Source organism: Pseudooceanicola marinus (assembly GCF_002786295.1).
GTDB classification, from domain to species: Bacteria; Pseudomonadota; Alphaproteobacteria; order Rhodobacterales; family Rhodobacteraceae; genus Pseudooceanicola; species Pseudooceanicola marinus.
In genome coordinates this window covers 60052-115655 of sequence record NZ_PGTC01000016.1, presented here as the reverse complement: position 1 = coordinate 115655, position 55604 = coordinate 60052, and the positions used below count along the sequence as shown (strand labels likewise).

Genomic DNA, 55604 nt, shown 5'->3' with positions numbered 1-55604 from the left:
GGCGAAGGCCTCGACCGATTTCTGGATCGCGGCAAAGCCCTCGTCACCCTCGTAGGCGGCGCCATAAACCCCCGCCAGCGTCTTCACCTCCGCCTGGTGGCGGCCGAACTCCTTCTCCATCGCCATGCTGATCTCTCCCACAGTGGCCCTGGCGCGGGCGGCCTCGACGGCGGCTTCCAGCAGGTTGCCGCCCTCCTTCGCGCGCCGCGTCAGCTCATCCAGCGCGGCGGTGCAGGCGGCCTCGTCGCGGCTGTCGCGGATGCGTTGCAGCGCGGCGATCTGACTGTCGCGCACCTTGACGTTGTCGACGTCCAGGATATCGATCGGGTCTTCCTTGTCCTTGCGGTACTTGTTGACCCCGACGATCACCTCCTTGCCACGGTCGATGTCGGCCTGGCGCCGGGCCGCGCTTTCCTCGATGCGCAGCTTTGGCATGCCGGAGGCCACGGCCTTGGTCATGCCGCCCATCTCCTCGACCTCCTGCATCAGCGCCCAGGCCTTTTCGATCAGCTCCTCGGTCAGGCTTTCGACGTAGTAGGAGCCCGCCAGGGGATCGACGACCTTGGTCACGCCGGTTTCCTCCTGCAGCACCAGCTGGGTGTTGCGGGCGATCCGGGCCGAGAAATCGGTGGGCAGGGCGATGGCCTCATCGAGGGCATTGGTGTGCAGCGACTGGGTGCCGCCCAGGACCGCCGACATCGCCTCGTACGCCGTGCGGATGACGTTGTTGTAGGGGTCCTGTTCCTGCAAAGACACGCCGGAGGTCTGGCAATGCGTCCGCAGCATCTTCGAGCGGTCGTTCTTCGCCCCGAACTCCTCCATCACGCGATACCACAGGGTGCGCGCGGCACGCAGCTTGGCGATCTCCATGAAGAAGTTCATGCCGATGGCAAAGAAGAAGGACAGCCGGCCCGCGAACTTGTCCACGTCCATCCCGGCCTCGATGGCCGCCTTCACGTATTCCCGCCCGTCGGCCAGGGTATAGGCCAGCTCCTGCACCAGGTTCGCCCCGGCCTCCTGCATGTGGTAGCCGGAGATCGAGATCGAATTGAACTTGGGCATCTCGTTCGAGGTGTACTCGATGATGTCCGAGATGATCCGCATCGAGGGTTCGGGCGGATAGATGTAGGTGTTGCGGACCATGAACTCCTTCAGGATGTCGTTCTGGATGGTCCCCGAGAGCTGCGCCTTATCGACGCCCTGCTCCTCGCCCGCCACGATGTAGTTGGCCAGGATCGGGATCACCGCGCCGTTCATCGTCATGGACACCGACACCTGCTCCAGCGGGATGCCGTCGAAGAGGACCTTCATGTCCTCCACGCTGTCGATGGCGACACCCGCCTTGCCGACGTCACCCACCACGCGGGGGTGGTCGCTGTCATAGCCGCGGTGCGTGGCCAGGTCGAAGGCGACCGAGACGCCCTGCTGACCCGCGGCCAGGTTGCGGCGGTAGAAGGCGTTGGATTCCTCCGCCGTGGAGAAGCCAGCATATTGCCGGATCGTCCAGGGGCGCCCGGCATACATGGTCGACCGCACGCCGCGGGTGAACGGCGCCTCGCCGGGCATGGTGTCCAGGTGCGGCAGATCCTTCACGTCGTCGGCCGTGTAAAGCGGCTGGATGTCGATCCCCTCCAGCGTATGCCAGGTCAGATCCTCCAGCGGCTTGCCGCGCAGTTCCTTTTCAGCGCGCTCGGCCCATGCGTCCTTCTTCGATGTCATCGCCTTGTCCTCTTTGCCTGAGGCGCGCGCGCGGGTCTATCCTGCCCGTCTGCGCCACGCCATGTGGTCCTGTCTGCGGCGCCCCGGCGGGCGCCTGTCGGTTGCTGCGGAAGGGATCCGGCCCCGGGGCCGCGTCCGGCCAGGGGTCGGCGGGCAGACAGCCTCGGCGCGCTGCGCTGCCGCGTCAGGATTGTTGATTTCTTTACCCGTCAGGGCTATGTATACGCCATGCAAAGCGGAGAACGTGTCATGCGCGCCCAAAGCAATCAGCCGAAGAAATCCCCGGGTCAGCCGATCAGCGGCGACATCTGAACGCCCGTAAGGGGCTGAGAAATCACACCTATTCATCAGGATCACCTGTTTTTTCGGGTGTGATTTGCTCGTTCTTCCCAGAACGGTTTATCTTCTCGTAGTCTGACTCGCCAAGATCTCGGCCAATCTCTTCCAGCGCTTTCAATCCCCAGCTCAAGGTGCTGGCCCGGCGCTTGGTCAACTGTCTGTGCAAGTTCACACGCCGCTCGGGCGACAGGGAACGGGCGATGTCGCTACGGCTATCTTCGATCATTCGACGCAGATCCGTATATTCTGCGTAGAAGCGCACGATCGCCGCCACCGTGGCAGCTTTGATCGTCGGAATCGAGCCGGAGACGGCCTCGAAGATGATTGGCTGGCTCTCCATCGTGGAATAGGGGTGATAGGGCACCGCCTTCCCCACTCGAGTCGTGCCATCGCCCTGCGCGATCCTCGCCTGAACGTCTTTGGCGTGGGCCCAGATGTCTTGATTGTCCAGCTTGTCGACCAGCGCGAAAATCTCGTGCCGCAGGGCCGTCAGCGTGTCGCGCCGGGTGCGATCCAGTGCGGTTTGCTCTCTCACATCCCCGATCAGGTAGGTTGCGACCCACCCGAGAAGCACACCCGTCCCAGTCAGGATCCCGACCGGAATCACTTTTTGCGCGTCCTCTGGTGCGTGACGCCACAAAAGCAAGGCGGCGAAAGACCAAACTAGCAACAGGGGAAGCAGCAAGCCGGCGGAGCGCAGCACGCTTCTGCGCACAGGTTCGCGCAGGCAGACCAGCCACAGGGCGATCAAGACCGACAGGCATATCCCCAAGAGGATTTCCAGCCCGATACCATCTCTTAAGTAGTCCAGCACCGCGCCCGCTCCCATCGACAGACCCAACAGGACGAGCACCGACAGGTCGATATGCCGGTGCCCGCTCATCCCCTCATTCGAACTCCATGATGATCTCGTCCACGGCCAGGCTGTCGCCCGGGCCCGCGTTGATCTTCGACACCACGGCCTTCTTCTCGGCGCGCAGGATGTTTTCCATCTTCATCGCCTCGATGGTGCACAGGGCCTGGCCCTCCTGCACTTCCTGGCCCTCTTCCACGTCGACCTTCACCACCAGGCCCGGCATCGGGCACAGCAGCAGCTTCGAGGTATCGGGCGGCAACTTCTCCGGCATCAGCTTGGCCAGTTCCGCCTGGCGCGGGTTGCGCACATGCACCTTCAGGTCGGCGCCGCGGTTGCGGATGCGGAACCCGCCGGAGATCTTGTCGACCTTCAGCACCAGCGGGCGGCCGTCCACGGTCATCCGCGCCAGGGTGTCGCCCGGCGTCCAGCGGCCTTCGACCCGCAGCGCGGTGCCATCGGCGAAGGTCACATCGGCGCCCTCGGGATCGGCGGCGATGCTGACGGGATACTCATGGTCCTGCAGCGTCGCGACCCAGTCGGCGCCCACCACGCGCTCGTGGTTGCTCATCCGGCCGGAAATGCGGGCCCGACGGATCTCGCCCACCCGGTGCATGGCGGCGCAGGCGGCGGCGATGCGGCGCAGCTCTGCCTCGGCCAGTTCCACACCGTCGAAGCCCTCGGGGTATTGCTCTCCGATGAAGGCAGTCGTCATCTCGCCGTTGACGAAAATCTCGTGGTCCATGACCGCCGACAGGAACGGCAGGTTGTGCCCGATGCCTTCCACCTCGAAGCTGTCCAGCGCCACGCGCATCGCCTCGATCGCCTCGGCCCGAGTCGGCGCCCAGGTGCAGAGCTTGGCGATCATCGGGTCGTAGTACATCGAGATCTCGCCACCGTCGAAGACGCCGGTGTCGTTGCGCACCGCATGGGGGCCGGACGGCGCCGCGCCCTGCCACTTGTCGTTTTCCAGCAGCGGCCCGGCGGCCACCTCGGCGGGCGGGTTGTAGCGGGTCAGCCGCCCGATGGAGGGCAGGAAGTTGCGATAGGGGTCCTCGGCATACAGACGGTTCTCGATGGCCCAGCCGGTCAGTTTCACGTCGTCCTGAGTCAGGGTCAGCGGCTCGCCATTGGCCACGCGGATCATCTGCTCCACCAGGTCGACGCCGGTGATCAGCTCGGTCACCGGGTGTTCCACCTGCAAGCGAGTGTTCATTTCAAGGAAGTAGAAGTTCTTCGCCCCGTCGACGATGAATTCCACCGTGCCCGCGCTGGCGTAGCCCACGGCCTTGGCCAGGGCCACGGCCTGTTCACCCATGGCGCGGCGGGTCTCTTCATCCAGGAAGGGCGAGGGGGCCTCTTCGACAACCTTCTGGTTGCGGCGCTGGATCGAGCACTCCCGCTCGCCCAGATAGATACCGTTGCCATGCGCGTCGCAGAGCACCTGGATCTCGATGTGCCGGGGTTGGGTGACGAACTTTTCGATGAAGATCCGGTCGTCGCCAAAGCTGTTGGCGGCCTCGTTCTTCGACGACTGGAAGCCCTCGCGCGCCTCTTCATCGGTCCAGGCGATGCGCATGCCCTTGCCGCCGCCGCCGGCGGAGGCCTTGATCATCACCGGGTAGCCGATCTCGGAAGAGATCTTCACCGCCTCGTCGGCATCCTCGATCAGGCCCATGTAGCCGGGCACGGTGGACACCCCGGCCTCCTGGGCGATCTTCTTCGAGGTGATCTTGTCGCCCATGGCCTCGATCGCGCCGACGGGCGGGCCGATGAAGGCCACGCCGGCATCCGCCAGGGCCTGGGCGAACTTCGGGTTCTCGCTGAGGAAGCCATAGCCCGGGTGGACGGCCTGGGCGCCGGTGTCCTTGATCGCCTGCATGATCTTGTCGATCACGATGTAGGACTGGTTCGCGGGCGGCGGGCCGATGTGCACGGCCTCATCCGCCATGGCGACATGCAGCGCGTGCTTGTCGGCATCCGAATAGACGGCGACGGTGGCGATACCCATCTTGCGCGCTGTCTTGATGACGCGGCAGGCGATCTCGCCCCGGTTGGCAATCAGGATCTTCTGGAACATGTCTGGCCCTTCCCCGAGGTCATTGTACTGTGCCGGCCGCCCCTGAAGCGGGGGCAGCGCATGCAAAAACCCCCCGGCCGCGGGACACCGCAGCCGAGGGGCGAATGGTTCTGGATATCAGGCGTGCGCCGGGGCGGACCCCGGGGCGACGCGCCGGCGTTGCCTTAGCGGCAGGCGCCCGGGTTTGCCTGGCAGTAAGCGACGTTACCCGCTGCGCCGACCAGCGCGCCGGTGCCGGCGCTGCCGCCAGTGACGGCTGCTGCGCCCACGCCGGCCGCGCCGCCGACCAGGGCCTGCTCGCCCATCGTGTCACCACATGCCGCGAGGCCAGCACAAAGGACGCCGGCGATGATCCAGGATTTCTTGAACATGAGTTTTTACCTTCGATTGAAACGTTCCTGCGGAACCTAACGCAGGAAAAGAAGAAAGGTTCCCGCTGGGCGGTGTCAATACCGCACCGATCCGACGGAGCCGGGTCGGCGGCAGCGGAGCGCCACGCCTGGCGCGGCAATACCGCCTGGGTCCGCCGTTCACACGAGGCAAGTCCGGAACCGGAAAAAGCGGGCGACCGAGAATTGGGGACAAACGGCCGCCCGCGAGGGGAAGGGTAACGGTATTGACACGCTGCCGCTTCGATCTTGAGGACCGAGGCGGCAACAAAGCGGATGCTGCCCTTGAATCCGAACGACGCAAAGCCCCCTGCGCAGGCCTGCGCAGGCTGGGCCGAAACCCGCTGAATTCCGAAGGGCAGCGGCAAGATCACGCCCAATCCTCCTCCTCGAACGCGCCGGGGAAAGAGGCCCGCGCGGCCTCCTCGTCGATGACCAGCAGCGCGTCGTAGCTCTCGGGGTCGAAGGGGTCCTCGGCGGGCAGCACCTCGCGCCCGAACAGCCAGCTCAGCCGGCCGGCATCGAGGTTGCCCCGCTCGAAGGGTTGATCGCCGAAATGCTCCCACAGGGCGCGCAGGAAGCCCTCGTCGGCGCGCCGGTCAGGGGCCCGGCGGTCGCGATAGCGTTCGCGCCGGGTGATCGGCGTCACGCCCTTGGGATTGGCGCGGCGGATGGTGAACTGGAAATCGGTGCCGGGAAGACGCCCCGGGAAGCCGCGATGCTTCAGCATGCGAAAGCCCTCCTGTCAGTGGTGGCGCGACCCGCGCGGCCCACCAGGCCAGGGAGGGGGACGGCGCGGGGCGCGCCGAATGCGCGAAGGGCGAGGCGAACCCGCCCCCCGGTGCCCGCGACGGGCTTACTTGTACTTGCCCGTGTAGACCGGCTCGGCCGAGATGGGCTCGGGGTCGACAACGACGTATTCTTCGCTTGCCGGCTTGGAGCAGGCGGCCAGGCCAGCGACGAAGCTGGCGGCCAGGATGAACTGGATGCTCTTGGACATGGGTAACTCCTGTCTTGCCTCATGGATCCACGGGGATCAGGCGATCCCGGGCGGGCGGACCCGGATGCTGCGGCCGCGGGATTGCGGCCTTGGAGAATCATAACCCGAGCGGGGCGAATTTCATATCTGGATGCGGTCACGGGCCTTCCCTGTGCTCTGAAAAGCTCAGGCTGATACGCCCGGCGGGGTGCCGCCGCAACATCTTGTGCGGCAAGGGTCCCAGCCCCAAGATCCGGCGTGTTCCCAGACACTTGCGCGTGCAGGCGGAAAGCCTTTCCTTGGGCGACCAGGGGCAGGGATCGGCGGGAATCAGCCATGCTCGCGCCTCGCCGCATGGGCCAGCCAGCGGGCCCTGTGGGTGGGGCTGTCCAGCAGCTCCGAGAGCGCGTCGCACGCCTTGCCCGGCAGCGCGCCCTCGACCGAACCGCCGGCCCGGAGGGTTAGCCGACCGTCGCCCTGCGTCACGCGGACGGCAGGGCTGAAACCGCGCAGCCCCTGCAGGCGGCGCCACATGTCCTGGCGGACCTGATGCGCCACGCGGGTCAGGCTGACGGGTCCCGACACGGGAAGGGACGCCTCGACCGAAAGATCGAAGCGCACGGGCAGGCGGCGCGCGATGGTGACCGCGTCCTCCTCCCTCAACCTGTGCCAGCCGTCCTTTGCCATGTCCCCTCCTCCGGGCGTCACGACACCCCGCTCAGAGCGGGATGTTGTCGTGTTTCTTCCAGGGATTCTGAAGCTTTTTGCCACGCAGGCTCGCGAAGGCCCGCGCCACGCGGCGCCGGGTCGAGCGCGGCTGGATCACCTCGTCGATGAAACCGCGCTCGGCGGCGACGAAGGGATTTGCGAAGCGGTCCTCGTAGTCCTTGGTGTGCTGCGCGATCTTCTCGTCATTGCCCAGATCGCCACGATGGATGATCTCGGTCGCGCCCTTGGCGCCCATCACCGCGATCTCGGCCGTGGGCCAAGCATAGTTGAAATCGCCGCGCAGGTGCTTGGACGCCATCACGTCATAGGCCCCGCCATAGGCCTTGCGGGTGATTACCGTGACCTTGGGCACCGTCGCCTCGCCATAGGCGAACAGCAGCTTGGCGCCGTGCTTGATGACCCCGCCGTATTCCTGTCCGGTGCCCGGCAGGAAGCCCGGCACGTCGACGAAGGTCAGGATCGGGATCTCGAAGGCATCGCAGAAGCGGACGAAGCGCGCGGCCTTGCGCGAGCTGTCGATGTCCAGGCAACCGGCCAACACCATCGGCTGGTTGGCCACCACGCCCACGGTCTGCCCTTCCAGGCGGATGAACCCGGTCAGGATGTTCTTGGCGAAGTCTTCCTGGATCTCGTAGAAATCGCCCTCATCGGCGACCTTCACGATCAGCTCCTTCATGTCGTAGGGGCTGTTGGCATTGTCGGGGATCAGCGTGTCGAGGCTGGCCTCGATCCGGTCCACGTCATCGAAGAAGGGCCGCACGGGCGGCTTCTCACGGTTGTTCAGCGGCAGGAAGTCGACCAGGCGGCGGACCTCGGCCAAGGCCTCCACGTCGTTTTCGAAGGCGCCATCGGCGACACTGGATTTCTTGGTGTGGGTGCTGGCGCCGCCCAGCTCTTCGGCGGTGACCACCTCGTTGGTGACGGTCTTCACCACATCGGGGCCGGTCACGAACATGTAGGAGCTGTCCTTCACCATGAAGATGAAGTCGGTCATGGCAGGGCTGTAGACGGCGCCCCCGGCACAGGGCCCCATGATGACGGAGATCTGCGGCACCACGCCCGAGGCCATGATGTTGCGCTGGAATACGTCGGCATAGCCTGCGAGGCTGGCGACCCCTTCCTGGATCCGCGCCCCGCCCGAATCGTTCAGCCCGATCACCGGGGCGCCGTTCTGCACCGCCATATCCATGATCTTGCAGATCTTTTGGGCGTGGGTTTCCGACAGCGACCCGCCGAAGACCGTGAAGTCCTGAGAGAAGACATAGACCATGCGACCGTTGATCGTGCCCCAGCCGGTGACCACGCCGTCGCCATAGGGACGCTGCTGCTCCATGCCGAAATCGGTGCAGCGATGCGCGACGAACATGTCGAATTCCTCGAAACTGTCCGCATCCAGCAGCAGTTCGAGCCGCTCGCGCGCCGTCAGCTTGCCCTTGGCGTGCTGCGCGTCGATCCGGCGCTGGCCGCCGCCCAAGCGCGCGGTCTCCCGGCGCTCGTTCAGCTCTTGCAGGATGTCCTTCATCGCGATCTCCTTCCCTCACGGGCCCCGGGGGTTGCGACCCGCCCGGCGGCGCCATTGTGCCCTGACCCGGCCGCGCGCCGGATCGGCACCACGGCGCCACGCGGGGCAGCCTTCCCGGGGACCATAGGACCCAGAGGGCGCTGCAAAAAGGAAAAAGGGGCAAATTTGCAAAGTCTTGCCAAAGGCGCCACTGCAAATTGCAAATCCGCAAAGAGCATGCAATGCGCATGGACATGACGCCAACACGCGACTAGCAGACACGCATGAGATCGCAACCACCGCGCCGGCTCTTCGACCGGACCACGCCGCCGACCATGACGACGCTGATCCTGCTGGCCGGGATCGGCGCGATGACGATGAACGTCTTCCTGCCGTCGCTGCCGCGTATCGCAGACCATTTCGACATCGATTACAAGCTGGTGCAGCTGTCGGTGGCGGGTTACCTCGGGGTCAGCGGCTTCCTGCAGATCTTCATCGGGCCGCTCGCTGACCGCTACGGGCGGCGGCCGCTGCTGCTTTGGGGGCTGGGGATCTTCCTGGTGGCGACCCTGGGTTGCCTTCTGGCCCCGAACTTCACCACCTTCATGATCTTCCGCCTGCTGCAGGCGACGGTTGCCGGCGGCATGGTGCTGTCGCGCGCCATCGTGCGGGACGTGAACACCCCAGACCGCGCCGCGGCGGCCATGGGCTATGTCACCATGGGCATGTCGATGGTGCCGATGTTCGCGCCCGTCCTGGGCGGCATCATGGACGAGCTATTCGGCTGGAAATCCTCCTTCTGGCTGCTCTTCTCCTGCGGCTTCGCCATCCTGATCCTGACCTGGTACGATCTGGGCGAGACGGCGAAACCCTCCGACCTGTCGGTACTGCGCCAGTTTGCCGAATACCCCGAGCTGCTGAAATCGCCGCGCTTCTGGGGCTATTCGATGGCGGCGGCCACCTGCTCGGGCGCCTTCTTCGCCTATATCGGCGGCGCGCCCTTCGTGGCGACCTCGGTCTATGGGCTGACACCGACGCAGTTCGGCATCTTCAACGCAACCTCCGGCGTGGGCTACTTCCTCGGCAACTGGTTCACCGGCCAACAGGCCGCGCGCATCGGCACCAACCGCATGATCATGTCCGGCTGCCTGATCGTGTCGGGCGGGATGCTGTTCTCGCTGCTCTGCGCCTATGCGGGAATCGGTGGCGAATATGTCTTCTTCGGCGCCATGGCCTTCGTCGGCTTCGGCAGCGGCATGACCATCCCCTGCGCCAACGCGGGCATGCTGTCGGTGCGCCCGCACCTGGCGGGGACGGCCTCGGGCCTGGGCGGGTCGATGATGATCGGCGGCGGCGCGGCCCTGTCGGCGCTGGCGGGCTCCCTGCTGGGGCCGGGCACCGGGGCCTTCCCGCTGATCTGGCTGATGCTGGCCTGTGGTGTGACCTCCATCGGGTTCATCACCATGGTCATGCGCCGCGAGCAACGCATCGGTATCGCCTGACGGCGGCCAGCCCGCCCATCCGGCCTTACGGCTTGTTAACCACCCTTTGCAAAGTTAGCCTCCGCCAGAGGCAAAACTGCAAAGCCGCGCGTCGCGCGCGTGCTGCGAGGGGGAGTGGGGATGTCCGCACAGAAGCTCTACGCCGGGGCGAAGCTCCGGGAAACGCGGCAGAAGCTGGGTCTGACGCAGAAGGATTTCGCCGCCAAGCTGGGCATCTCGCTGCCCTACCTGAACCAGATGGAGAACAACAACCGCCCGGTTTCGACCTCGGTGGTGCTGTCGCTGGCGCAGGAATTCGGCTTCGACGTGACGGAACTGTCCACGGGGGACAGCGAACGGCTGGTGTCGGACATGCGCGAGGCGATGGCCGACCCGGTGCTGGCCGACCTGGCCCCGCCGCTGGCCGACCTGCGGCTGACGGCGGCCAATGCCCCGGCGCTGGCGCGCGCCTTCCTGCACCTGCACCGCGCCTACCGCCAGACCCACGAGCGCCTCGCCTCGCTGGACGAGGCCCTGGGCCGCGACGACACCCGCGCCACGCCGTCGCCCTGGGACGAGGTGCGCGATTTCTTCCATTACTGCGACAACTACATCGACGCCGTGGACCGGGCCGCCGAACGCTTTGCCACGCCGGTGCGGAATGAAAACAACATCCGCGTGCGCGCCGTCTCGGCCCTGGGCAACCTCGGCATCCGGGTGAAGTTCGAGGACGTGGCAGAGCTGCGCCGCTACGACCCGGAGCGCAAGGAACTGACCCTGTCGCTGCGCGCCGATCCGGAAACCCAGACCTTCCAGCTGCTGTTGCAGGTCGCCCTGCTGGAACAGGACAAGCTGCTGGAGGCGACGCTGGACCTGGCCCGTTTCCAGACCCCCACGGCACGCTCCATCGCCAAGATCGGCCTGGCCAACTATTTTGCCGGGGCAGCGCAGATGCCCTATGGCCGCTTCCTCGCCGCTGCGCAGGAGACGCGGCACGACCTGGAGGTCCTCGGCATGCGGTTCGGCGCCTCCATCGAACAGGTGGCGCACCGGCTGTCGACCCTGCAACGCCCCGGCGCCAAGGGCATCCCCTTCTTCTTCGTCCGGGTCGACCAGGCCGGCACGATCACCAAGCGCCACTCGGCCACGCGCCTGCAGTTCGCCCGCTACGGCGGCGCCTGCCCGCTGTGGAACGTGCACCGCGCCTTCGAGACGCCGGGCCAGTTCCTGCGCCAGCTGGCAGAAACGCCCGACGGGGTGCGCTATGTCTCGCTATCGCGGGACGTGTCGAAATCCGGAGGTCGCTGGGGCGCGCCGCGGCGGCGCTATGCCATTTCGCTGGGCTGCGAGGTCGCCCATACGGACAAGCTGGTCTATGCGGACGGGCTGGACATCGGCAGCCCCCAGGCCTTCGAGCCGATCGGCATCTCCTGCCGGATCTGCGAGCGGGAGAATTGCCATCAACGCTCCGTGCCGCCGCTGGAACGGCGGCTGTCCATCGACGCCAACCATCGCGGCACCCTGCCCTACGACGTGGGCTGAGGGGCGCAGATGAAAACGGGCGCCCCGGGGCGCCCGTCTGTCTCGATCCGATATGCGAAACGGCTTAGGCGGTCGTCTGCGCGGCCTTCAGCGCGGCAAAGATCTCATCCTTCAGCAGGCCGCGTTTTTTGCGCGCCTCGACGATGGCCAGATCCTCGGCCGGTTCGACGTTGGTTTCCATCCGGTGCACCTGGCGGTTCACCTCGTGGTAATCCTCCGCCAGCTTGGCGAAATGCGGGTCAGACGCCTTCAGCGCGTCGATGGTTTCCACGAATTCCGGGAACTCCTGATCGAGCGTGTGAGGGGTATGCGACATGTGGGCGATCCTTTCGCTTCGTTTCCTGGAGGACAGGTCTATTGATGATTCACCGCCTCGACTTTGACAGGGATCAAACCGGCGCGCTTTCCCAACCGCGCCGTAGCGCCCGAAGGCCGACCATGGGGGGAGGTCATCAGAGCTTCGTCGCCTCGACCGGCGGCGTGATGCGGCGCCGCTTCAGCTGCGCCTCGCGCCAGGTGATGAAGCTGACCGCAGCGATGATCAGCGCGCCGCCCAGCATGACCCAGGGGTCCGGCGGCTCCCCGAAGGCGACCGCACCCAGGATGACCGCCCAGATCAATTGCAGGAAGGTCACCGGCTGGGTCACCGTCATCGGCGCCACCTGGAAGGCGCGCGTCATGCAATAATGCCCCGCCGTCGCAGCCAGGGCCACGCCCATGAGCAGACCCAGCTGGCCAAGGCTGGGCGTCACCCAGACCGGCAGCGCCAAGGGCACCAGCCCGATCGAAACGGTCACCGACATCAGCGCCACCACCAACACCGGCTCGATCCGGTCGGTCAGGCGCTTGCTGATCAGGTAGGAGCCGGCAAAGAAGCTCGCCGTGCCCAGCATCGCCAGGTGGCCGGTGCTGATCTCGCGCAGGCCCGGGCGCAGGATGATGATCGCGCCCAACAGCGCCACCAGCACGGCGGCGATGCGGCGGAAGGCCAGGGTTTCGCCGAGGAACAGCGCCGCGCCCAGGGTGATGAGGATCGGGTTGAGGTAATTCAGCGCGGTCACATCCGCGATCGGGATCCGCGCCATGGCGAAGAACCACAGGGCCACGCCACCGCTGTGCAGCAGCCCGCGCAGCGCCACCAGTCCCCAGGTGGCCCGGTCCAGCCGCAGGCGAAACAGCCGCGGCAGCACTGGCGCCATCAGGACCAACCCCAGCAGGAACCGCAGGAAGGCTCCTTCGGCCGCCGGGATCGACGGGCCCAGGGTCTTCACCAGCGCGGTGACCGACACGAAGAGGACCCCGGTGATCAGCATCCAGCCGACGGCGACCACGGGGCGGGAATTGCGTGCTCCTGTCATGCTTTCGGGATAGGGAGCCGGACCCGGTCTGGCAAGCCCCCACGGGGGCGCGCGACGCCAGGGCTAGCGGCCGCGACGGATCAGCCCATCAGCAGCTTGGCCGCGACGCTCCACATGATCACCGCCACGCCCAGGTCCAGCACCCGCCAGGCCCCCGGACGGCGAAACAGGGGCGCCAGCAGCCGCGCGCCGTACCCCAGCAGGAAGAAGAACAGGAAGGAGGCGCTGACCGCGCCCTCGGCGAAACTGGCGCGATCTGCAAAGCCGGAGGCGACGGCCCCCATCAGGACGACGGTATCGAGGTAGACATGGGGATTGCCCCAGGTCAGCGCCGCGCAGATCGCCAGGCAACGCCAGAGCGACGGAGACGGCGCCTCCTCTGCGCGCAGAGCCGCGCCGCCGCGCCAGGCCTTACGCAAGGCCAGGGCGCCGTAAACCAACAGGAAGGCCGCGCCGGCGTAGCGCAGACCTTCCGTTGCCCAGGGTGCCGCCGCGCCCAACGTGCCGAACCCGTACACACCAGAAACAATCAGAACCGCATCGGATACGGCACAGAACACGACGACCGGCAGCACGTGCTGCCGTAGTATACCCTGGCGCAAGACGAAGGCGTTCTGGGCCCCGATCGCCACGATCAGTGACAATCCAAGGCCGAAACCCGCCCAGTAGGCAGCGCCCATCAACTCCCCCAAAACCGACACACCCTATTGGATTAGGGCCCTCAATAGGGTAAGTCCAATAAATGAATTTTCTTCTGTATTAGGAAAACTTATGCAGCTGGATCGTGCACAGCTGGCCACCCTCTCCGCCATCCTGCGCCGCGGGTCGTTTGAACAGGCCGCTATGGACCTGGGCATCACCCAGTCCGCAGTGTCGCAACGCCTGCGCGCGCTGGAGGAACGCATCGGCGCGGTCCTGGTACAGCGGGGGCCGCCGGCCACGGCGACCGCCACCGGCGCCCAGCTTGTCCGCCATGCCGAGGAGGTCGGGCAGTTGGAGGCGCTGACCCTGCGCCGCCTCGGGCTGGAGCCGACGTCGGCGCGCGTGCGGATCGCGGTCAACGCCGACAGCCTGGCCACCTGGCTGCCGCCGGCGCTGGCCCGCGCCCAGGAGGCCATGCCCGGGACGCTCTTCTCCATCGACGTCGACGATCAGGACCATTCCGTCGAGTGGCTGCGCCGCGGCCAGGTCTCGGCCGCGCTGACCTCCGATGGCACCGCTCTGCGCGGCTGCGAGGCGCACCCCATGGGCGCGCTGCGCTACATCCCGGTCGCCAGCCCCGCCTTCATCGCACGCCACTTCGCCCATGGGGTCACTGCAAAGGCCCTGGCGCGGGCGCCCACGCTGATCTTCAACGAAAAGGACACGCTGCCGGCCAGCTGGCTGCGGCGCTTCGCGGGTCCCGGCCCGCTGCCCCCGGCCCACCGCCTGCCTTCGGCCGAAGGCTTCACCCTGGCGATCCGCGATGGTCTCGGCTGGGGGCTGAACCCCCGCGCCCTGCTGGAGCGGGACCTTGAGGCCGGCACCCTGGTCGAACTGATCCCGAACGCTACCCTCGACACACCGCTCTACTGGCAGGTCAGCCGGGTGATGGCCGAGGCGCTGGCGCCGCTGACCCAGGCCCTGCGCCAGACCGCCCGCGACCACCTCGTGGCCCCCTGACGGCGCGCACCTTCATCCCATAGGTTGGCCAACGATACTCCGGGGCGAAGTGCGCCCCTGGCGCAAGAGGGTGACAGCGCCCCTCCCCCGCTCACCCCGGCAAGGTGACCCCGCCCGAAGGCGTCAGAACCACTGCCCCGGCTCCATCAGACCGAGATCCAGAAGCTGCCGGGAATGCCATTCGAACTTCGCCGAATTGTGCCAGGTGAACCCGCCGATGTCGAAGCGCGAGCCCGGGTTGGACTTCAGCGCCTTGGCGGTGCGGAAGGAACAGATGCAGGCGCTCAGGTTGTGGTGCCAGGGGCAGGCGTAGGTGTTGTACTCGGGATCGTTGAACAGATAGTCCTCGCCCATCACCAGGCCCGGACGGGCGCGGAACAGCGACACCCGGTCGATCTTGCGGCGCCCCTCGGGGATATGCTCCTCGTAGCGCCAGCGCAGCCCGCCGAAGAAGTTCAACTGCCGTGCCAGCTCATTCCCCCAGGCGTCAGACCGCGCCAGCGCGTAGTAGCCGGCCCGGTCCAGATGCGCCCGCTCGATCGAGACGGCCAGGGGATGCGCCTGCAGGTCGTCGGCGTAGAGGTCGATGACGTAGCTCAGCATCGCGTCGCGCCGTTCCTCGGCGTGGAAGGTCAGGAGTTCTCCCACCGTTCGCGTCTCGCAGAAGGGATAGAAGAGGTACTCGGCGTTGTAGCAGTAATAAAGCCAGGTGCCCGGCGGCGCCGCCTCGATCACCGCGTTGACGGCGCGGCTCAGGGCATTGTCCGCAGCCATGCTGTAGGCGATCCGCGGCAGGTCCTTCAGGTCGTCAGGCACGGTGAAGGCGTCGGGGGCGAACAGCAGCACCTGGGCAAAGCCCGCGTCGCGATGGTGGCGCAGGGTGGTGTCCAGTTCCACCTCGTCCTCGGCAAAGATCATCGCCACCGGCCCCTTGGCCAGCAGGTCCCTGCCGTTGCGCAGGAACTCCTCAAACGTGCTGAAATACATCCGCCGCGCCCTTCCCGGCCCTGCTGTCGTTGCGGCGCAAGCAAGCCCGATCGCCCCCCGGATTGCAAGCCCACCCGCATCTGGTGTAGGGACACGCCCTGATCCCGTTCCCGCAAAGGTCCGCGCCCATGTCCAGCCCCAAGAAGCTCTTCATCAAGACCTACGGCTGCCAGATGAACGTCTACGACAGCGAGCGCATGGCCGAGGCCCTGGGCCCGGCGGGCTATACCGAGGTCAGCTCGCCCGACGAGGCGGACATGATCCTGCTGAACACCTGCCACATCCGCGAGAAGGCCGCCGAGAAGGTCTATTCCGAGTTGGGCCGGTTCAAGGGGCTGAAGGCCGCGAAGCCGGATCTGAAGATCGGCGTCGCCGGCTGCGTCGCCCAGGCCGAGGGGCGCGAGATCATGGAGCGTCAGCCCATGGTGGACATGGTCGTCGGCCCGCAAAGCTATCACCGCCTGCCGGAGATGGAGGCGAAGGCCGGGCGCGGCACGCGCGTCGTCGACACCGACATGCCCGAGGAAGACAAGTTCGAGAAGCTGAAGGGCCGCCCCCGCGCCAAGCGGGGCCCGACCGCCTTCCTGACGGTGCAGGAAGGCTGCGACAAGTTCTGCGCCTTCTGCGTCGTGCCCTACACCCGGGGCACCGAGGTCAGCCGCCCCGTCGACCGAGTGCTGAGCGAGGCGCGCGACCTGGTCAGCCGTGGGGTGCGCGAGATCACCCTTCTGGGCCAGAACGTCAACGCCTACCACGGCCAGGGCCCCGGGGGCCGCGACTGGGGTCTGGCCCGGCTGATCCGCACCCTGGCCGAGATCGACGGGCTGGAGCGGATCCGCTTCACCACCAGCCACCCCAACGACATGGAAGACGACCTGATCGCCGCCCATGGCGATTGCGAGAAGCTGATGCCCTACCTGCACCTGCCCGTGCAATCGGGCAGTGACCGCATCCTGAAGCGGATGAACCGCAGCCACACCCGCGACAGTTACATGCGCCTGATCGACCGCATCCGCGAGGCGCGGCCCGACCTGGCGCTGTCGGGGGATTTCATAGTCGGCTTTCCGGAAGAGACCGATGAGGACTTCCGCGACACCATGGACCTGGTGGAGCAGGTGAACTACGCCTCCTGCTTCTCCTTCAAGTATTCCTCCCGCCCGGGCACGCCTGCGGCGGACCGCAAGGGGCAGGTCGATCCCGCCGTGTCCTCGGACCGGCTGATCGAGCTGCAGGCGCTGCTGAACCGTCAGCAGCAGGCCTTCATGCAGAACATGGTGGGCCGCGAGGTCGGCGTGCTGTTCGAGAAGGCGGGCCGGCATCCGGGCCAGATGGTGGGCAAGTCCGACCACCTGCATGCCGTCCATGTCGAAGCCGAGGGGCTGCAACCGGGCGATCTGCGCCGGGTAAAGATTACCTCCGCCGGGGCCAACTCCCTGGCCGGCACGCTGCTCTGAGACCTTCGGGCGGGGAACCCGCGTGCCCCGCACCCCGCACCAGAGAGGCCGTCGGGCATTGCACCCGCACGGCCCCGCACAGGTCAAGCTGCGGCATCAAAACCATAATATGCCTGAATCGCCCCCGCCGCGCCGGTGAACACCCTTCACAAGCGCATGCTTCTGCTGCAATGTGAAAGCGCATTTCATTGCCGATCCGCAGGCTTCCGGGACAAGAAGCGGGCGCGGATCGCCCCGGGGGACGGAAAGGATATTTGTTGTGGTAGAGACTTTCGCGCATTTCGCCCGGCGCGGCCTGGCTGCCTTTTCGGCAGCGGCGCTCGGGCTGGCCGTTTTGGCGACCGGGATGACCGGCACCGCGCAGGCCCAGAGCAAGGGGTGGAACGAACCCTATGTACCGACGATCTGGGTGGACCCGGACGGCTGTGAACACTGGGTGATGGATGACGGCGCCGAGGGCTACATGACGCCCCACGTGACCCGTCAGGGCATTCCGGTCTGCCGCCGCCAGAACGTCTGCGGCGTGCTGCCCACCGACCAGTTCTTCGCCACCGACAAATATGCGATCAGCGCCGCCAACCGGCAGCGCCTGCAACAGTTCTTCACCTCCACGGGCGCGACCTCCTACATCATCGTCGGTCACACCGACAGCCGCGCCTCCGACGCCTATAACCTGAAGCTGTCGATGAACCGCGCCAATGCCGTGGCCCAGGTCGCGGCCTCGGTCGGCGCGCGGATCGCGGATGTGCGCGGCTACGGCGAACGCTATCCCGCCCAGCCCAACACCACCGCCACCGGCATGGCCGCCAACCGGCGTGTCGAAATCATCTGCATCCGCTGAAGGGGACCAGCCAAATGCCTATCGTGAAAGCCGCCTCTGGCGTTCTTCTTCTGGCCTCTCTGGCCGCCTGCGCACACCCGGGCAACGTGCCCGGCGACAAGAGCGTCGACTACGGCATCAACTCGCACCACCTGTCCACGCTGAAGGCCGGCATCTGGGTCGATCCCAACGGCTGTGACCACTGGATCATCGACGACGGCCTCGAAGGCTACCTGTCGCAGCGCCTGGACAAGTACGGCAAGCCTGTCTGCTCGGGCACCGCACCGCCCAACACCGCCACCGGCGGCTTCAAGCGCGGCTCGGGCATTCCCGACCCGACGCAGGCCCCCGGAACCTGAGCGGGAGCCGAGGCCTTGCGCCGCCCCGCGCAGATACCCACATCAGGATGCCGCAAGCCTTCGCTTGCGGCATTTTTCGTCCCGTGCGACCGGCAAATGCAATCCCCTCTTGCCCCTCGCCCCGCCCCCTGCCACGCTATCCCCATGGCACGCCGGTGCCGCGCACCGGCCCGATCTGAAGGAGCGCCACTTGGCCACAAGCCTGCTGACCCCGAATACGTCCCCCGACACGGATGACACCGGAATTTCCGAAGCCTCGGTCGAGTTTCCCGATAACCTGCTGCTGATCGAACTCTGCGGCGAATACGACCGGAACCTGGCCTACCTGGAACAGCAGCTCGGCACGCAGATCCTCAGACGCGGCAACCACCTGGTCGCCCATGGCGAGGCCCCCGCGCCCCAGCAGACCGTCGGCGTGCTGCGCGCCCTCTACGCCCGGCTCGAAGCAGACCGCGAGGTCACCCAGGCCGACATCGACCGCGAGCTGCGCATGGGAGAGCCCGGCGCCGACAGCACCGCCTCCCCCACCGAGGGCGGTGACCAGCTGGAGATGTTCCGCGGCGGCGAGGTGGAGATCAAGACCCGCCGCAAGATGGTCGAGCCGCGCACCGCGGCGCAGAAGGAATACGTCCAGAACCTCTACAAGCACGAACTGGCCTTCGGCATCGGCCCGGCGGGCACCGGCAAGACCTACCTGGCTGTGGCCGTCGCGGTGAACCATTTCATCGAAGGTCACGTCGACAAGATCATCCTGACCCGCCCGGCGGTCGAGGCCGGCGAACGCCTGGGCTTCCTGCCCGGCACGCAGGAGGAAAAGGTCGATCCCTACATGCAGCCGCTTTACGATGCGCTGAACGATTTCCTTGGCGCCAAGGACGTGGGCAAGCTGCGCGAGGCCCGCAAGATCGAGATCGCGCCGCTGGCCTTCATGCGTGGCCGGACCCTGGCCAATGCCTTCGTCGTGCTGGACGAGGCGCAGAACGCCACGACCATGCAGATGAAGATGTTCCTGACCCGCCTGGGCGAGAACTCCCGCATGGTGATCACCGGCGACCGCAGCCAGGTCGACCTGCCGCGCGGGGTGCAATCGGGCCTGCGCGATGCCGAACGTCTGCTGGGGGCGATCCCCGACATCAGCTTCAACTACTTCACCGCCAAGGACGTGGTGCGCCACCCGCTGGTGGCGAAGATCATCGAGGCCTACGAGGCCGACGAGCAAAGCTGAGGCACTAGTGCGCCCCGCCGAGAGGCATTGGCGGGGCCGCTTCGGTGCTGTATGGGGCGCCCATGACTGACCAAGCCCCCTCCGCCCCTGCCCTCGTCGATTGCGTGATCGAGGATCCCCGCTGGGATGATGCGGATCTGCCTGCGCTGTCCGAAACCGCCGCCCGGGCGGTGCTGACCCGCCTCGGGATCGGCCCAGCCGGCTACGAGATCTGCGTGATGGGCTGCGATGACGCGCGCATCGCCACGCTGAACACCGAGTTCCGGGGCAAGCCCACGCCGACCAACGTCCTGTCCTGGCCTGCGGAGGAGCTGGCCCCCGAAGACGAGGGCGGCACCCCGGATCTGCCAGAGGAGGCACCGGACGGTCCCGAGGCGGAGATCTTCGGCCCGGTCGAACTGGGCGACATCGCGATTTCCTGGGACACCTGCGCCCGCGAAGCGGCGGAGGCGGACAAGGCATTTACCGATCACGTGACGCATCTCGTCGTTCACGGAATCCTTCATCTTTTGGGCTACGACCACGTCCGCGACGGCGATGCGGAGCTGATGGAAGGGCTTGAGACGGAAATACTTGGCAAACTGGGTATCGCTGACCCATATTAATTCCCATATAGAATTTTGGCTGACTGACAGGCCGGCAACCGGAAAGGAACAATGGGCGACAGCATAGACGGGTCTTCTAACGCGGCGCAGCGCGCGCGTTCCATGACCCCAGACCCCGCAGCACCGCATCCCGCGATGCGCCTGGTCGAAACCGAGGGACCCGTGTCCCGCGTCGCCGGCTCTGCCGCGGCTCCTTCCGTGACCGGTGCGGCTGATGCCGTGGCGTCCGGAAGCCTCGTCAACGGATCCCGTGAGGCCAGCCCTGCCATGACCGGCACGGACGGCATCCCCCTGGCCCATGCCAAGGATGGTCTTCGCCTTGCCTCCTCCTCCGAGGGCGGCAACGGACCTGCGCGGCCCAACGGGGCCACACCTGCGGCCCCCCAGGCTCCCAGTGCCCCTTCCCGTGTCGCGCCCGTGGGCGCCCCAGCCAATGCGAACCCGCGGCGGCGTCCGGGCTTCTTCGGTCGCCTGCTGGGCAACCGCGGCAGCGCCGCAACCCGCACCCCGGAAAGCAGCGCCAGCGCGCAACCCGCCAGCCCGCCGCAACGGCGCCATTCCCTCTTGAACCTGCGCAACATGCGGGTCGAGGATGTGGCGATCCCCAAGGTGGAGATCGTGGCGGTCCCCAAGAGCATCAGCCAGGATGATCTGGTCGGCATCTTCCGCGAAAGCGGCATGACCCGCCTGCCCGTCTACGACGAGACGCTGGACAGCCCCAAGGGCTTTGTCCACCTGAAGGACTTCGCGTTGAAGCACGGTTGGGATGCGGCCTCGGACTTCCAGCTGGAGGAGCTGCTGCGCCCGCTTCTCTTCGTGCCGCCCTCGATGCCCATCGGGGTGCTGCTGCAGAAGATGCAGACCGAACGGCGCCACATGGCCCTGGTGATCGACGAATACGGCGGCGTTGACGGCCTCGTGACGATCGAGGACCTGATCGAACAGGTGATCGGCGAGATCGAGGACGAACACGATGTCGACGAGGATGCGCTGTGGACCCGCGAGGCATCCGGCAGCTACCTGGCACTGGCCAAGGCACCCCTGGAGGATTTCGAGGTGGCCACCGGCCTCTCGTTGACCGATGACGACAGCGTCGACGAGGAAGAGATCGACACGCTGGGCGGCCTGGTCTTCATGCTGGCGGGCCGCGTGCCGGCCCGCGGCGAGGTCGTGGTGCACCCTGCGGGGCATGAGTTCGAGGTGGTCGAGGCCGATCCCCGCCGGATCAAGCGCCTGCGCGTCCGCCTGAAACCCGCCGACGCGGAATGACCCCGACGCGCGCCCTGCCCCGGGCCGGCGCGCGCCACACAGCGCAGGGCGGGCCACAGGCCCGCCCGCACCCCTTTTTCCGGACTTGAACCGATCATGACGACCCGCCTGTCGCGCCTCTCGCCGCGCCGCCTGGCCCCGCTCTGGCCCGTCGCCGCCGGTGCCCTGGCCGCCACCGGGCAGGCGCCCCTGTCGCTCTGGCCCGCCGCAATCATGGGCTTTGCCCTGCTGACCCTTGCGGTCCTGCGCGCCGAGCGCCCTGCGCGGGCCGCCCGGGCCGGCTGGCTCTTCGGCGCGGGGTATTTCGCCCTGGCGCTGGCCTGGATCGTCGAACCCTTCATGGTGGACATCGCCCGCCATGGCTGGATGGCGCCCTTCGCGCTGGTGCTGATGGCCGGCGGGCTGGCGCTGTTCTGGGGCGGCGCTGCCGCGCTGGCCAAGCGGGTCGCGCCCGCGGGCCTGCCCGCGGCGCTGGCCCTGGCCGCCACGCTGACCCTGGCCGAGGCACTGCGCGGCTGGATCTTCACCGGGTTCCCCTGGGCGCTGATCGGCCACGCGCTGATCCCGTCACCGCTGCTGCCGCTGGCCGCCTGGGGCGGGCCGCATGCCCTGTCACTGTTGCTTCTGCTGCCTGCAACCCTGCTGGGCGCCGCCCTGTCCCGCCCGGGCCGCAGCCGGGTCGCCCCCGCCCTGCTGGCGCTGGTCGGCTTCGCCGCACCCCTGGCCCTGGCCATTTCGCTCCCCCCCCGCGCCCTGCCCGCCGCGCCCGAGGCCTCGGTGCTGCGCCTCGTGCAACCCAATGCCCCGCAGCGCGAGAAATGGCTGCCCGACCGCATCCCCGTCTTCTTCAACCGCCTGCAGCAGATGACGGCCGAAGAGGGCCCCGAGGGCCGCCGCCCGGACCTGGTGATCTGGCCGGAAACGGCAGTGCCCTACCTGCTGAACGAAGGCGCCGCGCTGACTGATCTGCTGGCCGAATCCGCCCAAGGCAGCGCCCTCGCCTTCGGCGTGCAGCGCCGCGACGGGGCCGATTACTACAATTCCCTCGCCCTTCTGGGCGCGAATGGCGAAATTTCGGGCACTTATGACAAGCACCATCTTGTCCCGTTCGGGGAATACCTGCCCCTCGCCGATCTCATGGCCGATATGGGCATCGGCGCGCTCGCCTCGCGCTTCGGCGGCGGCTACACCCCCGGCCCCGGCGCCCGCCTGATGGAGTTGCCCGGCATCGGCCGCGCCCTGCCGTTGATCTGCTACGAGGCCGTTTTCCCACGTGACATCCGCGCCGCGCCGGCCCGCCCCGACCTGCTTTTGCAGGTGACGAATGATGCCTGGTTTGGAAGTTTTTCCGGCCCTTATCAGCACCTTGCGCAGGCACGTCTTCGGGCCGTGGAGCAGGGGCTACCGCTGGTGCGGGCCGCGAACACCGGGGTTTCGGCGCTGATCTCCGCAGATGGCGAACTGCTGGCCAGCCTGCCACTGAACACCACCGGCCATCTCGACGTCACCCTGCCACCGCCCTCCGCGCCCACGCCCTACAGCCGGCACGGCGACTGGTCGGCGCTACTCGTCGCTTTTGCGCTCTTTTGTGTCGCTGCTGCGGGATTTGTTCACCATGTGTTCAGGTCTTCGCCAGAAAGTTGATTGACCCCAAGGTCCTAGCGGCCTACCCAATACTACGCGCCGCCCCAACGGCTTCCTGACGGGGCAGGTCTGAACTTTTACCGGAGCACTTCCAAATGACACGCCAGAACTACATCTTCACCTCTGAATCCGTTTCAGAGGGCCACCCCGACAAGGTCTGCGATCGCATTTCCGACGCCATCCTGGACGCCCTCATCGCCGAGGAACCTGAGGCACGCGTCGCCTGCGAGACCTTCGCCACCACCAACCGAGTAGTCATCGGAGGTGAAGTCGGTCTGGCTGATCAGGACAAACTTCACGATTACATGCAGCATGTCGACGGCATCGTCCGCAACTGCATCAAGGATATCGGCTACGAGCAGGACAAGTTCCACCACGAGACCGTGGAGATCACCAACCTGCTGCACGAACAGTCGGCCCACATCGCCCAGGGCGTGAACGCCTCGAACGACAAGGAAGAAGGCGCGGGCGACCAGGGCATCATGTTCGGTTTCGCCACCAACGAGACCCCGGAGCTGATGCCGGCGCCGATCCACTACGCGCACAAGATCCTGCAGCGCCTCGCCGAGGTCCGCAAGAACGGCACCGAGCCGACCCTGCGCCCCGATGCCAAGTCGCAGCTGTCGCTGAAGTACGAGAACGGCAAGCCCGTGGGTGTGACGCAGCTGGTGCTGTCGACGCAACACGCGGACGACGCCCAGACCTCGGCCCACATCCGCGAGATCGTGGAACCCTACATCCGCGAAGTGCTGCCCGAAGACTGGCTGACCGATGAAACCGAATGGTGGGTCAACCCGACCGGCAAGTTCGTCATCGGCGGCCCCGACGGCGACGCCGGCCTCACGGGGCGCAAGATCATCGTCGACACCTATGGCGGGGCGGCCCCGCATGGCGGCGGCGCCTTCTCCGGCAAGGACCCGACGAAGGTGGACCGGTCCGCGGCCTATGCCTCGCGCTACCTCGCGAAGAACATCGTTGCGGCGGGCCTGGCGGACAAATGCTGCCTGCAACTGTCCTATGCCATCGGCATCGCCAAGCCGCTGTCGATCTACGTCGACACCTACGGCACCAACAAGGTCGACGAGGCCGAGATCGAGGCGGCCGTGGCCAAGTCCATGGACCTGACCCCGCGCGGGATCCGTACGCACCTGGACCTGAACAAGCCGATCTACCAGCGCACTGCGGCCTACGGCCACTTCGGTCGTGCGCCCGACGCCGACGGCGGCTTCTCCTGGGAGAAGACCGACCTGGTCGAGGCGATCAAGTCCAACCTCTGAGCGCGCTCTGAGGCCGGCCCCGACCGGTCCGGTCGCCAAGCCCAGAGAATGGGCCCCGATGATTGGCCCAGGAACAGGCCCTGCTTCGCCCGACGGAGCAGGGCTTTTCGCTGCCCACTGGCCCGGGACCGCAAGCCATGCTAGGACGCCGCCTTCCGCAGCCAGGAGCAAGATCATGACGGATACCACGGGCCTGACCCAACTGGGCCAGACCACCGGCCTGCCCGCCTCGCCGGAGGCCGCCGTGCTGGAACGCGTTCCCCAGCCCAACCCGGGCGAACGCTACAACGTGCGTTTCACCGCGCCCGAGTTCACCTCGCTCTGCCCGATGACCGGCCAGCCCGATTTCGCGCATATCATGATCGACTACGTGCCGCGCGACTGGCTGGTCGAAAGCAAGTCGCTGAAGCTTTTCCTGGGGTCCTTCCGCAATCACGGCGCCTTCCACGAGGAATGCACAGTGATGATCGGACGCCGCCTAGCCGACCTTCTGGATCCCGAATGGCTGCGCATCGGGGCCTATTGGTATCCGCGCGGCGGCATCCCGATCGACGTCTTCTGGGCCACCGGCCCCGCCCCGGAAGACCTGTGGATCCCCGATCAGGGCGTCCCGCCCTACCGCGGTCGCGGCTGATCGCTTGACGCCCGCCCCGGCGCCTTGGCACAAGCGCCCCGACCCCTGGCGCACCAGGGACCGCCCGACTGGCAGAGACAGAGACATGACCGACAATCGCCCCGACACCCACCCTTCCGGCGCGCCCTGGCGCAACTTCTACGGCCGCTTCAAGGGCAAGGGCCTGCGCCCCAGCCAGGAAGCCTACCTGGACGAGGACCTGGGCAAGCTGTCGCCCGGCAAGGTCGGCTGGGAGGACAATCCCGACCGCACCCCGATCGACCTGGGCACGCTTTTCGGCGGCAAGGATGCCTGGCTGGAGATCGGCTTCGGCGGTGGAGAGCACCTGGTGCACCAGGCCGCCCGCAATCCCGACATCGGCATCATCGGGGCGGAACCCTACATCAACGGCGTCGCGATGCTGCTGGGCAAGATCCGCGAGGCCGGCGTGGAGAACCTGGCGGTGCACCCGGGCGACGTACGCGATCTCTTCGACGTGCTGCCGGATGCCTCGATCAGCCGCGCCTTCCTGCTCTATCCCGACCCCTGGCCGAAGAAACGCCACCACCGGCGCCGTTTCGTCACGCCAGAACACCTGGAGCCGCTGAACCGGGTGCTGAAACCCGGGGCGATCTTCCGCGTCGCGACCGACATTCCCGACTACGTGCGTCAGACCCTGCAACAGGTGCCGCGCCATGGCTTCGACTGGCTGGCCGAAGGCCCGACCGACTGGCGAGACCCCTGGGACGACTGGATCTCGACCCGCTACGAGCAGAAAGCCCTGCGCGAAGGCCGCACGCCCCATTACCTGACCTTCCGCAAACGGTAAGGGCGCTTTCGGGCCGCAAGACGGCCCGAAGCCTCCGGCGGGAGTATTTCTAGCCTGCGTATGGAAGTAGGGAAAAATTCACCCGGACGGTGCAGCCTGGGTGAGCGGTACAGGGTGGAGACCCGATGACCGCGCCAGAGTATGGGCCTCTCGTCACGTTGGTTCGGGCGAGAGGTTCTTCTTTTCTGATATACGCGGGCTAGAAATACTCCCGCCGGAGGCGTCGGCCCGCCCACAAGGGGCGAGCCGCCGATGCTTCAGAGGTTTTCCGGTTGCGGCATGCCCAGCACGTGATAGCCGCCATCAACGTGGATGATCTCACCACTGGTGCAGGCACCGGCGTCGGAGGCCAGGTAGACCGCCGTTCCGCCCACGGCCTCCAGCGTCGCGTTGGCGCGCAGGGGGGCGTTGGTTTCGGTCTGACGGAAGGTCTTGCGCGCGCCGGAGATCGCCGCACCGGCCAGGGTCTTCATCGGGCCGGGGGAGATCGCGTTGACGCGGATCCCGTCGGGGCCAAGGTCGTTGGCCAGGTAGCGCACGGCGCTTTCCAGCGCCGCCTTGGCCACGCCCATGACGTTGTAATAGGGCGTCACCTTGTTCGACCCCTGGTAGGTCAGGGTCAGGATCGCGCCGCCTTCGGTCATCATCGGCGCGGCGCGGCGCGCCACGTCGATCAGCGAATAGCAGGAGATGTCTAGCGAATGCTTGAAGTTGTTGCGGCTGGTGTTGATGAACCGGCCCGACAGCTCCGCCTTGTCGGAATAGGCAATGGCATGGACGACGAAATCGAGCTTGCCCCATTTCGCCTTCAGGTCGGCGAAGGCCGCATCCATCGAGGCATCATCGCTGACATCCACGTCCAGCAGGTAGTCCACCCCCACCGAGGCGGCGAGGGGCGCCACGCGCTTGCCGAAGTTCTCCCCCTGGTAGGAGAAGGCCATCTCGGCGCCGGCCGCGTGAAGGGCCTTGGCGATCCCCCAGGCGATGGAGCGATCATTGGCCACGCCCATCACCAGGCCGCGTTTCCCCTGCATCTGTCCTGTCATAACCCTGTCACCCGGTATAGCGCGAGAGCAGCATCGAACCGTTCGTGCCGCCGAAACCAAAGGAATTCGTCATCACCGTGTCCAGGCCCGCCTTTTCGACCAGCGACCGGGCGATCTCGCCGGGGTTGATCGCCTCATCGAGGGTCTGGATGTTGATCGACGGCGTGATGAAATCCTTGGCCAGCATGATCAGGCAGAAGATCGCCTCCAGCGCGCCCGCGGCGCCCTGGGCATGGCCTGTCATGGATTTCGTCGAAGAGATCAGCGGGGTCGCGCCTTCGCCGAAGACGCGGCGCACGGCCTGGACCTCGCCCACGTCGCCGACGGGGGTCGAGGTGCCATGGGCGTTGATGTAGCCGACCTTGCGGCCCTCGGGCAGCGTCTGCAGCGCCAGGCGCATCGCACGCTCGCCGCCCTCGCCCGAGGGCGCGACCATGTCGTGCCCGTCAGAGGTGGCGGCAAAGCCGGTGACCTCGGCGTAGATCTTGGCACCCCGCGCCTTGGCGTGTTCGAGATCTTCCAGCACCAGCATGCCGCCGCCGCCGGAGATGACGAAGCCGTCCCGGTCCGCGTCGAAAGCGCGCGAGGCCAGTTCCGGCGTGTCGTTGTATTTCGAGGACATGGCGCCCATGGCATCGAAGAGGCAGGACAGGGTCCAGTCGAGTTCCTCGCCGCCGCCGGCGAACATCACGTCCTGCTTGCCCATCATGATCTGTTCGGCCGCGTTGCCGATGCAGTGCAGCGAGGTCGAGCAGGCCGAGGTGATCGAGTAGTTGATGCCCTTGATCTTGAAGGCCGTGGCGAGGTTGGCCGAGATCGTCGACGACATGCATTTCGGCACGGCGAACGGGCCGATCCGCTTGGTCCCGCCGGATTTCAGCACCGTCTGGTGCGCCTGGAACATGGCGGAGGTCGACGGGCCGCCCGAGCCGGCCACAAGGCCGGTGCGCTCGTTCACGACGTCGCTATCCTCAAGGCCTGCATCGGCGATCGCCTGCTGCACGGCGATATGGGCATAGGCGGCGCCCGGCCCCATGAAGCGCAGGGTGCGCTTGTCCACATGCTCGGCCGGGTCGATTTTCAGCGTCCCGGCAACCTGGCTGCGGAAGCCATGCTCGGCCATCTCCGGAGATCCTTCGATCCCGGATTTGCCCGCTTTCAGAGAGGCCTCGACCTCTTCGGCGTTGTTCCCGATAGAGGAGACGATCCCCAATCCGGTGACCACGACTCGACGCATGGTGTCCTCCTTCCGTGGAGAGATAGGTGTCGATGGATCAGCTCTCGGAGAGAGCGACCTTCATGTCCTTGACCTGGTAGATAACCTCGCCATCGGCTTCGACGATCCCGTCGGCCACGCCCATGGTCAGGCGGCGGGTCTGCACGGCCTTGGTGAAGTCGATCTTGTAGGTCAGCATCTTGCGATCGGGCCGCACCATGCCGGTCAGCTTCACCTCGCCGACGCCGAGCGCATAGCCGCGCCCCTGCCAGCCGCGCCAGCCCAGGTTGAAGCCGGTCAGCTGCCACAGGCCGTCCAGGCCGAGGCAACCGGGCATGATCGGGTTGCCGGGGAAGTGGCATTCGAAGAACCACAGGTCCGGGTTGATGTCGAACTCGGCCAGAACGTGGCCCTTGCCGTGCGCGCCGCCGTCGGCAGAGATGTCGGTGATCCGGTCCATCATCAGCATCGGCGGTTCCGGCAACTGGGCGTTGCCGGGGCCGAACAGCTCCCCGCGCGCGCATTTCAGAAGGTCTTCCCGGTCGAAACTGCTGGGATAATCAGCCATTCAGGCGCGCCCCTTTCCGTGTCATCTTTTTCATCCCGACCCCTCTATCACCGCGCGCGCGAACCATGCAAGGTGCTGGCAAAGGCGCTCCGTCGCGGCGATTTGCCGGAACGGTTGCGTTTCGGGGCCCTTTTTTCCTATATTGTCTGGCGAACTGAAGGATACAAGAACGGCATGACCCCTACGGCAACCGAACGCGGCGCGGACTGGCTGGCAAAGGCAGACCTGCGACCGACCCGGCAGCGGATCGGACTCGCCTCCCTTCTGGTGGGGGATGGGCAGGACCGGCATGTGACCGCCGAGAGCCTTTTCGCCGCCGCCAAGGACAGCGGCCAGCCCGTCTCGCTGGCCACCGTCTACAACACCCTGCGCGCCTTCTGCGACGCGGGCCTGATGCGTGAGATCACCGTCGACGGCTCGCGCAGCTACTTCGACACGAACATGCACGACCACCCGCATTTCTTCTGGGAAGACGACGGATCGCTCAGCGATGCGCCCTCCGAGGAGCTGGAGCTGGCGCGTGTGCCGCGTGCCCCCGACGGTGCCGAGATTTCCAAGGTCGACGTGGTGATCCGCCTGCGCCGCAAGGGCTGAGGCCCCCGCGCCCACGGACGGACCATGAAAAGAGCCGCGCCCCAGGGACGCGGCTTTTTCCTGTCTGGCGCCTGGAAACCCGGCACCCTTTCAGTCCGTATCGTCTTCCGGTCGACAGTGATCGCAGCCCAGCGCGGCACAGTTCAGCGCCTTCATCCGCTCGCGCGAGGCTTCCCACTCGGCGCGGAAGTTCTCGCCGTCCCCGTAGTCGGCGAAATGGGCATAGTGGGGGTGGGGGCCGCGCGTCTTCATCGCGTGTTTGATCGGGCACCAGAAGGCCTCCGTACGGCCGGCGACCTCGCGCACCCAGGCCACGACACCGTTGCAGTAGCCGCAGTAGACGCAGTTCAGTTTCTGGATGCCGTTCAGATAGGCCAGTTGATGGCGGTCGATGCGGATGTAGTCGCGCATCGGCACCTTGGGGATTCGGTAGGCGGGAAAGCAGATCGCCTGGTAGATCCAGACCCACAGGTGCAGGATCGCGAAGGGCACGATCAGCGAGTAGATCACCGGCGCGGTCAGGGTGTGGCGGATCGGGCTGGCCGCCAGGAAACCCGGCACATGCTGTCGCAGCTCCTTGTGGCGCCGCCGCATGCCCTCTTCCCAGACGACCCGGCCGTTCTCGATCCGGTCCCAGAAGCGGCTGCGCCGCTCGGCGAGTTCCTGTTCCAGCTGATCCTGAAGTGCCGCGATGCGCGCGCGCAGCTCGTCGATCCTGTCCTGCATGCCTGTCCGCTCCTGTAGTCTGCCGGGGCAGGACAAGGTCTAGCGGCGCGGGCCGCAGCGGGGAAGCGTAACGTACCGGGAAAGGGACAGCCGCGGGCGTTGCGATGTGGGGGGGAGGGCCGCGTCGTTGGGGGGGACGCCCACCCCGGCGCGGCTGGCCGGGGCGGGCGGCGGCCCCGCGCCCCTGGGGGCGAAGGGCCTGAAATCAGGGCCGGATCAGGCGGCCTGGACGATCTCGACCATCTCGATGTCGAAGACCAGGTCCTTGCCCGCCAGCATGTGGTTGGCGTCCAGGGTGACGTTCTCGTCGGTGATCTCGACCACGGTCACCGGGATCGCCTGGCCCTGCGGCGTCTGCATCTGCAGCTGCAGCCCCATTTCCAGCGGGATCTCGGAGGGGATCGCGTCGCGCGGGACCTGCTGCAGCGCGTCGGGGTTATGCGCGCCATAGGCTTCTTCGCTGGGGATCTCGACCTTCTGGGTTTCACCCACGGCCATGCCGGGGATCGCCTTGTCGAGGCCGGGGATGATCTGGCCGGAGCCCACGGTGAACTCCAGCGGCTCGCGGCCGGCGGAGCTGTCGAAGGTGGTGCCGTCGGTCAGGGTGCCGGTGTAATGGATGCGTACGGTATCGCCCGATTTTGCGGTGCTCATGGAATGTCCAATCTTGTCGGGGTGGGTTTGGAGGGCCGGGTCCTGCCCGGGTGCCTTCTCTCCCCCCCAACTTAACGCAGGCGCGCGCGGATCGCAAACCGGCCTTCCCAGCCCCGCCGCCCCATGGCAGGTTGCCCCCGAAGGCGCCGGGAGAGCGGCGCCCGGAGGAGGATCTGTCATGCCCGTCACCACCTGCATCTTCGACGCCTACGGCACGCTGTTCGACGTCAACGCCGCCGCCCGCGCGGCCGCCGAGGCCCCCGGCGCCGGCGCCCTGGCCGAGAGCTGGTCGCGCGTGGCCGCCCAGTGGCGTGCCAAGCAGCTGGAATATTCCTGGCATCGGGCCATCCGCGGGCTGCACACGGATTTCTGGCAAGTCACCAAGGATGCACTGGACTGGGCACTGGAGGCGGAGAGGCTGGACGATCCGGTGCTGCGCGAGGATCTGCTGGCGCTCTACTGGGAATTGCCCGCTTACCGCGAGGTGCCCAAGGTGCTGGCCACGCTGAAGGCGCGCGGGCTGGCCACGGGGATTTTGTCCAATGGATCCCCCGACATGCTGGAAGGGGCCGTGGGCTCCGCCGGGGTGGAAACCATGCTGGACGCGGTACTGTCGGTGGAACGCGTCGGCGTCTTCAAGCCGGCAGCGCCGGTCTACGACCTGGTCGGCGGGCGCTTCGGCTGCGATCCCGAAGAGGTGCTTTTCGTGTCGTCCAACGGCTGGGACGTTTCGGCGGCGGCGGCCTACGGCTTCGCCACCGCCTGGGTGAACCGCGCGGGCCTGCCGCTGGACCGACTGCCCGGCACACCGGAGCATATCCTGACGGACCTGTCCGCCGTGCCCGAGCTGGAGGTTTTCTGATGCCCCGTTTCACCGCCCCCGATGGCGCCGCGATCTACTATGAGGAGGCGGGCGAGGGCCTGCCGGTCCTGTGCCTGTCGGGGCTGACCCGCAACGGTCGCGACTTCGACATCGTGGCGCCGCATCTGCCGGGCGTGCGGCTGATCCGGATGGATTACCGCGGCCGCGCGCGGTCGGACTGGACCGGGCCGGCCAGCTACACCCTGCCCACCGAATCACAGGATGCATTGGCGCTGCTGGACCACCTGGGGATCGACAGCGCGGCGATCCTGGGCACCTCGCGCGGCGGGCTGATCGCCATGGGCCTGGCCCTGCACGCCCCCGACCGCCTGCGGGGCGCGGCGCTGAACGACGTCGGGCCTGAGCTGAACACCGACGGCCTGGGCGCCATCGCGGGCTACCTTGGCCAGAACCCGCCTTTCGCCACGTTGGACGAGGCGGCCACCGCTCGGGTCGGCGATCCGGCCTTCCCGGATGTCTCCATTGATCGCTGGCGGCAGATGATCGGCAACACCACCCGCGAAACGCCCGACGGGCTGGTCATCGACTATGACCCGGCCCTGCGCGAGGCCGTCTTCGGCAGCCCGCCGCCCGATCCCGCCCCCGACCTCTGGCCGCTCTTCGATGCGCTGGCGGCGAAACCCCTGGCGCTGATCTGGGGCGAAAACTCCGATCTGCTGAAGGAAGAGACGGTGACCCGGATGCAGACCCGCGCGCCGGGCATGATCCTTGCGAAGGTGCCGAACCGGGGGCATACCCCTTTCCTTGACGAGCCGGAGGCGCTCGCCGCCCTGACGACCTGGCTTGAGGCCATGAGATAAGGCCCAGAAAGAAGGCACTGAGATGAACATCGAGATGATCGAGGCCGCCGCCGCGCGGCTGGCGGGACACGCCCGCCGCACCCCCCTGCTGTCCTCGCCCTTCCTGGACGAGATCGCGGGCCGTCGCGTTCTGGTGAAACCCGAATGCCTGCAACTGACCGGCAGCTTCAAGTTCCGTGGCGCCTGGTCTGCTATCTCGGCGCTGGACCCTGCGGTACGGGCGCGCGGCGTCATAGCCTTTTCCTCGGGCAACCATGCCCAGGGCGTGGCGCTGGCGGCGAAGATGCACGGGGCGCCCTCGGTCATCATCATGCCTTCGGATGCGCCGCAGCTGAAACTGGCCAACACCCGGGCCTTCGGCGCCGAGGTGGTGACCTATGACCGTGCCAACGAGGACCGCGACGAGATCGGCGCGCGTCTGTCCGCCGAACGCGGCCTGACCCTGATCAAGCCCTTCGATGAGCCGCAGGTGATCGCGGGTCAGGGCACCGCCGGGCTGGAGATCGCCGAGGACCTGCTGGAGATGGGCATCACCGAGGCCGAGGTGCTGGTCTGCTGCGGTGGCGGCGGGCTGACCTCGGGCGTGGCGCTGGCCTGCGCGGACCGCGCCCCCGGCCTGCGCGTGCGACCCGTGGAACCGGAAGGCTTCGACGACGTGACCCGCTCGCTCGCCGCCGGTGAGATCCTGCGCAACGCCTCCATGTCGGGGGGGATCTGCGACGCCATCGTTACGCCCCAGCCCGGCAACCTGACTTTCCCGATCATGTCCGAGCATTGCGGCCCCGGCCTGGTGGTCTCCGACGAGGAGGCCCTGCAAGCGATGGCCCAGGCCTTCCTGCGGCTGAAAGTGGTGGCCGAGCCCGGCGGCGCCGTGGCCCTGGCCGCCGCTCTGACCCGCACAGATTCGCTGCAGGGCGACACGGTGGTCGCGATGATCTCCGGCGGCAACGTCGACCCGGCGATGTTCGCCCGGGCGCTTGCCACGCTCTGATCCACTCATCACCTTTTGAACGTGACGCCCGTCCGGCCCCGCGCCGGGCGGGCGTTTTGCCGTCAAAATTGCGGCTCGGCTGCAAGAATCGCGGCGACGACCGGGCCCGGGTCGCCCCGGGGCCCCTTTGCCACCCGCCCTGGGCGCTGCGGCGCGGCAAGGACGCGGGGGTGATTTAGAGTAATTTTAGTTGACGTAGTTAATTATGTTTGCCAATCCTCTTCCTGCGAACGGGAGGAATTTGCATGAAAACTCAAGTTGCCATCATTGGCGGCGGCCCCTCCGGGCTGCTGCTGTCCCAGCTTCTGGACAAGGCCGGCATCTCGTCCATCGTGCTGGAACGGAAGACCAAGGAGTACGTGCTGGGCCGCATCCGTGCCGGCGTTCTGGAACAGGGTTTCGTCGGGCTGATGCGCAAGGCCGGTGTCTCCGGCCGGATGGATGCCGAGGGTTACACCCACGACGGCACCGTGATTTCCAACGGGGATGAGATCATCCAGATCAACTTCTCCGAGCTGACCGGCACGCCTGTCGTCGTCTATGGCCAGACGGAGGTGACCCGCGATCTCTACGAGGCCCGCGAGAAGGCCGGCGGTCAGATCGAGTTCGAGGTCGAGGATGTCGTCATCAATGACGCCAAGAGCGACAGCCCCTACCTGACCTATACCGTCCACGGCGAGGAACGCCGCATCGACTGCGATTTCGTCGCCGGCTGCGACGGCTTCCACGGGGTCAGCCGCCAGACCATCCCCGAGGACGTGCGCACCGAGTACGAGAAGGTGTACCCCTTCGGCTGGCTGGGCATCCTGTCCGAAACGCCCCCGGTGCATGACGAGTTGATCTACTGCAACTCGCCCCGCGGTTTCGCCCTGTGTTCCATGCGCAATGCCAACCTGTCGCGCTATTACGTGCAGGTGCCGCTGACCGACAAGGTCGAGGAGTGGTCGGACGAGCGGTTCTGGGACGAGTTCAAATCCCGCATCCCCGCCGAGATGGCTGAAAAGCTGGTCACCGGCCCGTCGATCGAGAAAAGCATCGCGCCGCTGCGCAGCTTCGTTACCGAGCCGATGAGATGGGGCAACCTGTTCCTGTGCGGCGATGCAGCCCATATCGTGCCGCCCACGGGCGCCAAGGGGCTGAACACCGCCGCTTCGGACATCCACTACCTCTACGAGGGTTTGAAGGCGCATTACCTTGACGGCGACAGTGAAGGGCTCGACACCTACTCGGAGAAAGCCCTCCTGCGCATCTGGAAGGCCGAGCGGTTCTCCTGGTGGATGACCAACCTTCTGCACCAGTTCCCCGACCAGCCGGCGTTCGACGTCAAGATGCAGCAGGCCGAACTGAACTTCCTGCGCGACAACACCGAAGCGCAAAAGGTGTTGGCGCAGAACTATGTTGGACTGCCCTACTGATGAAAATCGCCGACCTCGACCGACTGAAGATCCACTACACCGACGAAGGGGACCCCGACGGCGCCCCCATCGTCTTTGCCAACTCGCTCGGCACGGATCTGCGCCTCTGGGACAAGCTGGTGCCGCTGCTGCCCGCCGGCCTGCGCATCATCCGCTATGACAAGCGCGGCCATGGGTTGAGCGAAGGCACGCCCGCGCCCTACTCCATGGGCACGCTGATCTCCGATGTCGAGGCGCTGCTGGATCACCTGGGCGTCAAGGATGCGCTGTTCGTCGGCCTGTCCATCGGCGGCATGATCGGCCAGGGTCTGGCGGTGAAACGCCTGGACCTGGTGCGCGCGCTGGTCATCTCCAACTCGGCTGCCAAGATGGGCACCGCCGAGATGTGGCACGACCGGATCGCCAAGTGCCGGGCCGAGGGCGTCGGGTCCATCGCGGCCCCCACGATGGAACGCTGGTTCGGCAAGAAATTCCGCGCCACGCCGGAACTTGCCGCGTGGCAGACCATGCTGGCCCGCCAGGATCTGGAGGGCTACACTGGCTGCTGCGCCGCCATCGCCGGCACCGATTTCTACACGCCGACCTCCGGCCTGCGCCTGCCCTGCCTGGGCATCGCGGGCACCGAGGACGGCGCCAGCCCGCCCGACCTGGTGCGCGAGACCGTGGACCTTGTGCCCGGCTCGCGGCTGGAGCTGATCCGTGGCGCGGGCCACCTGCCCTGCGTCGAGACCCCCGAGGAATACGCCCGTATCCTCAGTGATTTCATCAAGGAGACCGGCCATGTCCAATGACCGTTTCGAAAAAGGGATGGAGGTCCGCCGCTCGGTCCTGGGTGATGCCCATGTCGACCGTGCCGAGGCCGCCAAGACCGACTTCGACCTGCCCTTCCAGACCCTGATCACCGAGGGGGCCTGGGGCAATGTCTGGGCCAGCGACGGCATCAGCAAGCGCGAGCGGTCGATGCTGACCCTGGCGCTGCTGGCCGCCACCGGCAACTTCGAGGAGATTCCGATGCACATCCGGGCCACCGCCCGCACCGGTGCGTCGAAACAGGATGTGCAGGAAGCCTTCCAGCACGTCGCCATCTACGCGGGCGTTCCGCGCGCAAACCACGCGCTGAAGCTGGCGAAACAAACCTACGCCGAAATGGAGGAGCAAGACCAATGACCGATCTCGGCCCGCTGATCCCGCGAAATCGCGAGATCCATCCCGTGCCCTACGACCCGGGCTACAAGACCAGCATCACGCGCTCGCCGAACCTGCCGCTGCTGTCGATGGAATCCACCCCGTCCGAGGAAACCGGCCCGCGTTTCGGCCACAACCTGCTGGGCGAGCTGGACAACAACCTGATCCTGAACTGGACCAAGGGCGCCGCGCCGGCCGTGGGCGAACGCATCCTGGTACACGGTCGCGTTCTGGACGAGAACGGCCGCCCGGTGCCGCACACCCTGGTCGAGATCTGGCAGGCCAACGCGGGCGGACGCTACCGCCACGTGAAGGATACCTACTTTGCCCCGCTCGACCCGAATTTCGGCGGTTGCGGCCGTACGATCACGGATGAGAACGGCTACTACGAGTTCCTGACCATCCGCCCCGGCGCCTACCCCTGGCCGAACCGCGGCAATGACTGGCGCCCGATGCACATCCACATGTCGGTCTTCGGCCACAGCTTCGGCCAGCGCCTGATCACCCAGCTCTACTTCGAGGGTGACCCGCTGATCGACCGCTGCCCGATCGCGGCCACGATCAAGTCGCGCAGCCAGCTGGACCGCCTGGTCGCACCGCTGGACATGGCCAAGGCCCGTCCGATGGACTTCCTGGCCTACAAGTTCGACGTCGTCCTGCGCGGCCGCCGTCAGACCATGTTCGAAAACAAGCTCGAGGGGATGTAATCCATGACCCAGCAACTCGACATCCTGCAGGAAACCCCGTCCCAGACGGCGGGCCCCTACGTCCACATCGGCTGCGTTCCGACCTTTGCAGGCCTGGAAGGCATCTATCCCGAAGACCTGGCCCTGTCGCCCATCGAAGACGGCGCCAAGGGCGAGATCATCGAGATCACCGGCTCCGTCTACGACGGCACCGGCTGGGCGATGCGTGACGCGATGATGGAAAGCTGGCAGGCGGATGCCGCCGGCATCTTCCCCGGCAGCGAGGGCGCGGATCCAAAGGTTTCCGGCTTCTGCCGCTTCACCGCGGACAAGGAAACCGGCATCTTCACCCTGCGCACCGTCAAGCCCGGCGCAACCAAGGGCCGTGGCGGCGTGATTCAGGCGCCGCACATCTCGGTCTGGGTCGTCGCCCGCGGCATCAACATCGGCCTGCAGACGCGCATCTACTTCGAGGACGAGGACAACAGCGCCGACCCGCTGCTGGCCCGGATCGAACAGCGTCCGCGCGTCGACACGCTGATCGCGAAGAAGACTGCCGAGGGCAAGTACACCTTCGACATCCGCCTGCAAGGCGAGGGCGAGACGGTCTTCCTCGACATCTGATGGCCCACATCTGATGGCCCGTTTCGTGCTGATCCACGGCGCCTGCCATACCGGCTGGTGCTGGCACCAAGTGGTCCCCGAGCTTCTGGCTCGGGGACATCACGTGACCGCCCCCGACCTGCCCGGTCGCGGCGGCGATCCCCGCCCCCATGACAGCCTGACCCTGGACGATTACGCGCGCTGCGTGCTCGACCATGCCGAGCAACCTTCGGTCCTGGTCGGCCATTCCGCGGGCGGCTTCCCGATCTCCCGCGCGGCGGAGCTGGACCCGCGGCGGGTCACCCGGCTGATCTACCTCTGCGCCTTCCTGCCCCGCGACGACGCCTCCCTGCTGGAGATGGCAAACGCCATGCCCGAGCCACCGCTGAAGGGCCTGGCCCGTCGGCAGGGCGAGGACTACGCGATGGACGACGGCGCGGATGACACCCGCTTCTACCACGGCCTGCCCGAGGCCCTGCGCGCCGAGGCCCGCAGCCGGCTCTGCCCCGAGCCGATGGCCCCGCACAGCGAGAAGATCCGCCTTGGCCCGAACTGGCAGAGCCGACCGCGATCCTATATCCGTTGCACCGAAGACCTGACCATTTCACCTGACGCCCAGGCCGAGATGGCGCGCTCCTGTGACCCGAAGGACCGATACGACATGCCCACCGGACATTCCCCCTTCCTTTCCGACCCCGAGGGCCTTGCCGCCCTGCTGTCCCGCATCGCGGAGGACCTGTAATGGCGGGCTCGGTGCACGACGGTCAAATCTATTCCAAGCTGTTCAACGCAGGCGAGGCCGCGCGACTTTTCACCGACAGCGCCGAGGTCCGCTCGATGCTGATCGTCGAGGGCGCGCTGGCCAAGGCGCAAGGCGGGCTCGGCATGATCCCAGAGGTCTCCGCCGCCTTCATCCATCGCGCCTCGATGGAGCTGGCCATTGACCCCGGCGCGTTGCAGGCCGGCGCGGGCAAGAACGGCGTCGCCGTACCTTCCCTGGTGGCCGAGTTCCGCAAGGAGATGCAGGCGCCGGAACATGCGCAATACGTGCACTGGGGCGCTACATCGCAGGACATCGCGGACACCGGGCAGATGCTGCGCCTGCGCCAGCTGCTGACGCTCTGCGAAGACGGGCTGAAGGACCTTCTGGGGACGCTTGCGCGGCTGGCCTCCGACCATGCCGAGCTGCCCATGGCGGGCCGCACCTACGGCCAGTTCGCCACGCCCGTCAGCTTCGGCAGCCATGTCTCCGCCTGGGGCTGGCCCCTGCTCGACCTGCTGAAAGAGCTGCCCGCCCTGCGAGAGACCGCGCTTTGGGTCTCTCTGTCCGGCGCCGCCGGAACGGGGGCGGAGTTCGCTGGACAGGGTGCCGCGCTGCGCGCCAAGCTGGCCGAAGGGCTGGGCCTGGGCGATCCGGGCCGCAGCTGGCACGCCGATCGCGGACCCGTGCTGCGCATTGCCTCCTGGCTGGCGCGCATGGCGCAGGTTCTGGGCAAGATGGGCGACGACCTGATCCTGATGGCCCAAAGCTCGGTGTCGGAGATCAAGCTGTCAGCCTCCGGCGGCTCCTCCACGATGCCGCAGAAACAGAACCCGGTGCAGCCCTCGGTCCTGCTGGCCTCGGCGCGTCAGGTGCTGGGGCTGAAGGCGATCCTCGATGGTGCGGGCATGCCGCGCCAGGAACGCGACGGGGCGGCCTGGTTCACCGAATGGCTGACCCTGCCGCAGCTGTGCCTCTCGGCCGCCGCCGCCCTGCAGACCGCGCGCGACATGGCCCCCGGCCTGACACCCAAGGCCGAGGAGATGCACGCCGTCTTCAGCGACAGCCTGGGCCTGCTGCATGCCGAGGCGCTGTCCTTCCGCCTGGCGGGTGTCATGCCCCGCCCCGAAGCCCAGGCCAAGGTGAAGGAGCTGGTGCAGGAGGTGCTGGCTTCGGGCCGCCCACTGGGCGAGCTGGCCCGCGACGCCTTCCCCGAGCTGGACCTGTCGGGCCTCTTCTCCCCCGAGACCCAGATGGGCGACGCCCCCGCCAATGCCCGCGCCTTCGCGGCGGCGGTCTCCGCGCTCTGATCCCGCAGCGCGCGCCTCGTGCGCGCGCGCTTGCCCGCCTCATGCTGCGGCAATCTTTTCCCTATCGGTCAGCGGCCATAGGCGCTAATTTCGATATGAGGAAATATATTTCGCAGAATGCGGCGGGTCGTCCCGAGGACGCCCGCAGCAAACGGGAGGGATCACATGCAGACCATCAAGGCGGCGCTTTGCCGTGAATTCAACGCGCCGATGACCATCGAAGACGTGCAACTGCGCGCACCCGAAATGGGCGAGGTCGAGGTGGAACTGGAAGCGGTGGCAATCTGCCATTCCGACATTTCCTTCTGGCAGGGCGGCTTCGGCGGCCAGGTGCCGGCGGTCTTCGGGCATGAAGCGGCGGGGCGGATCACCGCGCTCGGGCAAGGGGTGCACGGGCTGAAGGTGGGCGATCCGGTCTGCGTCACCCTGATCCGCGCTTGCGGCCATTGTGACTGCTGCGGCTCGGGCATGCCCACGATCTGCGAAACCCCGTTTGACGCCGTGGCGCAAAGCCCGATCAGCCTGCCCGACGGCACGCCGGTGATGCAGGCCATGGCCTCCGGCGCCTTCGCCGAGAAGATGGTGGTGGACCAGAGCCAGGTCGTCGCCATCCCCGACAGCATCCCGATGGACGCGGCCAGCCTGATCTCCTGCGGGGTGATCACCGGGGTGGGTGCCGCCGTCTACGCCAGCGAAATCCGCGCGGGAGACGACGTGGTGGTGATCGGCGCGGGCGGTGTCGGCCTGAACGCCATCCAGGGCGCGCGCATCGCCGGTGCCCGGCGCATCGTGGCGGTCGACCTGGTGCCCGAAAAGCTGGAGGCGGCGAAGGAGTTCGGCGCCACAGACGTGGTCAGCGCCGAGGGAAAACCCTGGAAAGAGGTGAAGCAGGTGCTGGGACGGGGCGCCGATGCGGTGCTGGTCACTGTGGGTGCGGCACCGGTCTACGACATGGCGCCGCGCTACCTTGCACGGGGCGGCAGGATCGTCATGGTGGGGATGCCCCATGGCGACAAGACATCCAGCTACTCGCCGCTGATCATGGCGGACGCGGGCCAGGGCATCGTCGGATCCAAGATGGGCAATGTGGTGGTGAAACGCGACATACCCTGGATGGTCGATATGTACCAGCAGGGGCGGCTGAAACTGGATGAGCTGATTTCAGCACGCTGGACGCTGGACCAGATCAACGAGGCCATCGCCGACACGCTGGCCGGCCAGGCCCGCCGCAATGTGATCATGATGAAATAGGCCGCAGTGGCGCGGCCGGTTGAAGGAGGCCCCCGTGCACCTGTCCGACCTCGACATCATCGTCACCGCCCCGCCCGCACCAGGCTGGGGCGGGCGCTACTGGATCCTGGTGAAGCTGACGACGGCCTGCGGGATCATCGGCTGGGGCGAGGTCTATGCCGCCTCGGTCGGGCCCGAGGCGATGACAGCGGTGATCCGCGATGTCTTCGACCGGCATATGGCCGGCGAAAACCCCGAGCAGATCGAGCTGATGGCCCGCCGCGCCTATTCGGCGGGCTTCACCCAGCGGCCCGACCTGACGGTCATGGGTGCCTTTTCGGGGCTGGAGATCGCCTGTTGGGACATCCTGGGCAAGGCCCGTGACCGGCCCGTCCATGCCCTGCTGGGCGGCCGGATCAACGACCGGATCCGCTGCTACTCCTACCTCTACCCCCTGCCCCACCATGACGTTTCGGCCTTCTGGACCAACCCAGAGATGGCGGCCGACAGCGCGCGCGATCTGGTGGCGCGGGGCTATACGGCGGTGAAGTTCGACCCCGCCGGCCCCTATACGATCCGCGGCGGCCACATGCCGGCGCGGTCGGACCTGGCCCTGTCGGCCCAGGTCTGCGAGGCGGTGCGCGAGGCCGTGGGCGATCACGCGGATCTGCTCTTCGGCACCCATGGCCAGTTCACCGCCACTGGCGCCCTGCGCATGGCGCGCGCCATCACCCCTTACGACCCCGCCTGGTTCGAGGAACCCGTGCCGCCCGATGATCTGACCGGCCTGGCGGAGGTCTGTCGCGCCTCCGGCCTGCCAGTGGCCACGGGCGAGCGGCTGACCACCCTGGCGGAGTTCCGCGCCGTGCTGGAGGCTGGCGCGGCGATCCTGCAACCGGCCACGGGCCGGGCCGGCGGGATCTGGGAGACCCGCAAGATCGCCGCCCTGGCCCAGGCCTTCGGCGCGCAGGTGGCGCCGCATCTCTATGCCGGGCCGGTGGAATGGGCCGCCAACCTGCACCTGGCCGCGACGATCCCCAACCTGATGATGGCCGAAACCATCGAGACCCCGTTCCACGGCGCGCTGATCGGCGGGGCGATCCGGGTGGAGGCAGGCCATGTCACCCTGTCCGACGCCCCCGGGCTGGGGATCGACGTGGACGAGGCACTGGCGCGGGCGCATCCCTACACGGGCGATGCCCTGCACCTGACGATGCAGGAAGACCCCTGCCGCTACGACCGGGCGAATGCCTTCCAGGGAGGCGCGCCGCGCGACGAGGCCTAGGCCAGATGCGCAGGCAGCAGGCGGCGGTGCACCGCCGTCACCAGCAGCGTGCCACAGACCAGCGCCAGGCCGCCTGCAGCCTCCTGCGCCAGCCCGTGACCGATGGCGCCGACCTCAGCCGTGAGCAGGAAGCACATGTTGCTGTCGAGGCCAAAGGGCGCAAGGCGCGGGTGCGCGCGCAGCAGCGCCCCGGCGCCGATGAACCCCACGCCCAGCAGGTAGAGGCCCGGATCCCCCAGGCCCAGCCAATGCCCCAGCCCGCGATAGGCCACCGCCGCCACCACGCCAAGCGCCGCGGCCGGCGGCAGGTAGCGGATCAGCGGACGGGGATCGGGCATCGACCCCATGATCGAGGCAAAGACCGTCAGCGCCAGCGCCCCCGCCACGATCCAGAACTGGCTGATCAGCAAGAGCAGGACCAGCCCGCCCCCGGCGATCATCCCCGCCACCGCCCCATGGCGCAGCCCCCGGCCCAGCCCGTGGTCGAGCCGCAGCCGCTGTGCCTCGTCCCGACGCGGGGTGAAGGGAAAGGTGAAGAGGGTGACCGAGGCCACACCGATCAGCGTGCACCAGACCCGCCCCAGGGCCAGGTCCCAGGGATCCCCCGCCGTCGCCACGCCGGGCAGCACCACCACCCCCAGGGTGATCGCCGCCATCAGCGCCCCGTAGGAATAGGTCGTGCCGATCCAGAAGGCGGCGAAGGTGCCTGCGCCGACCCCCAGGATGTAGAGGGCGACCAGCGCCACCGGATCATGAACATGGGCCAGCATCACCAGGCCCAGCCCGGCCCCCAGCATCGTGCCCAGGATGCGCAACACGCCCCGGATCACCAGGTCCTCCCGCCAGGACTGGCTGACCACCCAGACCGGCATCGCCGCCCAGAAGGGATTGGTGATGCCCAGCCCCCAGGCGACCCCAAGTGCGACCGAGGCCGCGAGGAAGAGTTGCAGGGCGCGGAAGGTCCAGTGATCCCGGGACATCCGGCGGCTCCAAATATGATTGCATATGTCAATCACCTAGCTGGAAAGGGGGGCGATGAAAAGCGTCTTGCGGCGATGCATGCCCCCTGCGGCCCGCGCGCGTCATGGAACGCATGAAAAGGGCCGCCCCTGCGGGACGGCCCTTCCGAAATCTCTCAGGCGGGACGCGCGATGCGCGGCCCCGGCGCGATCAGAGCAGTTCCAGGTTGGTCGCTGCTTCGCGGCCGTTGCGGCCGGTTTCGATCTCGAAGCTGATCTTGGCGCCATCCTGCAGACCGGTCAGGCCCGAACGCTCAACGGCGGAAATGTGGACGAAAACGTCCTTGCTGCCGCCTTCGGGTGCGATGAAGCCGTAGCCTTTGGTGGTGTTGAACCATTTCACGGTGCCAGTGGCCATGTCGTGAACTCCTGTTTTCTTGTGCCGCACGCGGAAGTGCTGCGGCCCGGCGTAGGTCGTCTGATCGAGACTGTCGCCGGTAGCATAACAGGGGGTCGATAGAGGTCGCGTAGCGGGACCCCTTATCGCAGGTTTCGCGAGTCGGGGGAAGAAAAATAACGCGATGCGCTCGGCAGATGCGCCAGACAGGCTTGGCCGTTGGCGACGTCCCGCAGGTCGGAAGGACCCGGCCACGGGGCGGAACAGAAAACAACCCCACCGGGAAGTTGCGCCTGCACGGTGACACCCCCAAGGGCCATGTCTGGCGCATGAGCCAGCCGGTGGCGATGCTCAAAAGCGTCATGAGGCGCACTGCCAACTCGGCGACGGACGCGCAGGGGAGCGCCACCGATATCAATTTCACCTTCATGACCAGAGCCGGGAAGTTCCTGAACTTCGGCAGCATGATGATGTTGCTGGGCACCATGGGGCCGCAGCTATTCCATTCGGCCCGGAACCAGATGATGACCAAGGCCCAGGCGCAGCTCGCTGGAAAGTAGCCCCAGCCACGCCCCCGGCGGGACAAACCGGCGGGGGCACGCGCAGCTCCGGGCGGCAATCCGGCGGCAGAACGCCGAGATCGGCACAGGCGGTTGTACCCCGCCGACCGGAGGCACAGGTCTTAGGCAGCGGGCCGGAATGCCCCGAACGACCATGGACCACGAGCAGGAGGATCCAAGATGACCAAGATGACCCTGACCGGCAAGTTTGCCGCCGCCGCAACCGCCCTCGGCCTGACCCTAGCCCCCGCCGCCCTGGTGGCGCAGGAGGCAACCAGCCCCGAAGCCCCGCAGGAAGCCCCCGCAGCCAGCTTCTCCGACGAACAGCTGAGCGGCTTCGTCGATGCCGCGATGGAAGTGGCCGAGATCCGCGACGCCTACATGCCGCAGCTTCAGGCCGCCGAAAGCGAGGCCGACGCCCAGGCCCTGCAGACCGAAGCCCGGGACGAGATGGTCGCCGCCATCGAGGCCACCGACAACATGGATGTGGAGACCTACACCCAGATCGGGGAAAGCGCCCAGACCGACGAGGCCCTACAGGCCCGGCTGAACACGATGATCCAGGACCGCGTGACCGAGCAGGGCGAGGGCTGAGCCCGCCCCCGGCCAAGACGGCCTGACGAGACGACCTTGCGCCGCCCCCGCCCCGGGGCGGCGCTTTCGTGTGAACGGGGCAGCAAACCCTTCCCCGAACCACACCCGCCGCCTATACCGGATGTCATGACCGATACGGACGTGACAGCCCCTCTCGACGAGACCGTCTTCGGCATGTGGGATCGCCTGGCGGACTTCCGGGCCTCCGACATTGCCGGCGCGCGGCATTTCTTCCTTGAAACACTCTGCTACCTGCTGGACGCACAGAACGCCGCCTGGGTCGGCGCCGTGCGGATGGACCGCCACGATCCCGACGACCCGCTGCACGGCTGGCGCCCGCGCAAGTTCGACCGGCTGCACCATACCAAGGGCAGCAAGGCCCTGGTGCGCGCCAAGGCACGGCAGCTGGAGGACGGCAAACCCGACATTGTCACCATCCGCCGCGTGGCCCTGGCCGGGCAGTTCCGGGTGCACCGGCTGGACGACCTGGCGCCCGAGGGCTGGCGTGATGGCGAGTTCTTCCGCAACTATTACCACGAGGCCGGCATCGTCGACACGATGTGGGCCGGCATCCCCGTCAACGCCGATACCGAGCTGTACCTGGGCCTCTACCGAACCCGTGGCCACGCGCTCTTCCGGCCCGAAGACTGCGACCGGATGGCCTTCGCCCTACGCGGGCTGCGCTGGTTCCACCGCAACCTGATGCTGGCCGAGGGCATCGGCGTCGCCTCCAGCCCCGTCACGCCCGCCGAACAGCGCGTGCTGTCGGGGCTGCTGCACGGCAAGAGCGAGCAGGCGATCGCCGAGGACAACGGCCAGAGCGTGCACACGACCCATGACCACGTGAAACGGCTGTTCCGGAAATATGGCGTCGGCAGCCGCGCCGAGCTTATGGCGCTGTGGCTGGGCAAGGCGGTGTGAGACGCGGCCCTTGCGCAGCAGGGCAAACCGTTCGGGGGACGGTCTGAGCGTCGAAGGGGCGTGGCTCAGATGGGCGCTGCTCCCTAGCCGCCGGAGACCAGCGGCGAAGCCTCAGGGTGAAGGGCAGCGCCCGACCCTGGGTGGGCGCATGTGCTCCCTGTGTTTAGTGTGGACGCCTTCAAGCTGGAGTGTCGGGCGTTCTGCTTGGGAGATCGCCAATGCGCCCTCCCGGGGGGAGGGTCGGGCGCCGCCCGGCGGTGCCGGGCGAGGGGCGCTAGGCTTTTTCAAAGAGAACGGAGCCGCCAATCACCATAGGTCTCGCGCGTTCCAGAAACCAGCCAATCGGTTCTGCCATTTCTAGAAGTGCCAAACAGAAAAACAGCCGCGGCGCTAGGGCTTGAAAACGCAACATCCTCCGTGAGCCTAAAACGCCCGTCATCAAGTGTCTGCGCCCGCCCGCTTTCGAGCACTTGATCTCTGAACGCTTTGAGCTTTTGACTAAAAGAGACGGTTTCATTCAAATCGCCATAAGAGCCTTCCAGCACGACGAACTCTCCATCTTCCTCACGGGCTCTTGCATTAATTCCTTTCCCAGCATGTACCAAAAGAAACTCCGGCTTTTCGACAGACTCCGCGCCAGTTTCCCGCGGCATCTTTGTTGTCGCTTTTCGAAAGAAATCCACCCCCACGACTGGAAGCACGAGCTGAATCGCTTCCAGGAAACTTTCCATGTCGGCGATATCCGCTTCCGGTAGTTTGTCGAACGTAGGCTCCGTCCGGTTCTTCGTTTCGCATTTCTTGGCATCACGCAGGAGGCCAATCATCCTGCCCTCCAAGTATTTTACATGAGCCTTGGTAAGGTTCATGTCCTTATTGGTGACAGCGATAAAGCGCTCCCAGTAATCCTTCTCATCATCTCTCGCATGCGACTGAAGCCTAAGTGAAATGTCATCACCTTCACCCACGTAGACGACTGGCAGGTCGCTATCCAAAGGACTGCCATATAGGATGTAGACACCAGTTCTTTTGAGTTCACTCCGGTTCAGCGCAACATTGAGCTTAGATCGAGGTGCCGAAAGTACATGTCCGGTCCAATTCACGATTTCCGCAGTTACGATCCCAGTTGGCGTACCTTCCGCCAAGTACAGTCTCACTGAACGTCCTGTTGTCATTTCCAACACCTGAAAGGGTTCATAAAAGACCCAAGTTAGGGCTGCGTCTCAAAGAAGGACAGACTGAAAAGGGCGGCCAACCGACCGCCCTTCCCACATCTTCACTCTAGTGGCGCCCCCACTTACCGCGAGAACTTCTTATACTTCAGCCGCTTCGGCTCCAGTGCATCCGGTCCAAGCCGCCGCTTCTTGTCCTCTTCGTAGTCCTCGAAGTTGCCCTCGAACCATTCCACGTGGCCTTCACCTTCAAACGCCAGGATGTGGGTACAGATCCGGTCGAGGAAGAAACGGTCGTGCGAGATGACCACGGCGCAGCCGGCGAAATCGGTCAGGGCGTCTTCCAGCGCGCGCAGGGTTTCCACGTCCAGGTCGTTGGTCGGTTCGTCGAGCAGCAGGACGTTGCCGCCCGAGCGCAGCAGGCGCGCCATGTGCACCCGGTTGCGTTCACCACCCGACAGCAGCGAGACCTTCTTCTGCTGGTCGCCGCCCTTGAAGTTGAAGGCCGAGCAATAGGCCCGCGCGTTCACCTCGGCATCGCCCAGCTTGATGATGTCCTGACCGTCGGCGATGGCTTCCCAGACGTTCTCGTTCGGGTCCAGATCGTCGCGGGACTGGTCCACGTAGCTGAGCTTCACCGTGTCGCCGTATTCGACCGAGCCCTCGTCGGGCTGTTCCTGGCCGGTCAGCATCCTGAACAGCGTCGTCTTGCCGGCGCCGTTCGGGCCGATGACGCCGACGATGCCGCCGGGCGGCAGAGAGAAGTCGAGACCGTCGATCAGGAGCTTGTCGCCCATGGCCTTCTTCAGCCCCTCGACCTCGATCACCTTGGACCCGAGCCGCGGGCCGTTCGGGATGACGATCTGGGCATTGGCCAGCTTCTCGCGTTCGGACTGGTTGGCCATTTCGTTGTAGGACTTGATCCGCGCCTTGGATTTCGCCTGACGGGCCTTCTGGCCCTGGCGCATCCATTCCAGCTCGCGGGCCAGGGTCTTCTGCTTCGACTTGTCCTCGCGCGCTTCCTGCTCCAGCCGCTTGGCCTTCTGCTCCAGCCAGGAGGAGTAGTTGCCCTCGTAGGGGATGCCCTGGCCGCGGTCGAGTTCGAGGATCCAGCCGGTGATGTCATCCAGGAAATAACGGTCGTGGGTGACGATCAGGATGGTGCCCTTGTACTCGATCAGGTGGTTCTGCAGCCAGGCGATGGTTTCCGCGTCCAGGTGGTTGGTCGGTTCATCGAGAAGCAGCATGTCGGGCGCTTCGAGCAGCAGCTTGCACAGCGCGACGCGGCGCTTTTCGCCGCCCGATAGGGTGGTGACGTCGGCATCATCGGGGGGGCAGCGCAGGGCCTCCATCGAGATGTCGATCTGGCTATCGAGGTCCCACAGGTTCTGGGCGTCGATCTCATCCTGAAGCTTGGCCATCTCCTCGGCCGTCTCGTCGGAATAGTTCATCGCCAGATCGTTGTAGCGGGTCAGGATGTCCTGCTTTTCCTTCACGCCCAGCATGACGTTTTCACGCACGGTCAGGTTCGGGTCCAGCTCGGGCTCCTGCGGCAGGTAGCCGACCTTGGCCCCCTCGGCGTGCCAGGCCTCGCCCTGAAAATCCTTGTCCCAGCCGGCCATGATCTTCAGCAGGGTGGATTTACCGGCGCCGTTGACGCCAACCACGCCGATCTTCACCCCGGGCAGGAAGTTCAGGTGGATGTTCTCGAAGCATTTCTTGCCACCCGGGTAGGTCTTGGAGACGCCGGACATGTGGTAGACGTATTGGTAGGCGGCCATGGGGGAACTCCGTGACTCTGGGAAAAGGGTTTGGCGCTGGATACAGAAAGCGGAGGCAAGGAGCAATCGCCCAGACGTGCGGTGACGCAGGACGGAAGCCCTCGGTCACTCTGGCGAGGTCTGCCGTCCTGGATCCTGGGTCTTGGGGGATGAGAGGGCAGGTGTGCCGGACGATGCGGGCACGGCACCGTCCGGCGGAGGGGGACCGCGAAACGAGAGCAGCGGTCCCGGGGGTTCCGGCTCCGGGACGGGAGGCGGATGGGGTAACCTGACGGTACTCCAGATTGACGTAGGGTCAAATACTTTCGCTTCGGGGTCGTCGGTTGCTGGCAATGGTCTCGCGAATTGTGAAAAATTGGAGGAGACACGCCCCCCTGACGGCTCCGGGGCTGCGAAAATCGCCCAATCCGCGTGCAGGGCGGACCTGCGCTGTGCGGGCGTTTACCTCATCCTCAGACACTTCGGGTGAGTCTCCCCCCGTCGTCTCGATGCAGGTTGGCCCCGGTTCGGCCGGGACGACAGGTCAGGTCAGCGGGCTGCAGGCAGCGCCCGGAAAGGAGTGTCGGTTGGATATCGCACAGGAAACCCGCCCGTGGAGCGCGGAGGAAAAGCGCCTGGGCCAGGAACTGAACGCCATGCTCACGACGCAGCTGCGCGACGTTCTGCTGAAGGCCTACTCGGTGGTCGATCCGACCATGCGCGAGGTGCCGCAGGATCTGTATGAAAAGGAGCTGCGCAAGTTCAACCGCATCTCCACCGGTGACTTCAGCCCCGCCTATTTCGCCGAACAGTCGGAGCTGGCCGAGAACATCGCTCGCGACATCTCCTTTCCGAAGTACCTTCAGGGCTATGCGATCTATGCCGGAGAGCTTCTGGTGGCCCTGCAGGAAGCTGCCGAGCGCAAGGGCGCGGCCAAGCGAGCGTCCCTGACGAAACAGCTGATGATGGCGATCTTCGCCGATGTCGCCGTGGCCATGCACCACTTCTTCGATGTCGAGGCCAAGAATGACCGCAAGGGGATGGAGGCGTTGACCCAGGCGCTGACCAGCCTGGCGCGCGGCGACCTGACCTATCGCATCGGCGAGGACGCGCCCGCCAAGATCGCCCGCGCCCGACAGGATTTCAACGAGGCGACCGAAACGCTGCACGCGGCCCTGCAGGAGATCCGCGGCGCCTCCGGCGACGTGCGCGGCGGCAGCGAACACATCGCCTCGGCCATCGAGGCGCTGTCGCGGCGCACCGAAGAACAGGCCGCGGCGCTGGACCGCTCTACCGGCGCACTGCGCGGAATCAGCGAGACGGTCCAGGCGACAAGTACTGGTGCGGGACAGGCGGCAGGCGCGGCCTCCGAGGCCCGCGGCATGGTCACCCGATCGACCGAGGTCATGCAGCAGACTCAGGCCGCGATGCAGGAAATCTCGGGGTCGTCGCGCGAGATCAGCCAGATCGTTTCGGTGATCGACACGATCGCCATGCAGACCAACCTTCTGGCGTTGAATGCGGGTGTCGAGGCTGCACGCGCCGGCGAGGCCGGGCGCGGCTTTGCCGTGGTGGCGACCGAGGTGCGCAGCCTGGCGCAGCGCTCCGCCGAAGCGGCAAAGACCATCCGCGACCTGATCGACCAGTCGGTGACCCAGGTACAGCGGGGCGAGAAACTGGTGGATGAAACCAGCACGGCGCTGGCCACGGCCCGGCAGAAAGTGACGGAGATCGACACCCTTCTGGCCGAGATCACCAAATCGGCCGAGGCGCAGGCCAAGAGCATCGGATCGGTCAGCCAGGAGGTGTCGCACAGCAGCGATTTGACCCAGCAGAATGCTTCGATGGCGGAAGAGACCAACGCCGAGGCGATGCGCCTGCGGGACCAGTCCCAGGCGCTGAACGGGTTGGTGGACCAGTTCCAGCTGTCGCCCGCCGATCACGCACCGCCACCCCTTGCCCGCCGACACGGCTAGGGTTTGTGCCCCATCCTCCGCGCGGCAAGATCCGTGAGACCCGATCAACTTGCCCGCGCCGGCGGGCAGCCCTTTCCTCTTCGCGGCACAGCGGAAGGCCGGAGCCCACGCCCCGACCGATCTCTCCGATCCGCCGCGCCGACAACTCGCGCAAGACGGGAACCGCAAGGCGCGGCGCCGCGTTGAGCCACCGGACCAGTCGGGCGGGAGCGACATGACAACAGAGCGGCGGCAGGGCGGATCGAAGGATCGCCCGCAGGAGGAACAGCCCGAAACGACTCCCGGCACGCCGCCCGCAGAGGCGGCGCAAGGTGCCTCTGGCGAGACCCGACGCGCAGCCCCGGTCGGGGACCTGACGGCAGGGTCTTCCGACCCTTGGGAAGACCGGACGAGCGAAGCCGAGGGGCGCGCGCCGGCCTCCGCGATGCCCGAGGACCCTGACGCCCCCACGTCCCCCCTGCGCCGGGCAGACCAGATGCGGGGCATCCGCAAGCACCTGAGCCACATCCAATATCTGCTCACCGGGCTCTTCATCCTGTTCCTGCTGTGGTCGGTCTATGTCGCCAAGACCGTCGCCCTGCCCGTGGTGCTGGGCTTCCTCATTGCCCTGACCCTCTCGCCTCTGGTGCGCTGGCTTGCGCGCAAGGGCGTGGCCGAGGGGCTGTCGGCGGTGACAATTGTCCTCACCATCGGACTGGCCTCGACCGCCGGCCTCTACATGTTGCGACTGCCGGCCCAGAGCCTGATCGCCGAGGCCCCGCAGATCCAGCAGGAGCTGCGCCTCAAGCTCTGGGACGTCATGCAGAACGTGGAGCGACTTCAAGACGCCTCCGAGCAGATGCAGCAGATGGCCACCGGCGGCGAGGCCGGCGACGACGAGGAGGACCGCGTGGTGGTCACCCCGGCCACGGGGTTCCTGCAGGCCGCGCTCGGCTCTCTTGCCACGTCGGGCACGGTGCTGGTGGTGTCCTTGCTCTTCGCGATGTTCCTGCTCTCCATGGGGGATGCCTTCCGGGCCAGGCTGGTGGATGCCTTCCCGGATTTCCGACGCAAACGACGGGCCGCCCGGATCAGCCGAGACGTGGAACAGCAGATTTCCCGCTACCTGGGGGCGATCACGGTGATCAATGCGGGGCTGGGGCTTTGCATTGGCGTGGCCCTGCACCTGATGGGCATGCCCTATGCGCTGCTCTGGGGCGTGGCGGCCTTCCTGCTGAACTACCTGCCCTATCTGGGCGCCATGGTGGGTGTCGCGGTGTCGGGCGCGGTGGCCGTGGTCACCTATGACAGCCTCGGCGCCGCGTTTCTGGTGCCGCTGGTCTACCTCGGCCTGACCTCGATCGAGGGACAGATGGTGACGCCCTGGCTGGTCGGCCGGCACCTGCGGCTGAACGCGGCGGCGGTGTTCATCGCGGTGGTGTTCTGGGCCTGGCTGTGGGGGGCGGCGGGGGCCTTGCTGGCGGTGCCGATCCTCGTGGTGATCAAGGTGCTGGCCGATCACCTGCCCGGGCTCTCCCTTCTGGGGGCCTTCCTGGAGGGACGCCCGCGGCGCAAACGTGGCCGCCGCCGCCGTGCCCGCGAGGCCAAGGCCCGCCGAGCGGAGGACGGCGCGGCCGCAGTCTAGCCGCGCGCCCGATCCCACTCGGCGCCCATCGGCGGGCATTTGACTTTGCCCCCGCTTCCGGCGCAAATCGCGCAATCGCCCCCGGGCGCCCCGGCCCCGCCGGCCCGGCGCCGCATCGACACGAAGGACGACGAAGCGCCGATGCCCAGCTCCCGACGCCCCCTTGCGCGCCCCGGCCAGCGGATCGGCCTGCTGGGCGGATCCTTCGACCCACCGCACGAGGGCCATGCGCATATTACGCGCGAGGCGCTGAAACGCTTCGGCCTGGATCGGGTGTGGTGGCTGGTCAGCCCCGGCAACCCGCTGAAATCCGATGGACCGGCGCCGATGGAGCAGCGCCTGGCTGCGGCCCGCGCCATGATGGATCACCCCCGGGTCGAGGTGACGGACATCGAGGCCCGGATGGGCACGCGTTACACCGCGCGGACCCTGCGCGGGTTGCAGGCCCGCTACCCTGGCGTCGCCTTCACCTGGTTGATGGGCGCGGACAACCTGGCACAGTTTGATCGCTGGCAGGAATGGCGCTGGATCCTGGGCCACGTGACCATGGGCGTGCTATCGCGCCCCGGCGAGCGGATGGCGGCGCGCAATTCCCGCGCCGCGCGGATCGCTCGCACCGCCCGCTTGCGCGACGCGGAGAGCCACCGCCTGACGGCGTGCGCCCCGCCGGCCTGGTGCTTCGTCGACATGCCGATGGTCGATATCTCCTCGACCGAGATCCGTGCGCGAGGCGACTGGACGCCCCGGAGCAGCTGACGCCGAACCGGCTGGCTGACGACAAACCCACGGCCCTGTGTCGCCCTTTCCCTTGCCCCGCGCGCCGGGGCGCGGCTAGACAGGAGCCATGGATTTGACAACACAGCCCGATTTGCAATGACGTCCTTGTCCCGCCGCGCCTTGCTGGGCGCGATGCTGTCCAGTTTCGCCCTGCCGCTGCAGGCCTCGGCCCCCGCCACATCGCTGCGCCCGCGCCTGCGCCCTGACGGCGTGGCGGAGCCGCCGACCGTTCAGGATCTGGTCGATGCGGCCGGGGTCAGCGGCATCTCCAGCCTGGCCGTTGCGCGCCTGGGATCAACCGAGCCGCTAGAAAGCGTCGCCGCTGATGCCCCGCTGCCCCCCGCAAGCGTGGGCAAGACACTGACCGCGCTCTACGCGCTGGCGGTCCTCGGGCCGCAGCACCGCTTCGCCACCCGTGTCCTGGGCACCGGCACCCTGGCCAATGGCCGGCTGGACGGGGATCTGATCCTGGTCGGAGGTGGCGATCCGGGCCTCGACACGGCCGACCTGGCCGACCTGGCGGGCAAGCTGAAGGCTGCCGGGCTGCGCGAAGTGCGCGGGCGTTTCCTCTACTACGGGGGCGCCCTGCCCGAAGCCCGCCTGATCGATGCCGATCAGCCCGACCACGTGGGCTACAACCCCGGCGTCTCGGCCCTGAGCCTGAACTACAACCGTGTGCATTTCGAGTGGAAGCGGCAGGCCGACAAATGGGCCGTGACCATGGATGCCCGAACCCGCGACTACAGGCCCGACGTGACGATCGCGCGCATGCAGGTGGTCGACCGTAGCGCGCCGATCTACACCTACGCCGACCGCCAGGGGCGCGACGACTGGACGGTGGCCCAGGGCGCGCTTGGCAACGGCGGCGCGCGCTGGCTGCCCGTGCGGCGGCCTGCGGCCTATGCCGCCGAAGTCTTCGCCACCATGGCCCGGGCCAACGGCATCGTCCTGGACACGCCGGAGGAGGCCCGCAGCCTGCCCGCCACCTCGGAACTGGCGCGCCACGAAAGCCGGCCGCTGGTCGAGATCGCCAAGCTGATGCTCTATTATTCGAACAACCTGACGGCGGAACTGCTGGGCCTGTCGGCCAGTGCCGCGCGCGGCGGCAAACCGGCCTCGATCCGCGACTCGGCCCAGGCCATGAGCGACTGGGCCCGCGCCACACATGGCCTGCGCGACGTGGCGATGGTGGACCATTCGGGATTGGGCGATGCATCGCGCTTTCCCGCCGCCGACCTGGTGCGCCTGCTGGCAGACCGCCAGGTGCATGCCACGTTGAAGCCCTTGCTGAAGGACATCGACGTGAAGGATGACGAGGGCCGCCCTATGTCCGCCCCCGGCTTCGAGGTGGCGGCAAAGACTGGCACCCTGAATTTCGTCAGCGGGCTGGCGGGCTATGTCGTGCGTCCCGACGGCGACGACCTGGCGTTTGCGGTGGTGTCGGGCGACCTGCCCAGGCGCGCCTCGCTCAGCCGTGCCGAACGGGAACGTCCCCGGGGTGGCCGGGCCTGGACGGCGCGGGCGCGCGGCCTTCAGCAGGACTGCCTGAAACGGTGGGGGGCGCTCAAAGCACAGGGCTAGGTCGCATTGGACGGCCCCGGCCCTGTCGAAGCGACGCCTTAGCGGCTCTCGCTCGGACCCGGCAGGCGGGTGGTCGTCTCTGCAGAGGCCGGCAGGGTGTGGGCCGAAAGACCCGAGGGCTGCAGCGCGGCACCCAGGACGGGCACGAGGCAGAGAAGGGCAAGGCCCAGGATGAGAACGAAGCGGCGCATTCCGGTAAACTTCTGAAACAAGGTCATACGTAAGATATGGGGCAGCCCCCGCCCCGATCAATGCGGGTATTCCGGACCCGCAGCCCATGGGCGTCCCTCCGCCCGAGGCTGGCGCACCTCCGCCGATCGCTGTTTCAGCGCTGAAATGAAGCCCCTACAGGGCACCCGAAAAGACGGACAAGACCAGCTGGCCCTTGGCCACGGCGGAGCGGAGCAGCCCCGGCCATGCGTTGGCCCAAACTGCCCCGATGACACGCCCGTCCGCCCGATCCGCGCCGGCGCCGCGTCACTCTGTCAGATGCCGGGCCCTGGCGCCGCGTTCGATGGCGGCGGCATGGAGGCGGTCGAGATCGAGCTCGTAGCGCATTTCCTCCAGGAGGCGCAGTTCGCTCTCGCGCAGGGTGCCGTCGGCGGCCGCTACGTCGCAGCACAGCGCATAGGCCGTTTCATAGAGCCGCTCCGGCAGGTTGTTCCGCACCAGGCCGAAGAGCGCGTCCAGCCCATCTTCCTCGGTGAAGAGATCGAAGACGATCGATGACATCAGCTTGATCCGCGTGTCATCGTAGCTGGCGAAGATCGGCAGGGTGTTCACCTGGTTCTCGATCTTGATCAGCTCGGAGGTGCGCATCGTCTCGTCCGAGGCCGAAACGGAAATCATCAGCAGGACCAGGCAATCCTGCGCCGTAAGGGAATGGGGGATGTCGGTGGCCATCGGCGGCGGTCCTTCGCGAAGTCGTTGTTTTGCGGGGCAGCAGGGCCACATTATTGACCCTGCCGCATCCGCACAATAGGAAGCCCGGGTCCCGTCCGGGGGCGAATCCCGAAGGAGAGAACAATGTCCGAGTTGCGCCAAGCCGCATTGGAATCGAAAGCCTGGCCTTTCGAAGAGGCCCGCCGCCTTGCCAAACGGTACGAAAAGAAGGCGCCGGAAAAGGGCTATGTCCTGTTCGAGACGGGCTATGGCCCCTCCGGCCTGCCCCATATCGGCACCTTCGGCGAGGTCCTGCGTACCACGATGATCCGCCGCGCCTTCGAGGTGATCAGCGATATTCCCACCCGTCTCATCTGCTTCAGTGATGACATGGACGGGATGCGAAAGATCCCCGGCAACGTGCCGAACCAGGAGCGCCTGAAGGAGGACATCCAGAAGCCCCTGACCAGCGTCTTCGACCCCTTCGAGACGCACGAAAGCTTCGGCCACCACAACAACGCCATGCTGCGCCGGTTCCTCGACACCTTCGGGTTCGAGTATGAATTCTACTCGGCCACCGATTTCTACAAGTCGGGTCAGTTCGACGAGGTCCTGAGACGCGCCGTCGAGAAATACGACGACGTGATGAAGGTCATGCTGAAGTCCCTGCGCGAGGAACGCGCGGCGACCTATTCGATCTTCCTGCCGATCCACCCCGAAACCGGTCGCGTCCTTTAC

Annotated in this window: 57 protein-coding genes and 1 riboswitch (2 of these 58 only partly in view); of the genes, 34 read left to right on the top strand and 23 right to left on the bottom strand. The window is 66.8% G+C overall.

All coding sequences use genetic code 11. The features are described 5' to 3' along the window. From scpA to CVM50_RS11400, 8 genes are all read right to left on the bottom strand, one after another. Nucleotides 1-1719, bottom strand: partial view of a methylmalonyl-CoA mutase gene (gene scpA / locus CVM50_RS11430; RefSeq protein WP_085889390.1) — the 5' portion only. It extends 411 nt beyond the left edge of the window; 1719 of the gene's 2130 nt are visible here — the first part of the coding sequence; it begins with the start codon at nucleotides 1717-1719; its stop codon lies off the left edge, out of view. 340 nt (nucleotides 1720-2059) lie between these two features. Then, entirely contained in the window at nucleotides 2060-2941 is an 882-nt protein-coding gene (locus tag CVM50_RS11425) for a hypothetical protein (protein ID WP_085889389.1), read from the bottom strand. A 4-nt stretch (nucleotides 2942-2945) separates the two neighbouring features. Then, nucleotides 2946-4991 (bottom strand): acetyl-CoA carboxylase biotin carboxylase subunit, encoded by a 2046-nt coding sequence (locus CVM50_RS11420; protein WP_085889388.1) that lies wholly within the window; start codon nucleotides 4989-4991, stop codon nucleotides 2946-2948. 164 nt (nucleotides 4992-5155) lie between these two features. Then, nucleotides 5156-5362, bottom strand: coding sequence for a hypothetical protein (locus CVM50_RS11415; RefSeq protein WP_085889387.1), 207 nt, complete (start codon nucleotides 5360-5362; stop codon nucleotides 5156-5158). Nucleotides 5363-5750: 388 nt separating this feature from the next. Further along, nucleotides 5751-6110 carry a hypothetical protein gene (locus tag CVM50_RS11410; RefSeq protein ID WP_085889386.1) on the bottom strand — a complete coding sequence of 120 codons (360 nt, stop codon included), beginning with the start codon at nucleotides 6108-6110 and terminating at the stop codon, nucleotides 5751-5753. A 126-nt stretch (nucleotides 6111-6236) separates the two neighbouring features. Continuing rightward, the gene (locus tag CVM50_RS21710; RefSeq protein ID WP_198431891.1) at nucleotides 6237-6380 is read right to left on the bottom strand and encodes a hypothetical protein; all 144 of its coding nucleotides are present in this window, start codon (nucleotides 6378-6380) and stop codon (nucleotides 6237-6239) included. Nucleotides 6381-6689: 309 nt separating this feature from the next. Next, on the bottom strand, nucleotides 6690-7046 hold the full coding sequence (locus tag CVM50_RS11405) for a hypothetical protein (protein ID WP_085889385.1): 357 nt from the start codon (nucleotides 7044-7046) through the stop codon (nucleotides 6690-6692). Nucleotides 7047-7077: 31 nt separating this feature from the next. Continuing rightward, nucleotides 7078-8610, bottom strand: a complete 1533-nt coding sequence (locus CVM50_RS11400; RefSeq protein WP_085889384.1) for an acyl-CoA carboxylase subunit beta — start codon at nucleotides 8608-8610, stop codon at nucleotides 7078-7080. Nucleotides 8611-8873: 263 nt separating this feature from the next. Between CVM50_RS11400 and CVM50_RS11395 the strand changes: the two genes are divergently transcribed. Together CVM50_RS11395 and CVM50_RS11390 are read left to right on the top strand one after the other, a co-directional pair. Continuing rightward, on the top strand, nucleotides 8874-10091 hold the full coding sequence (locus tag CVM50_RS11395; RefSeq protein ID WP_085889383.1) for a multidrug effflux MFS transporter: 1218 nt from the start codon (nucleotides 8874-8876) through the stop codon (nucleotides 10089-10091). Nucleotides 10092-10211: 120 nt separating this feature from the next. Beyond that, nucleotides 10212-11612: a helix-turn-helix domain-containing protein gene (locus CVM50_RS11390; RefSeq protein WP_085889382.1), complete on the top strand. Its 1401-nt coding sequence runs from the start codon at nucleotides 10212-10214 to the stop codon at nucleotides 11610-11612. Between the two features lie 64 nt (nucleotides 11613-11676). Here CVM50_RS11390 and CVM50_RS11385 read toward each other — a convergent pair whose 3' ends face one another. From CVM50_RS11385 to CVM50_RS11375, 3 genes are all read right to left on the bottom strand, one after another. Continuing rightward, complete coding sequence (locus CVM50_RS11385) at nucleotides 11677-11928, bottom strand: YdcH family protein (RefSeq protein ID WP_085889381.1); 252 nt, start codon at nucleotides 11926-11928, stop codon at nucleotides 11677-11679. Nucleotides 11929-12064: 136 nt separating this feature from the next. Next, a complete protein-coding gene (locus tag CVM50_RS11380; RefSeq protein ID WP_085889380.1) occupies nucleotides 12065-12970 on the bottom strand; it encodes a DMT family transporter in 906 nt (301 codons plus the stop codon). A gap of 80 nt (nucleotides 12971-13050) precedes the next feature. Next, entirely contained in the window at nucleotides 13051-13650 is a 600-nt protein-coding gene (locus CVM50_RS11375) for a LysE/ArgO family amino acid transporter (protein ID WP_085889379.1), read from the bottom strand. 91 nt (nucleotides 13651-13741) lie between these two features. Between CVM50_RS11375 and CVM50_RS11370 the strand changes: the two genes are divergently transcribed. Beyond that, entirely contained in the window at nucleotides 13742-14632 is an 891-nt protein-coding gene (locus tag CVM50_RS11370; RefSeq protein WP_085889378.1) for a LysR family transcriptional regulator ArgP, read from the top strand. Between the two features lie 123 nt (nucleotides 14633-14755). Here the strand turns inward: CVM50_RS11370 and CVM50_RS11365 are convergent, their stop codons facing one another. Next, nucleotides 14756-15619 carry a glycosyltransferase family 2 protein gene (locus CVM50_RS11365; RefSeq protein WP_085889377.1) on the bottom strand — a complete coding sequence of 288 codons (864 nt, stop codon included), beginning with the start codon at nucleotides 15617-15619 and terminating at the stop codon, nucleotides 14756-14758. A 128-nt stretch (nucleotides 15620-15747) separates the two neighbouring features. Here CVM50_RS11365 and miaB point away from each other — a divergent pair, with 128 nt between their 5' ends. From miaB to trmB, 10 genes are all read left to right on the top strand, one after another. After that, nucleotides 15748-17073 (top strand): tRNA (N6-isopentenyl adenosine(37)-C2)-methylthiotransferase MiaB, encoded by a 1326-nt coding sequence (gene miaB / locus CVM50_RS11360; RefSeq protein ID WP_085889376.1) that lies wholly within the window; start codon nucleotides 15748-15750, stop codon nucleotides 17071-17073. A 346-nt stretch (nucleotides 17074-17419) separates the two neighbouring features. Next, complete coding sequence (locus CVM50_RS11355) at nucleotides 17420-17914, top strand: OmpA family protein (protein WP_085889503.1); 495 nt, start codon at nucleotides 17420-17422, stop codon at nucleotides 17912-17914. Between the two features lie 14 nt (nucleotides 17915-17928). Next, complete coding sequence (locus CVM50_RS11350; RefSeq protein WP_085889375.1) at nucleotides 17929-18252, top strand: hypothetical protein; 324 nt, start codon at nucleotides 17929-17931, stop codon at nucleotides 18250-18252. A gap of 190 nt (nucleotides 18253-18442) precedes the next feature. Beyond that, nucleotides 18443-19477, top strand: coding sequence for a PhoH family protein (locus CVM50_RS11345; RefSeq protein WP_085889374.1), 1035 nt, complete (start codon nucleotides 18443-18445; stop codon nucleotides 19475-19477). 62 nt (nucleotides 19478-19539) lie between these two features. Next, nucleotides 19540-20082 (top strand): rRNA maturation RNase YbeY, encoded by a 543-nt coding sequence (gene ybeY, locus CVM50_RS11340; RefSeq protein WP_085889502.1) that lies wholly within the window; start codon nucleotides 19540-19542, stop codon nucleotides 20080-20082. Nucleotides 20083-20349: 267 nt separating this feature from the next. After that, nucleotides 20350-21351: a hemolysin family protein gene (locus CVM50_RS11335; RefSeq protein ID WP_085889501.1), complete on the top strand. Its 1002-nt coding sequence runs from the start codon at nucleotides 20350-20352 to the stop codon at nucleotides 21349-21351. A gap of 96 nt (nucleotides 21352-21447) precedes the next feature. Then, a complete protein-coding gene (gene lnt / locus CVM50_RS11330) occupies nucleotides 21448-22995 on the top strand; it encodes an apolipoprotein N-acyltransferase (protein WP_085889373.1) in 1548 nt (515 codons plus the stop codon). Between the two features lie 36 nt (nucleotides 22996-23031). After that, a riboswitch (SAM-SAH riboswitch) is annotated at nucleotides 23032-23083 on the top strand. A 7-nt stretch (nucleotides 23084-23090) separates the two neighbouring features. Beyond that, complete coding sequence (gene metK / locus CVM50_RS11325; RefSeq protein WP_085889372.1) at nucleotides 23091-24272, top strand: methionine adenosyltransferase; 1182 nt, start codon at nucleotides 23091-23093, stop codon at nucleotides 24270-24272. A gap of 175 nt (nucleotides 24273-24447) precedes the next feature. Beyond that, a complete protein-coding gene (gene queF / locus CVM50_RS11320) occupies nucleotides 24448-24906 on the top strand; it encodes a preQ(1) synthase (RefSeq protein WP_085889371.1) in 459 nt (152 codons plus the stop codon). An 85-nt stretch (nucleotides 24907-24991) separates the two neighbouring features. Next, a complete protein-coding gene (trmB, locus tag CVM50_RS11315; RefSeq protein WP_085889370.1) occupies nucleotides 24992-25714 on the top strand; it encodes a tRNA (guanine(46)-N(7))-methyltransferase TrmB in 723 nt (240 codons plus the stop codon). A 257-nt stretch (nucleotides 25715-25971) separates the two neighbouring features. Here trmB and CVM50_RS11310 read toward each other — a convergent pair whose 3' ends face one another. From CVM50_RS11310 to fabA, 3 genes are read right to left on the bottom strand one after another with little or no spacing between them, the layout of a single operon-like run. Next, on the bottom strand, nucleotides 25972-26760 hold the full coding sequence (locus tag CVM50_RS11310; protein WP_085889369.1) for an enoyl-ACP reductase FabI: 789 nt from the start codon (nucleotides 26758-26760) through the stop codon (nucleotides 25972-25974). 7 nt (nucleotides 26761-26767) lie between these two features. Beyond that, nucleotides 26768-27997, bottom strand: a complete 1230-nt coding sequence (gene fabB, locus CVM50_RS11305; RefSeq protein WP_085889368.1) for a beta-ketoacyl-ACP synthase I — start codon at nucleotides 27995-27997, stop codon at nucleotides 26768-26770. A 37-nt stretch (nucleotides 27998-28034) separates the two neighbouring features. Beyond that, entirely contained in the window at nucleotides 28035-28544 is a 510-nt protein-coding gene (gene fabA / locus CVM50_RS11300) for a bifunctional 3-hydroxydecanoyl-ACP dehydratase/trans-2-decenoyl-ACP isomerase (RefSeq protein WP_085889367.1), read from the bottom strand. Between the two features lie 174 nt (nucleotides 28545-28718). On the opposite strand from fabA, the gene irrA reads away from it, so the two are divergent. Then, the gene (irrA, locus tag CVM50_RS11295) at nucleotides 28719-29138 is read left to right on the top strand and encodes an iron response transcriptional regulator IrrA (RefSeq protein ID WP_085889366.1); all 420 of its coding nucleotides are present in this window, start codon (nucleotides 28719-28721) and stop codon (nucleotides 29136-29138) included. A gap of 90 nt (nucleotides 29139-29228) precedes the next feature. Here the strand turns inward: irrA and CVM50_RS11290 are convergent, their stop codons facing one another. Continuing rightward, a complete protein-coding gene (locus CVM50_RS11290) occupies nucleotides 29229-29864 on the bottom strand; it encodes a hypothetical protein (RefSeq protein ID WP_085889365.1) in 636 nt (211 codons plus the stop codon). A 216-nt stretch (nucleotides 29865-30080) separates the two neighbouring features. Then, nucleotides 30081-30518, bottom strand: coding sequence for an FKBP-type peptidyl-prolyl cis-trans isomerase (locus CVM50_RS11285; protein ID WP_085889364.1), 438 nt, complete (start codon nucleotides 30516-30518; stop codon nucleotides 30081-30083). Between the two features lie 178 nt (nucleotides 30519-30696). On the opposite strand from CVM50_RS11285, the gene CVM50_RS11280 reads away from it, so the two are divergent. From CVM50_RS11280 to CVM50_RS11225, 12 genes are all read left to right on the top strand, one after another. Next, on the top strand, nucleotides 30697-31380 hold the full coding sequence (locus CVM50_RS11280) for a haloacid dehalogenase type II (protein WP_085889363.1): 684 nt from the start codon (nucleotides 30697-30699) through the stop codon (nucleotides 31378-31380). Next, entirely contained in the window at nucleotides 31380-32201 is an 822-nt protein-coding gene (locus CVM50_RS11275) for an alpha/beta fold hydrolase (protein WP_085889362.1), read from the top strand. Before CVM50_RS11280 ends, CVM50_RS11275 begins: the two co-directional genes overlap by 1 nt. 22 nt (nucleotides 32202-32223) lie before the next feature. Further along, entirely contained in the window at nucleotides 32224-33192 is a 969-nt protein-coding gene (locus tag CVM50_RS11270) for a threonine ammonia-lyase (protein ID WP_085889361.1), read from the top strand. Between the two features lie 245 nt (nucleotides 33193-33437). Then, the gene (pobA, locus tag CVM50_RS11265; RefSeq protein ID WP_085889360.1) at nucleotides 33438-34607 is read left to right on the top strand and encodes a 4-hydroxybenzoate 3-monooxygenase; all 1170 of its coding nucleotides are present in this window, start codon (nucleotides 33438-33440) and stop codon (nucleotides 34605-34607) included. Beyond that, complete coding sequence (gene pcaD, locus CVM50_RS11260) at nucleotides 34607-35398, top strand: 3-oxoadipate enol-lactonase (protein WP_085889359.1); 792 nt, start codon at nucleotides 34607-34609, stop codon at nucleotides 35396-35398. Before pobA ends, pcaD begins: the two co-directional genes overlap by 1 nt. After that, the gene (gene pcaC / locus CVM50_RS11255) at nucleotides 35388-35774 is read left to right on the top strand and encodes a 4-carboxymuconolactone decarboxylase (RefSeq protein WP_085889358.1); all 387 of its coding nucleotides are present in this window, start codon (nucleotides 35388-35390) and stop codon (nucleotides 35772-35774) included. Before pcaD ends, pcaC begins: the two co-directional genes overlap by 11 nt. Continuing rightward, a complete protein-coding gene (gene pcaH / locus CVM50_RS11250; RefSeq protein ID WP_085889357.1) occupies nucleotides 35771-36499 on the top strand; it encodes a protocatechuate 3,4-dioxygenase subunit beta in 729 nt (242 codons plus the stop codon). Before pcaC ends, pcaH begins: the two co-directional genes overlap by 4 nt. Nucleotides 36500-36502: 3 nt before the next feature. Continuing rightward, complete coding sequence (pcaG, locus tag CVM50_RS11245) at nucleotides 36503-37102, top strand: protocatechuate 3,4-dioxygenase subunit alpha (protein ID WP_085889356.1); 600 nt, start codon at nucleotides 36503-36505, stop codon at nucleotides 37100-37102. Nucleotides 37103-37115: 13 nt separating this feature from the next. Next, complete coding sequence (locus CVM50_RS11240) at nucleotides 37116-37823, top strand: alpha/beta fold hydrolase (protein ID WP_085889355.1); 708 nt, start codon at nucleotides 37116-37118, stop codon at nucleotides 37821-37823. Next, the gene (locus tag CVM50_RS11235; RefSeq protein WP_085889354.1) at nucleotides 37823-39151 is read left to right on the top strand and encodes a lyase family protein; all 1329 of its coding nucleotides are present in this window, start codon (nucleotides 37823-37825) and stop codon (nucleotides 39149-39151) included. The genes CVM50_RS11240 and CVM50_RS11235 overlap by 1 nt, the downstream gene beginning before the upstream one ends. 165 nt (nucleotides 39152-39316) lie before the next feature. Next, nucleotides 39317-40402: a Zn-dependent alcohol dehydrogenase gene (locus CVM50_RS11230; protein ID WP_085889353.1), complete on the top strand. Its 1086-nt coding sequence runs from the start codon at nucleotides 39317-39319 to the stop codon at nucleotides 40400-40402. A 34-nt stretch (nucleotides 40403-40436) separates the two neighbouring features. Continuing rightward, on the top strand, nucleotides 40437-41666 hold the full coding sequence (locus CVM50_RS11225; RefSeq protein WP_085889352.1) for a mandelate racemase/muconate lactonizing enzyme family protein: 1230 nt from the start codon (nucleotides 40437-40439) through the stop codon (nucleotides 41664-41666). Here CVM50_RS11225 and CVM50_RS11220 read toward each other — a convergent pair. Further along, a complete protein-coding gene (locus tag CVM50_RS11220) occupies nucleotides 41663-42646 on the bottom strand; it encodes an FUSC family protein (protein ID WP_085889351.1) in 984 nt (327 codons plus the stop codon). The two genes, CVM50_RS11225 and CVM50_RS11220, sit on opposite strands and share 4 nt — an antisense overlap. A 190-nt stretch (nucleotides 42647-42836) precedes the next feature. Further along, the gene (locus CVM50_RS11215) at nucleotides 42837-43043 is read right to left on the bottom strand and encodes a cold-shock protein (protein ID WP_085889350.1); all 207 of its coding nucleotides are present in this window, start codon (nucleotides 43041-43043) and stop codon (nucleotides 42837-42839) included. A 308-nt stretch (nucleotides 43044-43351) separates the two neighbouring features. Here CVM50_RS11215 and CVM50_RS21340 point away from each other — a divergent pair, with 308 nt between their 5' ends. The 3 genes from CVM50_RS21340 to CVM50_RS11200 all read left to right on the top strand — a co-directional run bounded on the left by CVM50_RS21340 (nucleotide 43352) and on the right by CVM50_RS11200 (nucleotide 45097). Then, a complete protein-coding gene (locus CVM50_RS21340; RefSeq protein WP_143515632.1) occupies nucleotides 43352-43582 on the top strand; it encodes a hypothetical protein in 231 nt (76 codons plus the stop codon). Nucleotides 43583-43762: 180 nt separating this feature from the next. Beyond that, nucleotides 43763-44176, top strand: coding sequence for a DUF4168 domain-containing protein (locus tag CVM50_RS11205; RefSeq protein ID WP_100148486.1), 414 nt, complete (start codon nucleotides 43763-43765; stop codon nucleotides 44174-44176). 126 nt (nucleotides 44177-44302) lie between these two features. Then, on the top strand, nucleotides 44303-45097 hold the full coding sequence (locus tag CVM50_RS11200; protein WP_085889348.1) for a helix-turn-helix transcriptional regulator: 795 nt from the start codon (nucleotides 44303-44305) through the stop codon (nucleotides 45095-45097). A gap of 284 nt (nucleotides 45098-45381) precedes the next feature. On the opposite strand, the gene CVM50_RS11195 is transcribed toward CVM50_RS11200, so the two are convergent. Both CVM50_RS11195 and ettA read right to left on the bottom strand, forming a co-directional pair. Next, nucleotides 45382-46269, bottom strand: coding sequence for a GIY-YIG nuclease family protein (locus tag CVM50_RS11195; protein WP_085889347.1), 888 nt, complete (start codon nucleotides 46267-46269; stop codon nucleotides 45382-45384). A gap of 122 nt (nucleotides 46270-46391) precedes the next feature. Further along, nucleotides 46392-48047: an energy-dependent translational throttle protein EttA gene (ettA, locus tag CVM50_RS11190; protein ID WP_085889346.1), complete on the bottom strand. Its 1656-nt coding sequence runs from the start codon at nucleotides 48045-48047 to the stop codon at nucleotides 46392-46394. A gap of 566 nt (nucleotides 48048-48613) precedes the next feature. Between ettA and CVM50_RS11185 the strand changes: the two genes are divergently transcribed. From CVM50_RS11185 to dacB, 4 genes are all read left to right on the top strand, one after another. Beyond that, nucleotides 48614-50002: a methyl-accepting chemotaxis protein gene (locus CVM50_RS11185; protein WP_157792174.1), complete on the top strand. Its 1389-nt coding sequence runs from the start codon at nucleotides 48614-48616 to the stop codon at nucleotides 50000-50002. Between the two features lie 214 nt (nucleotides 50003-50216). Continuing rightward, nucleotides 50217-51626: an AI-2E family transporter gene (locus tag CVM50_RS11180; RefSeq protein WP_232618225.1), complete on the top strand. Its 1410-nt coding sequence runs from the start codon at nucleotides 50217-50219 to the stop codon at nucleotides 51624-51626. Nucleotides 51627-51767: 141 nt separating this feature from the next. After that, nucleotides 51768-52382: a nicotinate-nucleotide adenylyltransferase gene (locus CVM50_RS11175; RefSeq protein ID WP_085889343.1), complete on the top strand. Its 615-nt coding sequence runs from the start codon at nucleotides 51768-51770 to the stop codon at nucleotides 52380-52382. 117 nt (nucleotides 52383-52499) lie between these two features. After that, nucleotides 52500-53984 (top strand): D-alanyl-D-alanine carboxypeptidase/D-alanyl-D-alanine endopeptidase, encoded by a 1485-nt coding sequence (gene dacB, locus CVM50_RS11170; protein WP_085889342.1) that lies wholly within the window; start codon nucleotides 52500-52502, stop codon nucleotides 53982-53984. A gap of 38 nt (nucleotides 53985-54022) precedes the next feature. Here the strand turns inward: dacB and CVM50_RS21335 are convergent, their stop codons facing one another. Beyond that, entirely contained in the window at nucleotides 54023-54175 is a 153-nt protein-coding gene (locus tag CVM50_RS21335) for a hypothetical protein (protein ID WP_157792173.1), read from the bottom strand. Nucleotides 54176-54461: 286 nt separating this feature from the next. After that, nucleotides 54462-54887, bottom strand: a complete 426-nt coding sequence (locus CVM50_RS11165; protein ID WP_085889341.1) for a tellurite resistance TerB family protein — start codon at nucleotides 54885-54887, stop codon at nucleotides 54462-54464. A gap of 123 nt (nucleotides 54888-55010) precedes the next feature. Between CVM50_RS11165 and CVM50_RS11160 the strand changes: the two genes are divergently transcribed. Then, on the top strand, nucleotides 55011-55604 hold the 5' end (the start) of the coding sequence (locus CVM50_RS11160; RefSeq protein WP_085889340.1) for a lysine--tRNA ligase. 987 nt of this gene lie beyond the right edge of the window; the window shows 594 of its 1581 coding nt (coding positions 1-594); the start codon lies at nucleotides 55011-55013; its stop codon lies beyond the right edge, outside the window.

Coding starts and splice junctions, on each gene's coding strand:
- CVM50_RS11425 (WP_085889389.1), bottom strand. CDS start 2,941: ATGAGCGGGCACCGGCATATCGACCTGTCGGTGCTCGTCCTGTTGGGT.
- CVM50_RS11420 (WP_085889388.1), bottom strand. CDS start 4,991: ATGTTCCAGAAGATCCTGATTGCCAACCGGGGCGAGATCGCCTGCCGC.
- CVM50_RS11415 (WP_085889387.1), bottom strand. CDS start 5,362: ATGTTCAAGAAATCCTGGATCATCGCCGGCGTCCTTTGTGCTGGCCTC.
- CVM50_RS11410 (WP_085889386.1), bottom strand. CDS start 6,110: ATGCTGAAGCATCGCGGCTTCCCGGGGCGTCTTCCCGGCACCGATTTC.
- CVM50_RS21710 (WP_198431891.1), bottom strand. CDS start 6,380: ATGTCCAAGAGCATCCAGTTCATCCTGGCCGCCAGCTTCGTCGCTGGC.
- CVM50_RS11405 (WP_085889385.1), bottom strand. CDS start 7,046: ATGGCAAAGGACGGCTGGCACAGGTTGAGGGAGGAGGACGCGGTCACC.
- CVM50_RS11400 (WP_085889384.1), bottom strand. CDS start 8,610: ATGAAGGACATCCTGCAAGAGCTGAACGAGCGCCGGGAGACCGCGCGC.
- CVM50_RS11395 (WP_085889383.1), top strand. CDS start 8,874: ATGAGATCGCAACCACCGCGCCGGCTCTTCGACCGGACCACGCCGCCG.
- CVM50_RS11390 (WP_085889382.1), top strand. CDS start 10,212: ATGTCCGCACAGAAGCTCTACGCCGGGGCGAAGCTCCGGGAAACGCGG.
- CVM50_RS11385 (WP_085889381.1), bottom strand. CDS start 11,928: ATGTCGCATACCCCTCACACGCTCGATCAGGAGTTCCCGGAATTCGTG.
- CVM50_RS11380 (WP_085889380.1), bottom strand. CDS start 12,970: ATGACAGGAGCACGCAATTCCCGCCCCGTGGTCGCCGTCGGCTGGATG.
- CVM50_RS11375 (WP_085889379.1), bottom strand. CDS start 13,650: ATGGGCGCTGCCTACTGGGCGGGTTTCGGCCTTGGATTGTCACTGATC.
- CVM50_RS11370 (WP_085889378.1), top strand. CDS start 13,742: ATGCAGCTGGATCGTGCACAGCTGGCCACCCTCTCCGCCATCCTGCGC.
- CVM50_RS11365 (WP_085889377.1), bottom strand. CDS start 15,619: ATGTATTTCAGCACGTTTGAGGAGTTCCTGCGCAACGGCAGGGACCTG.
- miaB (WP_085889376.1), top strand. CDS start 15,748: ATGTCCAGCCCCAAGAAGCTCTTCATCAAGACCTACGGCTGCCAGATG.
- CVM50_RS11355 (WP_085889503.1), top strand. CDS start 17,420: ATGACCGGCACCGCGCAGGCCCAGAGCAAGGGGTGGAACGAACCCTAT.
- CVM50_RS11350 (WP_085889375.1), top strand. CDS start 17,929: ATGCCTATCGTGAAAGCCGCCTCTGGCGTTCTTCTTCTGGCCTCTCTG.
- ybeY (WP_085889502.1), top strand. CDS start 19,540: ATGACTGACCAAGCCCCCTCCGCCCCTGCCCTCGTCGATTGCGTGATC.
- CVM50_RS11335 (WP_085889501.1), top strand. CDS start 20,350: ATGACCGGCACGGACGGCATCCCCCTGGCCCATGCCAAGGATGGTCTT.
- lnt (WP_085889373.1), top strand. CDS start 21,448: ATGACGACCCGCCTGTCGCGCCTCTCGCCGCGCCGCCTGGCCCCGCTC.
- metK (WP_085889372.1), top strand. CDS start 23,091: ATGACACGCCAGAACTACATCTTCACCTCTGAATCCGTTTCAGAGGGC.
- queF (WP_085889371.1), top strand. CDS start 24,448: ATGACGGATACCACGGGCCTGACCCAACTGGGCCAGACCACCGGCCTG.
- trmB (WP_085889370.1), top strand. CDS start 24,992: ATGACCGACAATCGCCCCGACACCCACCCTTCCGGCGCGCCCTGGCGC.
- CVM50_RS11310 (WP_085889369.1), bottom strand. CDS start 26,760: ATGACAGGACAGATGCAGGGGAAACGCGGCCTGGTGATGGGCGTGGCC.
- fabB (WP_085889368.1), bottom strand. CDS start 27,997: ATGCGTCGAGTCGTGGTCACCGGATTGGGGATCGTCTCCTCTATCGGG.
- fabA (WP_085889367.1), bottom strand. CDS start 28,544: ATGGCTGATTATCCCAGCAGTTTCGACCGGGAAGACCTTCTGAAATGC.
- irrA (WP_085889366.1), top strand. CDS start 28,719: ATGACCCCTACGGCAACCGAACGCGGCGCGGACTGGCTGGCAAAGGCA.
- CVM50_RS11290 (WP_085889365.1), bottom strand. CDS start 29,864: ATGCAGGACAGGATCGACGAGCTGCGCGCGCGCATCGCGGCACTTCAG.
- CVM50_RS11285 (WP_085889364.1), bottom strand. CDS start 30,518: ATGAGCACCGCAAAATCGGGCGATACCGTACGCATCCATTACACCGGC.
- CVM50_RS11280 (WP_085889363.1), top strand. CDS start 30,697: ATGCCCGTCACCACCTGCATCTTCGACGCCTACGGCACGCTGTTCGAC.
- CVM50_RS11275 (WP_085889362.1), top strand. CDS start 31,380: ATGCCCCGTTTCACCGCCCCCGATGGCGCCGCGATCTACTATGAGGAG.
- CVM50_RS11270 (WP_085889361.1), top strand. CDS start 32,224: ATGAACATCGAGATGATCGAGGCCGCCGCCGCGCGGCTGGCGGGACAC.
- pobA (WP_085889360.1), top strand. CDS start 33,438: ATGAAAACTCAAGTTGCCATCATTGGCGGCGGCCCCTCCGGGCTGCTG.
- pcaD (WP_085889359.1), top strand. CDS start 34,607: ATGAAAATCGCCGACCTCGACCGACTGAAGATCCACTACACCGACGAA.
- pcaC (WP_085889358.1), top strand. CDS start 35,388: ATGTCCAATGACCGTTTCGAAAAAGGGATGGAGGTCCGCCGCTCGGTC.
- pcaH (WP_085889357.1), top strand. CDS start 35,771: ATGACCGATCTCGGCCCGCTGATCCCGCGAAATCGCGAGATCCATCCC.
- pcaG (WP_085889356.1), top strand. CDS start 36,503: ATGACCCAGCAACTCGACATCCTGCAGGAAACCCCGTCCCAGACGGCG.
- CVM50_RS11240 (WP_085889355.1), top strand. CDS start 37,116: ATGGCCCGTTTCGTGCTGATCCACGGCGCCTGCCATACCGGCTGGTGC.
- CVM50_RS11235 (WP_085889354.1), top strand. CDS start 37,823: ATGGCGGGCTCGGTGCACGACGGTCAAATCTATTCCAAGCTGTTCAAC.
- CVM50_RS11230 (WP_085889353.1), top strand. CDS start 39,317: ATGCAGACCATCAAGGCGGCGCTTTGCCGTGAATTCAACGCGCCGATG.
- CVM50_RS11220 (WP_085889351.1), bottom strand. CDS start 42,646: ATGTCCCGGGATCACTGGACCTTCCGCGCCCTGCAACTCTTCCTCGCG.
- CVM50_RS11215 (WP_085889350.1), bottom strand. CDS start 43,043: ATGGCCACTGGCACCGTGAAATGGTTCAACACCACCAAAGGCTACGGC.
- CVM50_RS21340 (WP_143515632.1), top strand. CDS start 43,352: ATGAGCCAGCCGGTGGCGATGCTCAAAAGCGTCATGAGGCGCACTGCC.
- CVM50_RS11205 (WP_100148486.1), top strand. CDS start 43,763: ATGACCAAGATGACCCTGACCGGCAAGTTTGCCGCCGCCGCAACCGCC.
- CVM50_RS11200 (WP_085889348.1), top strand. CDS start 44,303: ATGACCGATACGGACGTGACAGCCCCTCTCGACGAGACCGTCTTCGGC.
- CVM50_RS11195 (WP_085889347.1), bottom strand. CDS start 46,269: ATGACAACAGGACGTTCAGTGAGACTGTACTTGGCGGAAGGTACGCCA.
- ettA (WP_085889346.1), bottom strand. CDS start 48,047: ATGGCCGCCTACCAATACGTCTACCACATGTCCGGCGTCTCCAAGACC.
- CVM50_RS11180 (WP_232618225.1), top strand. CDS start 50,217: ATGACAACAGAGCGGCGGCAGGGCGGATCGAAGGATCGCCCGCAGGAG.
- CVM50_RS11175 (WP_085889343.1), top strand. CDS start 51,768: ATGCCCAGCTCCCGACGCCCCCTTGCGCGCCCCGGCCAGCGGATCGGC.
- dacB (WP_085889342.1), top strand. CDS start 52,500: ATGACGTCCTTGTCCCGCCGCGCCTTGCTGGGCGCGATGCTGTCCAGT.
- CVM50_RS21335 (WP_157792173.1), bottom strand. CDS start 54,175: ATGCGCCGCTTCGTTCTCATCCTGGGCCTTGCCCTTCTCTGCCTCGTG.
- CVM50_RS11165 (WP_085889341.1), bottom strand. CDS start 54,887: ATGGCCACCGACATCCCCCATTCCCTTACGGCGCAGGATTGCCTGGTC.